52 protein-coding genes and 1 pseudogene are annotated in these 54,587 nt (G+C 35.0%); 37 read left to right on the top strand and 16 right to left on the bottom strand.

Translation table 11 applies throughout. The annotated features are described in order from the left end of the window. From BM212_RS05410 to BM212_RS05395, 4 genes are all read right to left on the bottom strand, one after another. Positions 1-284, bottom strand: a 284-nt coding sequence (locus tag BM212_RS05410) for a helix-turn-helix domain-containing protein (protein WP_177206345.1), incomplete at its 3' end; no start/stop codon positions are given. A gap of 138 nt (positions 285-422) precedes the next feature. After that, positions 423-1,271, bottom strand: a complete 849-nt coding sequence (locus BM212_RS05405; RefSeq protein WP_091897033.1) for a Nif3-like dinuclear metal center hexameric protein — start codon at positions 1,269-1,271, stop codon at positions 423-425. 502 nt (positions 1,272-1,773) lie between these two features. Then, positions 1,774-2,442: a potassium channel family protein gene (locus BM212_RS05400; protein ID WP_245750936.1), complete on the bottom strand. Its 669-nt coding sequence runs from the start codon at positions 2,440-2,442 to the stop codon at positions 1,774-1,776. A gap of 11 nt (positions 2,443-2,453) precedes the next feature. After that, complete coding sequence (locus BM212_RS05395) at positions 2,454-3,842, bottom strand: TrkH family potassium uptake protein (protein WP_091897027.1); 1,389 nt, start codon at positions 3,840-3,842, stop codon at positions 2,454-2,456. A gap of 257 nt (positions 3,843-4,099) precedes the next feature. On the opposite strand from BM212_RS05395, the gene BM212_RS05390 reads away from it, so the two are divergent. Next, positions 4,100-5,560 (top strand): alpha-amylase, encoded by a 1,461-nt coding sequence (locus tag BM212_RS05390; RefSeq protein ID WP_091897024.1) that lies wholly within the window; start codon positions 4,100-4,102, stop codon positions 5,558-5,560. A gap of 82 nt (positions 5,561-5,642) precedes the next feature. Here the strand turns inward: BM212_RS05390 and BM212_RS05385 are convergent, their stop codons facing one another. After that, positions 5,643-6,176, bottom strand: a complete 534-nt coding sequence (locus BM212_RS05385) for a YtxH domain-containing protein (RefSeq protein ID WP_091897021.1) — start codon at positions 6,174-6,176, stop codon at positions 5,643-5,645. 30 nt (positions 6,177-6,206) lie between these two features. Beyond that, entirely contained in the window at positions 6,207-6,650 is a 444-nt protein-coding gene (locus BM212_RS05380) for a DUF948 domain-containing protein (RefSeq protein WP_091897018.1), read from the bottom strand. A gap of 196 nt (positions 6,651-6,846) precedes the next feature. Here BM212_RS05380 and BM212_RS05375 point away from each other — a divergent pair, with 196 nt between their 5' ends. The 8 genes from BM212_RS05375 (at position 6,847) to BM212_RS05340 (ending at position 16,173) form a co-directional block, all read left to right on the top strand. After that, positions 6,847-7,368, top strand: coding sequence for a PTS sugar transporter subunit IIA (locus tag BM212_RS05375; RefSeq protein ID WP_091897015.1), 522 nt, complete (start codon positions 6,847-6,849; stop codon positions 7,366-7,368). A gap of 157 nt (positions 7,369-7,525) precedes the next feature. After that, a complete protein-coding gene (gene yycF / locus BM212_RS05370; protein WP_091897012.1) occupies positions 7,526-8,239 on the top strand; it encodes a response regulator YycF in 714 nt (237 codons plus the stop codon). 6 nt (positions 8,240-8,245) lie between these two features. Continuing rightward, positions 8,246-10,102 (top strand): cell wall metabolism sensor histidine kinase WalK, encoded by a 1,857-nt coding sequence (walK, locus tag BM212_RS05365; protein WP_091897037.1) that lies wholly within the window; start codon positions 8,246-8,248, stop codon positions 10,100-10,102. Next, positions 10,099-11,415, top strand: a complete 1,317-nt coding sequence (gene yycH / locus BM212_RS05360; RefSeq protein WP_177206343.1) for a two-component system activity regulator YycH — start codon at positions 10,099-10,101, stop codon at positions 11,413-11,415. Before walK ends, yycH begins: the two co-directional genes overlap by 4 nt. Then, entirely contained in the window at positions 11,405-12,310 is a 906-nt protein-coding gene (locus tag BM212_RS05355; protein WP_072693616.1) for a two-component system regulatory protein YycI, read from the top strand. The genes yycH and BM212_RS05355 overlap by 11 nt, the downstream gene beginning before the upstream one ends. A gap of 135 nt (positions 12,311-12,445) precedes the next feature. Next, positions 12,446-13,258 (top strand): MBL fold metallo-hydrolase, encoded by an 813-nt coding sequence (locus BM212_RS05350; protein WP_072693615.1) that lies wholly within the window; start codon positions 12,446-12,448, stop codon positions 13,256-13,258. Positions 13,259-13,418: 160 nt separating this feature from the next. After that, complete coding sequence (gene gdhA, locus BM212_RS05345; RefSeq protein ID WP_091897004.1) at positions 13,419-14,765, top strand: NADP-specific glutamate dehydrogenase; 1,347 nt, start codon at positions 13,419-13,421, stop codon at positions 14,763-14,765. A gap of 217 nt (positions 14,766-14,982) precedes the next feature. Beyond that, entirely contained in the window at positions 14,983-16,173 is a 1,191-nt protein-coding gene (locus tag BM212_RS05340; protein WP_091897001.1) for a S1C family serine protease, read from the top strand. 446 nt (positions 16,174-16,619) lie between these two features. On the opposite strand, the gene BM212_RS05335 is transcribed toward BM212_RS05340, so the two are convergent. Continuing rightward, positions 16,620-17,042, bottom strand: a complete 423-nt coding sequence (locus BM212_RS05335) for an organic hydroperoxide resistance protein (RefSeq protein ID WP_072693612.1) — start codon at positions 17,040-17,042, stop codon at positions 16,620-16,622. 122 nt (positions 17,043-17,164) lie between these two features. Here BM212_RS05335 and BM212_RS05330 point away from each other — a divergent pair, with 122 nt between their 5' ends. The 6 genes from BM212_RS05330 (at position 17,165) to BM212_RS05305 (ending at position 22,518) form a co-directional block, all read left to right on the top strand. Further along, positions 17,165-17,596, top strand: coding sequence for a MarR family winged helix-turn-helix transcriptional regulator (locus tag BM212_RS05330; protein WP_072693611.1), 432 nt, complete (start codon positions 17,165-17,167; stop codon positions 17,594-17,596). An 11-nt stretch (positions 17,597-17,607) separates the two neighbouring features. Continuing rightward, positions 17,608-18,087, top strand: coding sequence for a 23S rRNA (pseudouridine(1915)-N(3))-methyltransferase RlmH (gene rlmH / locus BM212_RS05325; RefSeq protein ID WP_091896998.1), 480 nt, complete (start codon positions 17,608-17,610; stop codon positions 18,085-18,087). Positions 18,088-18,442: 355 nt separating this feature from the next. Further along, positions 18,443-19,900 (top strand): DEAD/DEAH box helicase, encoded by a 1,458-nt coding sequence (locus BM212_RS05320; RefSeq protein ID WP_091896994.1) that lies wholly within the window; start codon positions 18,443-18,445, stop codon positions 19,898-19,900. Positions 19,901-20,383: 483 nt separating this feature from the next. After that, on the top strand, positions 20,384-20,833 hold the full coding sequence (arr, locus tag BM212_RS12710; RefSeq protein ID WP_198034015.1) for an NAD(+)--rifampin ADP-ribosyltransferase: 450 nt from the start codon (positions 20,384-20,386) through the stop codon (positions 20,831-20,833). Positions 20,834-21,207: 374 nt separating this feature from the next. Next, complete coding sequence (locus tag BM212_RS05310; RefSeq protein ID WP_091896988.1) at positions 21,208-21,735, top strand: hypothetical protein; 528 nt, start codon at positions 21,208-21,210, stop codon at positions 21,733-21,735. A gap of 186 nt (positions 21,736-21,921) precedes the next feature. Further along, entirely contained in the window at positions 21,922-22,518 is a 597-nt protein-coding gene (locus BM212_RS05305) for a hypothetical protein (RefSeq protein WP_245750935.1), read from the top strand. Positions 22,519-22,695: 177 nt separating this feature from the next. Here the strand turns inward: BM212_RS05305 and BM212_RS05300 are convergent, their stop codons facing one another. Then, positions 22,696-24,027, bottom strand: a complete 1,332-nt coding sequence (locus BM212_RS05300; protein ID WP_091896985.1) for a dihydrolipoyl dehydrogenase family protein — start codon at positions 24,025-24,027, stop codon at positions 22,696-22,698. Positions 24,028-24,295: 268 nt separating this feature from the next. Between BM212_RS05300 and BM212_RS05295 the strand changes: the two genes are divergently transcribed. Continuing rightward, positions 24,296-24,604, top strand: coding sequence for an MGMT family protein (locus BM212_RS05295; RefSeq protein ID WP_072693604.1), 309 nt, complete (start codon positions 24,296-24,298; stop codon positions 24,602-24,604). 74 nt (positions 24,605-24,678) lie between these two features. On the opposite strand, the gene fabV is transcribed toward BM212_RS05295, so the two are convergent. Next, positions 24,679-25,875, bottom strand: coding sequence for an enoyl-ACP reductase FabV (gene fabV, locus BM212_RS05290; RefSeq protein WP_091896982.1), 1,197 nt, complete (start codon positions 25,873-25,875; stop codon positions 24,679-24,681). 312 nt (positions 25,876-26,187) lie between these two features. Here fabV and BM212_RS05285 point away from each other — a divergent pair, with 312 nt between their 5' ends. The 3 genes from BM212_RS05285 (at position 26,188) to BM212_RS05275 (ending at position 29,269) form a co-directional block, all read left to right on the top strand. Beyond that, positions 26,188-26,898, top strand: a complete 711-nt coding sequence (locus BM212_RS05285) for a hypothetical protein (protein ID WP_091896979.1) — start codon at positions 26,188-26,190, stop codon at positions 26,896-26,898. Positions 26,899-27,001: 103 nt separating this feature from the next. Then, positions 27,002-27,706: a hydroxyacylglutathione hydrolase gene (gene gloB / locus BM212_RS05280; protein WP_091896976.1), complete on the top strand. Its 705-nt coding sequence runs from the start codon at positions 27,002-27,004 to the stop codon at positions 27,704-27,706. Between the two features lie 717 nt (positions 27,707-28,423). Continuing rightward, positions 28,424-29,269 (top strand): ComEC/Rec2 family competence protein, encoded by an 846-nt coding sequence (locus tag BM212_RS05275; RefSeq protein WP_091896973.1) that lies wholly within the window; start codon positions 28,424-28,426, stop codon positions 29,267-29,269. Between the two features lie 135 nt (positions 29,270-29,404). On the opposite strand, the gene BM212_RS05270 is transcribed toward BM212_RS05275, so the two are convergent. Continuing rightward, on the bottom strand, positions 29,405-30,145 hold the full coding sequence (locus tag BM212_RS05270) for an ABC transporter permease (RefSeq protein ID WP_091896970.1): 741 nt from the start codon (positions 30,143-30,145) through the stop codon (positions 29,405-29,407). Further along, on the bottom strand, positions 30,142-30,855 hold the full coding sequence (locus tag BM212_RS05265) for an ATP-binding cassette domain-containing protein (protein ID WP_091896968.1): 714 nt from the start codon (positions 30,853-30,855) through the stop codon (positions 30,142-30,144). The genes BM212_RS05270 and BM212_RS05265 overlap by 4 nt, the downstream gene beginning before the upstream one ends. A gap of 85 nt (positions 30,856-30,940) precedes the next feature. Between BM212_RS05265 and BM212_RS05260 the strand changes: the two genes are divergently transcribed. Then, positions 30,941-31,687 (top strand): polysaccharide deacetylase family protein, encoded by a 747-nt coding sequence (locus BM212_RS05260; RefSeq protein ID WP_232226922.1) that lies wholly within the window; start codon positions 30,941-30,943, stop codon positions 31,685-31,687. Beyond that, positions 31,684-32,649, top strand: a complete 966-nt coding sequence (locus BM212_RS05255) for an ABC transporter substrate-binding protein (RefSeq protein WP_072693596.1) — start codon at positions 31,684-31,686, stop codon at positions 32,647-32,649. Before BM212_RS05260 ends, BM212_RS05255 begins: the two co-directional genes overlap by 4 nt. A 180-nt stretch (positions 32,650-32,829) precedes the next feature. Here the strand turns inward: BM212_RS05255 and BM212_RS05250 are convergent, their stop codons facing one another. Next, complete coding sequence (locus tag BM212_RS05250) at positions 32,830-35,208, bottom strand: YhgE/Pip domain-containing protein (protein WP_091896965.1); 2,379 nt, start codon at positions 35,206-35,208, stop codon at positions 32,830-32,832. A gap of 16 nt (positions 35,209-35,224) precedes the next feature. Then, positions 35,225-37,291 (bottom strand): efflux RND transporter permease subunit, encoded by a 2,067-nt coding sequence (locus BM212_RS05245; RefSeq protein WP_091896963.1) that lies wholly within the window; start codon positions 37,289-37,291, stop codon positions 35,225-35,227. 151 nt (positions 37,292-37,442) lie between these two features. Between BM212_RS05245 and BM212_RS05240 the strand changes: the two genes are divergently transcribed. The 7 genes from BM212_RS05240 to BM212_RS05210 all read left to right on the top strand — a co-directional run bounded on the left by BM212_RS05240 (position 37,443) and on the right by BM212_RS05210 (position 42,102). Next, entirely contained in the window at positions 37,443-38,012 is a 570-nt protein-coding gene (locus BM212_RS05240; RefSeq protein ID WP_091896961.1) for a TetR/AcrR family transcriptional regulator, read from the top strand. A gap of 85 nt (positions 38,013-38,097) precedes the next feature. Next, entirely contained in the window at positions 38,098-38,961 is an 864-nt protein-coding gene (locus BM212_RS05235; protein ID WP_245750934.1) for an alpha/beta fold hydrolase, read from the top strand. A gap of 33 nt (positions 38,962-38,994) precedes the next feature. Next, complete coding sequence (locus BM212_RS05230; RefSeq protein WP_091896955.1) at positions 38,995-39,594, top strand: class I SAM-dependent methyltransferase; 600 nt, start codon at positions 38,995-38,997, stop codon at positions 39,592-39,594. Between the two features lie 28 nt (positions 39,595-39,622). Beyond that, positions 39,623-39,886, top strand: coding sequence for a hypothetical protein (locus BM212_RS05225; RefSeq protein ID WP_091761190.1), 264 nt, complete (start codon positions 39,623-39,625; stop codon positions 39,884-39,886). Positions 39,887-39,912: 26 nt separating this feature from the next. Next, positions 39,913-40,569 carry a DUF998 domain-containing protein gene (locus BM212_RS05220; RefSeq protein ID WP_091896952.1) on the top strand — a complete coding sequence of 219 codons (657 nt, stop codon included), beginning with the start codon at positions 39,913-39,915 and terminating at the stop codon, positions 40,567-40,569. Between the two features lie 151 nt (positions 40,570-40,720). Then, positions 40,721-41,164: an HTH domain-containing protein gene (locus BM212_RS05215; RefSeq protein WP_087057660.1), complete on the top strand. Its 444-nt coding sequence runs from the start codon at positions 40,721-40,723 to the stop codon at positions 41,162-41,164. A gap of 17 nt (positions 41,165-41,181) precedes the next feature. Further along, positions 41,182-42,102, top strand: coding sequence for an IS3 family transposase (locus BM212_RS05210; RefSeq protein WP_087057658.1), 921 nt, complete (start codon positions 41,182-41,184; stop codon positions 42,100-42,102). A 340-nt stretch (positions 42,103-42,442) separates the two neighbouring features. On the opposite strand, the gene BM212_RS05205 is transcribed toward BM212_RS05210, so the two are convergent. Continuing rightward, positions 42,443-43,063, bottom strand: a complete 621-nt coding sequence (locus BM212_RS05205; protein ID WP_072693588.1) for a DapH/DapD/GlmU-related protein — start codon at positions 43,061-43,063, stop codon at positions 42,443-42,445. Between the two features lie 115 nt (positions 43,064-43,178). Between BM212_RS05205 and BM212_RS05200 the strand changes: the two genes are divergently transcribed. From BM212_RS05200 to BM212_RS05185, 4 genes are all read left to right on the top strand, one after another. Continuing rightward, positions 43,179-44,366 (top strand): NAD(P)-dependent oxidoreductase, encoded by a 1,188-nt coding sequence (locus BM212_RS05200; RefSeq protein ID WP_091896950.1) that lies wholly within the window; start codon positions 43,179-43,181, stop codon positions 44,364-44,366. 241 nt (positions 44,367-44,607) lie between these two features. Next, positions 44,608-45,531 carry an alpha/beta hydrolase gene (locus BM212_RS05195; RefSeq protein ID WP_091896946.1) on the top strand — a complete coding sequence of 308 codons (924 nt, stop codon included), beginning with the start codon at positions 44,608-44,610 and terminating at the stop codon, positions 45,529-45,531. Positions 45,532-45,563: 32 nt separating this feature from the next. Then, positions 45,564-46,976 (top strand): condensation domain-containing protein, encoded by a 1,413-nt coding sequence (locus BM212_RS05190; RefSeq protein ID WP_091896943.1) that lies wholly within the window; start codon positions 45,564-45,566, stop codon positions 46,974-46,976. After that, on the top strand, positions 46,973-47,644 hold the full coding sequence (locus BM212_RS05185; RefSeq protein ID WP_072693584.1) for a DUF6320 domain-containing protein: 672 nt from the start codon (positions 46,973-46,975) through the stop codon (positions 47,642-47,644). Before BM212_RS05190 ends, BM212_RS05185 begins: the two co-directional genes overlap by 4 nt. Positions 47,645-47,702: 58 nt before the next feature. Here BM212_RS05185 and BM212_RS05180 read toward each other — a convergent pair whose 3' ends face one another. After that, positions 47,703-48,203, bottom strand: a complete 501-nt coding sequence (locus BM212_RS05180; RefSeq protein ID WP_072693583.1) for a kinase — start codon at positions 48,201-48,203, stop codon at positions 47,703-47,705. Positions 48,204-48,384: 181 nt separating this feature from the next. Here BM212_RS05180 and BM212_RS05175 point away from each other — a divergent pair. From BM212_RS05175 to BM212_RS05165, 3 genes and pseudogenes are all read left to right on the top strand, one after another. After that, positions 48,385-49,076, top strand: a pseudogene (locus BM212_RS05175) (aspartate/glutamate racemase family protein). A 13-nt stretch (positions 49,077-49,089) separates the two neighbouring features. Beyond that, complete coding sequence (locus BM212_RS05170) at positions 49,090-49,983, top strand: LysR family transcriptional regulator (RefSeq protein ID WP_091896940.1); 894 nt, start codon at positions 49,090-49,092, stop codon at positions 49,981-49,983. Between the two features lie 120 nt (positions 49,984-50,103). Then, positions 50,104-51,045, top strand: coding sequence for an NmrA family NAD(P)-binding protein (locus BM212_RS05165; protein WP_091896937.1), 942 nt, complete (start codon positions 50,104-50,106; stop codon positions 51,043-51,045). Positions 51,046-51,122: 77 nt separating this feature from the next. Here BM212_RS05165 and BM212_RS05160 read toward each other — a convergent pair whose 3' ends face one another. Further along, positions 51,123-51,557, bottom strand: a complete 435-nt coding sequence (locus BM212_RS05160) for a GNAT family N-acetyltransferase (RefSeq protein ID WP_091896935.1) — start codon at positions 51,555-51,557, stop codon at positions 51,123-51,125. Positions 51,558-51,816: 259 nt separating this feature from the next. Between BM212_RS05160 and BM212_RS05155 the strand changes: the two genes are divergently transcribed. Both BM212_RS05155 and BM212_RS05150 read left to right on the top strand, forming a co-directional pair. After that, on the top strand, positions 51,817-52,800 hold the full coding sequence (locus BM212_RS05155) for an NAD(P)H-quinone oxidoreductase (RefSeq protein ID WP_072693579.1): 984 nt from the start codon (positions 51,817-51,819) through the stop codon (positions 52,798-52,800). Positions 52,801-53,263: 463 nt separating this feature from the next. Then, a complete protein-coding gene (locus BM212_RS05150; protein WP_072693578.1) occupies positions 53,264-54,163 on the top strand; it encodes a glycine betaine ABC transporter substrate-binding protein in 900 nt (299 codons plus the stop codon). The last annotated feature ends 424 nt before the right edge of the window (positions 54,164-54,587 follow it).

Here is a 54,587-nt window from a genome sequence, read left to right as displayed (position 1 = left end):
ATACTTTGTCGATTGATGCCTAATTGATTGGCAACTTCGCGGTAGGACAACTCTGTTCTTAAGTATAACTCTACCGCATTGACTTTAAATTGAACAGAGTAAATCTTATGGTTTCTCTTACGCTCTAATCCTTCCCATCCAGAATTCTGATAAGTATTTATCCAATCTTTAACTTGAGTTGCACTCTTGATGTCATATTTATTTGCAAGGTAACTGTAACCACCAAATCCTTTTAGATATTCAGTGACGACCATCGACTTGAACTTTAGATTATATTTAGTCATAAAAAACCGACCCCTATACATTAGATTTTTGGTCTAATATATGGGGGTCGGATCATTTTTCAGGTCTGCTGTTTATTTTTCTTTGTTTACTTAATGAATAAAGTTCAGTTCTATTCTGTATCTGTATATAGTGAAAAGTTAATAAACATAATGAAAAGTATCACCTGATTGTACAAAGTAACAAGGGATATCTTCATTTAATGCAGTAGGGATATAGGTTGCCATATATTTCATTCCCGGTTCTTCCATATTGAAATGTCCTAATGTAATAATGACTTTATTTTTTCCTAGCATACTGCTATCTCTTACGTACTCATTAATGGAAAAGTCAACTAGTTCCATAGCTAGCAAAGCATCAACTTTATCTGTGTCCATTTTAATAATCTCATCATTGGCGTTACCGAAAATATGAAATGGAATCTCAATTCTTCGAATTTTTGCTTCTGGGTTTCCAATAATACGACCACCTTTGAGGTTGAGACATTGAATCATCTTTTTAACAAGATTTTTTGCTCTTATTTCAGGGATTTCAAATTTTGTAAGTGCATTTGCTTTTTTAGAAGCATAATTTTCCCAACCCATTTCTTTGGCAAACCCGTAAAAAATACCATCTGTATATGATCCATCCTCTAAGGGTATTCCAGAATGAACATAATCATGGTTTCTCCATACGACGATTCCATAATCATTTAGGAGATTTTTTTTCATCCTATAAGTATGATTTTTTGTTTCTTCCAGCCACCCTTGATGATCTCCATGGTTCCAAAATAAGGCTTCATGCACAATAATTAAATTGGCTCCAAGTTCATGTGCTTGTCTTATAACATCTATACTGGCAAATATCGTCGTAATGATACCAGTACATTTCTGCTCAGCATTTCCATACAAGATTTGATCACGAGCTTGTTCATCATTGATTTTTTTACCTGTCGAATCATAACCATGATGATAATTTTTTATATTTGAAATAGCATCACTTATTTTCAAAAGTTATTCCTCCCTGATAGATTCTTGTAATCTTATAATAACTTTCCAAAGAGAATTCGATCTTAACATCTTTACTATTAGTATAACATTGGTGTAAACCTCTACAACTTGAGGATCGCTTATAACTGGATATGGGCCTTCGGATCTTGCTCCTCCAATAATGTTCTTAAATTTTTTCAACTATCATTAAATACTTAAAGAGATAACACTATCCAAGAATAAAAAAATCCAAAAGGCTTGTAGGTTAATAATTCATAAATAGCTATTATTTGATTTGTTTATTATATATTCACTCATTATTTTTTAAGAATATTCTTAAAATTAGTAATTTAATTTTTTATAATAAAAAAGCAGGCTATGCTGAAATTCACCATAGCCTACTTTAAAATTTGTTTATTTACTTTGAATATATGGATAGACAGTATCTGTTCAAGAAATACTAATTTTTCAGAAAACTACTTTTTAGAAAAAGGAGTTACATAATAACCAATTTTCGTGACGACTATTTCAATTGATTTGTATAGTCTAAATGCTCAAAAGTATGGGGTTCGCCTATTGCCACCAACATACTTTTAGGAGAAATTTTTTCATCTGGAGAAAGATTTACTTGCAGTTTTTCTCCTTCAGAATTTTTCATACCAATAACATTAATTTTATATTTATTTCGAAGATCTAATTGAACTAAAGATTTTCCGACCCATTCTTTAGGTGTGAGAAACTCGATAATCGCATTATCTTCATCAAGTTCAATAACATCTAAGATCTTATTTCTCATGATGTTACGAGCGACTCGGTCACCCATTTCTTTTTCTGGGCGAATGATTTCGTGCGCGCCAACTTCTAATAGAATTTCTTTATGAACTTTGTTTTTTGCTTTAGCAATAATATGTTTAATGCCTAGCTTTTTGCAATTTAAGACAGCTAAAACACTAGATTCCAGGTTTGAACCTGTACCAACTACGACGGTATCACATTTTTCAAAACCGATACTTTTCAATAAATCTAGATCTGTAATGTCCCCTTGGACACCTTGTACTACATATTCTTCCACACGATTTACATCAACTAAGTCTTTATCTATGGCGATGACATCAAAATAATGTTCACCTAATTCTTTTGCAATGGTTGATCCGAATACTCCAAGACCTAATACCCCAACAACTTTATTCAATATTTTCTCTCCTATCCAATTAAGATATTTCCTGATGCATAAACTTTCGGTTTTTGTTTTCTATCAAAAAGTCCCAATGCTGTAAAGATCGTGATAGGACCCAGTCTGCCTATGAACATTAAGAACATAATGACTGTCTGACTGCCGCGAGATAACTCAGAAGTAAGATCAGCTGATAAGCCCACGGTACCAAGTGCAGAAACAGCTTCAAAAAAGAGATACTGCATAGGGACGGTTTCATCAAATATAGACATTAGAGATAGACCAAGAAAATTTAAAATGACAAACATCACAACAATTACCAATGCTCTCTGAACAATTTCATCATCTAATGTTCTTTTTTGGTAATGTACATGTTGCTGACCGGTAATCTCGGCCCATAATAATTTTACAACTAAAGCAACGGTTGAAGTTTTCGCGCCACCGGCAGTACCACCAGGAGAACCTCCAATAAACATGAACACAGTCATAAAGATAATTGTAAATAAGCGAAGATGTGTGTAACCAACAGTACCGAACCCAGCCGTCCGCAGTGTTACAGCTTGGAAGAAGGTCGCTTGCATTTTACCAATGAAATTCAATCCACCAATAGTCTCGCTGTTATTCCATTCAGACAGCATGAATAAAACCATAGCTGCAAAAATGAGAAATATCGTCCAGTTCAAAACTAAGCGAGTGTGTAATTTCAACCTTCTGTATCGTCCTTTAAAATCGATCCAGCTTCTAACTGAAATAAAAGCTTTGAAATTTTGAGCAAGATCGAACCAGACAGAAAACCCGATCCCTCCTATAATGATCAGAAGGGGAATAACAATATTGACTATATGAGAATTCACAAAACCTTGTAGGCTAGTTGTGCCCAAATTATCAAATCCGGCATTATTAAAGGCAGATATAGATAAGAAAATTGAGGTAAATGTTCCTTTGGCCCACCCAAATAAAGGAACCATGTGGAAGCTCAAAAAAACAGCCCCGATTCCTTCAATTAGAAAAGTATACTTAACAACAGAAATCAGAAAATCACGAAAGCCAATCATATCTCCTCTGTTCAAAGCTTGCTGCAAAGTAACCTCATCTTTCATGCTTACGCGGCGTCCTAATTGCATTACAATCGTCGCCACGAGTGTAATTAATCCTAGACCACCTAATTTAATCAAAATTAGTCCTATGATTTGACCAAAGATATTATAAGTATAAGCTAGCGGTTCAGTAAAAAGACCCGTTACAGAAACCATAGATACAGCAATAAAAAGATGATCAAAGTAGGTAGCTTGTGAACTGGCTTGTTGACTTATCGGAAGAGCAAGTAAGAAAGAACCAATCAAAATAACGAAAGCAAAACTTAAAACGATTTTAAATGGAATGGGTAAAAATGAAAAGTGGTCTAACAAGCGTCTCATACAAAATTTTTCCTTTCTGATACTATAAAAAATCAATAACTAGATTGTATCTCTTGAATACCTAAAATACAAGCATATACGATGAAAAAGGCGTGACAATTCTTGCTTGTAAAGTGACAGTTTCTGAGTTAGCTCTAAATTTGAGTTTTAAAGGCATAGAGTCGTAAGCCGTTATAGTTGTTTCTTTCTGTTCTGACCGATAAAATAGTACTGATACAGTGTCTAATATTGAACGCTGATTGTAGGAGGAGACGAACATGGCTTATAATGGAACAATGATGCAGTATTTTGAATGGGACTTAGCAAATGATGGGACTCACTGGAAAAAACTGAAAGAAGAAGCGGCTCATTTAAGAGAAATAGGAGTAACAGCTGTATGGATTCCCCCCTGTTTTAAATCATTGGATCAAAAAGATGTAGGCTACGGTATATATGATTTGTATGATCTTGGAGAATTTGATCAAAAAGGAACAATTCGAACTAAATATGGAACAAAAGAAGAATTACTAGATGCCATTCATACATTACATGAACACGGGATACAAGTTTATGCTGATGTAGTCTTGAATCATAAAGCTGGAGCAGATGGAACAGAAAAATTCTGGGCAGTTGCAGTCAATGAGGATAATAGACATGAAGAAATTGAAGAAGCAAAAGAAATTGAATCTTGGACTTATTTTAATTTTCCAGGAAGACAAGGGAAATATTCTGACTTTGAATGGCATTGGTATCATTTCTCGGGTGTATCTGATGATGAAATTACTGGAGAACAGGGAATTTATCGTATCGAAGGAGAAGGTAAGGGTTGGGCACCGGACGAAAATGTATCGACTGAATTTGGTAATTTTGATTACTTAATGTTTGCGGATATTGATTATAGTCATCCAGAAGTTATTAAAGAAACAAAAAAATGGGTTAAATGGTTTATAGAAGAAACTGGAATTGATGGAATTCGGTTAGATGCAGTTAAGCACATTGATCGTATGTTTATGAAAGAGCTGATTGAAGAAGTTCGTGCAGAATATGGTGAAGACTTTTTCTTTGTAGCGGAATACTGGCACCAGAAATATAAATATTTAGAAGAGTATTTAGAAGATCAAGAGTTCAATATCTCTATGATGGATGTAAGGTTTCATTATGCCTTGCATGAAGCTTCTCAGCAGAAAACAAATTTTGATTTGAGAAGACTATTTGATGGGACACTTTATAAAAAGAATGCAGAGCAAGCTGTGACGTTTGTAGAAAATCATGATTCGCAGCCAGGACAGTCTTTAGAGTCCTATGTAGAGCCATGGTTCAAACCATTAGCATATGGTATTGTTTTGTTGAGTACGTATGGATATCCTTGTCTTTTTTATAGTGATTACTACGGGTATAGTGGTGAAGTTGATTATGAGGGCTGTCCGGATATTATTGAAAGATTGATGCATATCAGAACAGAATATGCTTATGGTGAACAGTATAATTATCTTGATCATGCTACTTGTCTAGGATTTACACGTACAGGTGATGATGAACATCCTGAAGGGTGTGCGGTCGTATTATCTAGTGGAGAAGAAGGATACAAGGAAATGAATGTTGGTGACCTGCATGCAGGAGAACACTATATAGATAAACTAGGTAACAGAGAAGAAGAAATTGAAATTGGTGAAGACGGAACAGCAATATTCCCAGTTAATGCAGAATCAATTTCAGTATGGATTCCTAAAAAATATTAAAAAAAAGCGATCAAGATGTCTAGGAGAAAAAGTACTCCGCATCTTGATCGCTTTTTTTAGAGTTGAAATTTATTTGTTTTAATTAGTCATGAGGATTAACTTTTAATGATGCTTCTTTTTCATCAGCTAAATCTTTTTTATTTAATTTAAATTCATTATCTTTTGATAAATAGTTATCATGTAAAGCTTCATCAACTTTGTCTTTTGGAATAGCCTGATCTTGATTTGGATCAAGGGGTGTTCCGTTGACATCTCCCAATGTTTCGTCATCATACATTGAGTGAGAGGCAGTAGCAGGATCAATTACTGAATCCCTTTGCGATGCTTGTTTTTGTGCTAGATCTCTTTCAATCTCTTCGATTGTTTTATTTAACTGTGCTTGTTTGGCATCCATTTCCGCTTGCTCAGCTTGTAGTTCTTGGTCTACTTCGCTATAAGATTCTCTGAAATCTTCAAGTAGTTTTTGTGCTTTATCGCCACTGGAATCTTTTAATTTGGAAGCTCCGGATTTTAATTCTTTTCGAAACTGGTTTCCAGTTTTTGGAGCGAATAGTAAGGCTGTGAATGCAGATGCAGCGCTCATCAATATGGCTTTAGTTAAGCTTATTCTTGGCATAATGTAAATCTCCTCTCAATACTTGTTTAATTAGTTTTTATAACGTGCTTTTTGCTTTTCGATCGTTCGCTTGAAAGCTAAGCTAAATGTTTTAGCAATTACTGGACCCTCTGTTTTTAGTTCATCTACAGCATTTTGTGCTATTCCTTTTGAATAGTCTCCACCGTGTTCTTTTAAATAAGTCAATGAATCATTTAAACTAGAAGCGTGGGTAGATAATTCGTTGAATCTTTGCATTTTGATATTTGATACTTTCTGTAAATCTTCGACTCTTCCCATAATCTTGTTTACTTTAGTTTGGACAGCATCAGCTTCCGTAGTAAAATGTTCAATATGGTCTTGAACCGTGGATTGAGTTTCTTTAAAATTTTTGATTGTTGGTTTAACTTTTTTAAAGGTAACGATTCCGATTGCTATAAGAGCAATAAAAGCTATACCTAAAATAATCAAAGCGATGATATATCCTAATGACATAGTAGTCCCTCCTTTACTTCTAAACTAGTATTTAATTTTCTATCTATATAGATAGAATACCACGAACAGTATCTTAGCAACAAACAGAAGCTACGGTTTAAAAGATATTGCTTGAAACGGCTTTAATTGTTAGAATAGTAGCAACATAAAGTACTTAGATAACTATCATATAAGTAGTGATAAAAAGGAGAAAATAATGAGCGATGAGAAAATGAAGGATTCTGAAATTGAAATAGGGGAAATGAAGAATTCTCAGCACAAGATAGAACTGTGTGCAGTCTCAGATGGAGAAGTTTTATCCATTGAAAATGTTCCAGATAAAGTCTTTGCTCAAAAAATGATTGGAGAAGGTTTTGCAATAAAACCTGTATCCGAGACTGTAGTGGCTCCCATCAGTGGAAAGCTGATTGAAGTCGCAGATGCCAAGCATGCTTACTACATCGAAACCGAAGAAGGAATAAAAATCCTGATTCATGTGGGAATCAATACTTTACTATTGAATGGAGAAGGTTTTTCTACGAAGCTGGAAAAAGGGGATAGAGTCGAAAGTGGTGAAACTCTAGTTGAGTTTGATGAGGAATTAATTGTCAAAAAAGGATACAACCCTATCATTTCAGTAATCGTTTTAGATGACCAGGATATACAAATGAACCAGACAGTTTTTCCTTCAAAAGAGGTTATTGCAGGAGAAACGATTGCAATGGAGTTAAATTTTTAGTGATTTAGAAGAAATGGATACTTATTGGATGAATCAAGTTCTGATGGCGGTTTAATATGAAAAATTGAACCGAGTTCATAGGTGCTGTATAATTGATTGTAAGTTAGTTGATAGATGAATTGATGATTAAAAACATGTTTCTGAGGAGGAGCATCACTTGAAAAAAATATTAGTGGTAGATGATGAAAAGCCAATTTCAGATATAGTAAAATTTAATCTTGAAAAAGAAGGATTCGAAGTAGTTACTGCTTATGATGGGGAAGAGGCGGTAGAAAAAGTTGAAGAGAGCACCCCAGATTTAATCGTGTTAGATTTAATGCTGCCTAAAATGGATGGATTGGAAGTTTGTCGAGAAGTCCGTAGAAAGCATGATATTCCCATTATTATGGTAACAGCTAAAGATCAGGAAATTGATAAAGTGCTGGGACTAGAACTAGGAGCAGACGACTATGTAACAAAACCCTTTTCTAATCGTGAGTTAGTTGCTCGGGTCAAAGCAAATTTGAGACGTCAATCTTCTGTACAGACAGCAGAACCAGAAAAACCTGAAACTAATGATATAGAAGTAGGAGATTTAACGGTTCATCCAGATGCTTATATCGTATCTAAAAGAGGCAGCACGATTGAATTAACGCATAGAGAATTTGAGTTGTTACATTATCTAGCAAGGCATATTGGACAAGTTATGACGCGAGAGCATTTATTAGAGACCGTTTGGGGTTACGATTACTTTGGAGACGTACGTACTGTTGATGTAACGGTTCGTCGATTGAGAGAGAAAATCGAAGATAATCCGAGCCATCCTAATTTTTTAGTAACTAGACGTGGTGTAGGTTATTATTTAAGGAATCCTGAACAACAGGAGAAATAATTGTATATGAAAAAAAAGATTCGTTTTTACCAATCTATCAATACAAAAATCGTATTTATTATTGTAATGTTACTTGTATTCGCCCTACAGATTATTGGGGCGAATTTTATTACCCAGATTGAACGACAACTGGTAACCAATTTCGAAGAAGACCGACAGACTCAGATGACTTTTTTAGAAAGTGCAATTTTACCGTTACTAGAAGCTTATGAAAGTGATGAAGATTCTGAAATAGACCCTAAAGAACAGATCAATGATCTTCTTATGGAATTTTCTGGAAGTGGAATTACTGAACTGCAAGTTATAGATACGAATATGGTCGTTTTAGGAATCAGCGACAGTACACAACAAGGAATGCTTGGACAGATTTCCACGGATGCAGATGTGAGAAGTGCACATCTAAACGGAGATACGGTAACTAGACAAGTCGAAGATGCCGCTTCTGGAAGAAGATGGAAAGTTGTGGAACCTATTTTCTCGAACGCCGAGGATCCTGAATTTCTAGGTGTCGTCTTGATGGAAAGTAACATTGAAGATGTTTATAATCAAATCTCACAAATTACCCGAATTTTCTTGCAATCTTCAGCCGTAGCAATTGTACTTTCTTTGATTTTAGCAAATATGGTTTCGCGCGCGTTGACTAAACCAATCAAAGAAATGCAGACACAGACACGTGCAATTGCTGAAGGAGATTATTCAGGTACCTTAAAAGTATATGGTGAAGATGAATTGGGTCAATTAGCTTTTCTAATCAACGAACTTTCGGACGAAGTCGCTGAAGCACAAGAATCGATCGATTCAGAGAGACGTAGGTTAGACAGTGTCTTAACGCATATGACAGATGGGGTTATTGCAACAGACCGACGAGGAAAGATTGTAATCGTCAATAGTATGGCTGAAACGATGCTGGACGTGACAGGTAAAGAAGCCAACGGAAAAAGTTTACTAAAAGTATTGGATGTAGAAGAAGAACTTACACTTAGACAAATATTAGAAGAACAAGAAGATATTCTGATCAGTGGATCAACCATGGGTGTACCGACAGTTTTGAGAGCTTCTTTCTCATTGATTCAAAGAGAAACAGGATTTATCAGTGGAATCGTTTGTGTATTACATGATGTAACAGAGCAAGAGAAAATAGAAGAAGAACGAAAACAATTTGTGTCTAATGTTTCTCATGAATTAAGAACTCCATTAACAAGTATGAGAAGTTACATTGAAGCATTAGCAGATGGAGCATGGGAAGATCCCGAACTAGCGCCACGCTTCTTAGAAGTTACCCAGAACGAGACGGATCGAATGATTCGAATGATTCAGGATCTATTGCATCTTTCAAGAATTGATGCAGGTAAAAGTGAATTAGATGTAGAATTAGTCGATATTACTGAATTATTAGATCACGTGTTAAATCGATTTGATATGCTGATTCACTCTACAGAATATGAAGATAAAAAGTATAATATAGAAAGACATTTACTAGATCGACCTGCTTTTGTAGAGATAGATACTGATCGAATGATTCAGGTTTTAGACAATATTATGAATAATGCATTGAAGTATTCTCCAGATGGTGGAACGATAACGGGAAGAATGCGTCAGACAGAAAGAGCTGTCATTATCAGTATTAAAGATGAAGGAATGGGAATTCCTAAAAAAGATTTAGTAAAAATCTTTTCCAGATTCTACCGTGTAGATAGAGCACGTTCACGAGCTATGGGTGGAAGTGGATTAGGATTAGCGATCTCCAAAGAAGTCGTTGAACAACACGGTGGACGTATATGGGCAGAGAGTGTGGAAGGAAAAGGTACAACATTCAACCTGTCTCTTCCATATGTGCCGTTTGAGGAGGATGAATGGTCGTGACTTGGACACATATAAAACATATATTACTCGGCGCGCTCATTGTTCTTAGTTTGTTCTTAAGTGTCAGTTTGCTGACTACGGGTAGCCAGTCTAATGAACAAACGACTTCAAGTGGAGGATCAACGACGCCTGCTCTAGTCGACCGTTCGAGTTCCGAAGTTTTTTCTCCAAATCAAATAATTTTACATGAAGCTTATGATAGTCATCAGCTCGCTTCATTGGCAGACACTCAGGATTTAGTTGAACAAAGCTATCAAACGATGAGATTCAGTGATGTTCAAACGCCTAAAACACTCACGCGTTCAGAATATCAGCAAATAGTTTATGAAGACTCATGGGTAGAATTTGTTTTTGATGAAGAAATTCCTTTTGGTTTATTTAGTGAAGGGTTTGAAGATATTCCTTCAGATTACGAAAATCGTACTTTTGACCGGGTCTTATTTAATTTAAACGATCAAGATAGAGTGCTGTTTTATAATGATCAGGAAGAATTAACCTATGAGTTTGAAGAAGTTATGATTCCTGAAGATTTATTAGCAGGTTTTCGAGATGCTGAAGCGATTCATTATACAGAAGCAACAGGACTTGAGTTAAACCAAATTATTTACGTACCAGATACGGAAATGAGTTTGTCTTATGAAAATTATATAGTTGAGCGTTTGCCGGATAGACTGTTTATCAGTCAATTTTTTGAAGACACATCGGAAGTAGATGTCAGATCTACCTTGAACGGGCAACAATACACTAGCTTGACAACAGAAGTAGTTATTAACGATGAAAATTATACTCTTTCTTATTTACGTCAGAGAACAAATCAGGAAGAACTATCTCTGACTGAACGTTTGTCTAATAGTTTTCAGGAATTAGCAAAAGTGGAAAACTGGAAAGACAGATCAAGGTATGAATCATATGATCCATCTACTGGGGAAGTAATTTTTCAACGTTATCTTGATGGGATGCCTGTATTTAGCGATCAACAGCTTGATTCACAAGTTGCTTTGACAGTAGACGGAAGTGGAATGAAAAATTTACGTATACCATTGAGAGTTGCTCAGACGCCAATCTCATTAGACGGATATGATGAAAAAGAGTTGGCAAGTGGAAGTGAAATTGCTGGAAACTTAGAGGCGGCAGGAATCGACCTTTCTACCATTACGGGATTAAAAGTAGGACTGACATGGGAAGAAAGTGAAGAAGACGAACGGGTGATCCACTTTGAACCTGACTGGTATATTAATGTAGAAAATGATAGTAACTGGTATACAGTCGATCAATTTATGGAGTTACAGGAGGGATCACTCAGTGGACTTTAAAAAAATTGAAAATATCTTTCTGTTAGCTTTTGTACTATTGAATATTTATCTTTTAGTGAGTTTTATCAGTAGAACGGATCTTCAGTATGCTACAACGAATCCTACACAAGATTTTACTTCTGACATGCGTGATAGAGGAATTGAGTATCCACAAACGTTGCCTGAAGTTGAATCAGAGGTTTATTATATGCAGGCAGATGCTAATATGCTTCTAGAAGACAATGCAGAATCTTTAGAGAACCAAGCTGGATCTATTGATTCAGAAGGAACACTTTATACTAGTATTTTATCCGATCCTATCGAATTAGAAGGTAATCCTGAAGATGGGTTCACAGAAGCAGATCTGACTTTGTTAGATGAATTTGTCAATAGTTCGTCTGTCCTGTTTGGAGAGCAGTATGATTACCTTAGATATGATAGAGAGGGGAATCGATTCATCTACGGTCAGATGGTAAATGGTATTCCTATCGGAGATGGGACTTCTGAAATTTCTTTATATTACGGTGGTGACGGGAATATTATTTCTTACCAGCAGACTTATGCTGGTCCAATGAAAGAACAAGGCTCTTCTGATGAACTGATTACTGCTGAAAGGGCTATAGAGATTTTATTTCAGAATAATGAATTAGCATCGGGATCAAAAGTAGAAACCCCTATTCTAGCTTACCAGAGAACATTAAATTTAGAAAATTTGAGTATGTATGGACCGATATGGTTGGTACCTGTTACAAATAGCAATGAAAGTGAAGTTTTTAGAGTAGATGCAGTAGATACTAATGGAAGAATATTATCTGATCCTACAGATACTCCTGCGTTAGAAGAAAGTGATGAATCAGAAGACGCATCCTCAGAAGATACATCAGAGGTGGAAGAGCCAATTGAAGCAGAAGAATAATTTCTTTTCTCTAGAAAATTTGAATATATGAGTAAATCAAGAAGCCGTTTAGCATTCGATTAAACGGCTTCTTGATTTAGTAGATCGGTTTATTGTAAGATAAACAATGACAATTGACCAGAGAGGAAATTCTAAATGTTAGAAGCTGAACAATCTGGATTAAAAATAAGCGTATTGGCCAGCGGAAGTACTGGAAATATCACTTATATTGAATCAGATAAAATAAAAATATTAGTAGATTGTGGATTCAGTGGCAAGAAAGCCATTGAGTTACTGAAGCAGATTGATCGTCGTCCAGAAGATTTGAATGCCATTTTGGTTACACATGAACATAGTGATCACATTAAGGGTGTTGGAATCTTGGCACGTAAATATAATTTAGATATCTATGCAAACCAAAATACGTGGAAGGCAATGGAACCTAAATTAGGTAAAATAAAAATAGAGCAAAAGCATCACTTCGATATGAATAAGACTATGACGATTGGTGATATTGACGTATCAAGTTTTGGGGTATCTCATGATGCAGTAGATCCCCAGTTTTATACTTTTCAAAAAAACAATAAGAGATTTGTTATGTTGACAGATACTGGATACGTTAGTGATAACATGCGTGATTATGTGAAAAATGCAGATGCGTATTTATTTGAAAGCAATCATGATTTAAGCATGTTGCGAATGGGTCGTTATCCATGGTCTCTCAAGCAGCGCATTCTTGGTGATAAAGGACATCTTTCCAATGAAGATGGCGCATTGGCACTCGCTGAAATCGTCGGTGATAGAACGAAGAGAGTTTATTTAGGACATTTGAGTAAGGAAAATAATCTGAAAGAAATAGCCCATTCCACAGTAGAAGAGATTCTTAAGCAAAAAGGTACTGGTGTGGGTCATGACTATACTTTGTTCGATACAGATCCTGTAGAAGCTTCGCCATTATTCATGTTATAAAAAAAATAGGAAATCGAAAGTGGGCTTTTTATATAAAAGCCTGCTTCTTTTTTATCATTTTTGTCAGATAATTGCAATGTTATAATGAAAAACTTCTTAAAAATAAATAATTATGATAAAATGATAAGAAGCATTTATTTAAGAAGGAGCTGTGAATAGATTGACATCTAAATCGTACATTGAGCAAGTATTAAGAGAATTAAAAGAAAAACATGCAGAGAAAAAAGAATTTATTCAGGCGGTAGAAGAATTTCTGCCAACATTAGAAATTTATCTTGATGAACACACAGAAATAATTGAAAAAAATCTGTTATCTCTGATTGTTGAACCAGAAAGACTAATCCAGTTTCGTGTACCTTGGCAAGATGATAAGGGGAAATGGCAAGTCAACCGAGCTTATCGAGTTCAATATAATTCAGCAATTGGACCTTATAAAGGTGGTCTTAGGTTCCATCCTACTACAAATGAAAGTATTGTAAGATTTTTAGGATTTGAACAGATATTCAAAAATAGTTTAACTGGGCTACCGATCGGTGGTGGAAAAGGTGGAAGTGATTTCGATCCTAAAGGAAAATCGGATTCTGAAGTTATGCGCTTCTGCCAGAGTTTTATGACAGAATTCCAGAAACATATTGGTCCTGATATCGACGTACCCGCTGGAGATATCGGTGTTGGAGGAAGAGAAATCGGATTCTTATTTGGACAATACAAACGATTGAATGGTTATACAGCAGGAGTTTTAACAGGGAAACCACTTAATTCATGGGGGAGTTTAGCGCGAACAGAAGCGACTGGTTATGGACTAGTTTACTTTGTTCAGAACGCTTTAAAAGATAGACAAGATTCACTAAAAGATAAGAAAGTTGTTGTGTCGGGTAGTGGAAATGTTTCAATCTATGCAATTGAAAAAGCTCAAGAATTAGGTGCTACAGTACTGACATGTTCAGATTCTTCTGGATATATTTATGATGCTGAGGGGATTGATTTAGATCTTGTAAAAGAAATTAAAGAAGTTCGTCGTAGTCGAATCAAAGACTATATAGATGTTCATACGGATGCGGTATATGTAGAAGGAGAATCTGTTTGGACATTAAAAGAAGCATATGATATTGCCTTGCCGTGTGCTACCCAGAATGAAATTGATCTGAATGCAGCTCATGAAATTGCTAAAGCTGGAGCTAAAATAGTTGCTGAAGGAGCTAACATGCCATCTAGCAAGAAAGCTATTGATTCTTACAGTAAAAATGGCATATTATACTGTCCAGGAAAAGCAGCTAATGCTGGTGGTGTAGCAGTATCTGCACTGGAAATGGCGCAGAACTCTGCACGTTTACCGTGGACATTTGAAAAAGTAGATAGTGAATTAAAGATTATTATGAAAAATATTTATATAGTCTGTAGCGAGACAGCTTCTAAATACGCTGAAAAAAATAATCTTATGGCAGGAGCGAATATTGCTGGATTTGATCGTGTGATTCAAGCAATGATTTCACAAGGACTTGTATAAGAGAAATAATACTTTAAAAGACTGTGATTCTGCTTAATCAAGTAGAATCACAGTCTTTTAAAAGAATAAAATCAAAAAAATATAGATTCTTCACATATTATGTTAAAATACGTTTGACGTAGAGCGATTTATTCAATGTTCATTCAATAAAAATTCAAAATAAAATTGTACAATCATATCGAAGGTAAGATAATATGTTGAGAGGGGAATTATAACAATGCATAATATAAATTTTAAAAAACTTATGGTACTAGGAATGACTGCTAGTTTATTGGCAGGATGTGAGGTTGCTGATCAGAGTCAAGAAGACGGTGGAAACGAAACAGGGAATGTAAATGAAGAAGGAGATGTAGCTGTCTCAGAAGTGAATGTAGATGCCTCTTCGGGTGTTACGGATGCAGTTAGTACCATTGATGATGCAGTTGTATCAGTAATCAACATGCAACAAGCAGCTGAAAATCCATATGGATGGTATGGGAGTACTCAGGATGGTGAAGAGACAGAGGATGAAGAAAGTTTACAACAAGTAGGAACAGGTAGTGGTGCTGTTTACAAAGTAGATGGAGACACTGCATATGTTTTTACGAATAACCACGTTATAGAAGGTTCAGATGCAGTTGATGTTTTGTTGAAAGATGGTACAAGAGTCCAAGCTGAAGTAATAGGAGCTGATGTATGGACAGATTTAGCTGTGTTGACTATTGATTCAGAAGACGTTAGTTCAGTTGCAGAATTTGGAAATTCTGAGGAGCTTGCAGTAGGGGAACCAGCCATAGCTATTGGATCTCCACTTGGAACTGACTTTGCCTCATCTGTAACCTCTGGTATTATTTCAGCAGTTGAACGTTCAGTACCAGTTGATACAGATGGAGATGGAGAATACGATTGGGAAATGACAGCTATCCAAACAGATGCAGCAATCAATCCTGGGAACTCTGGTGGACCATTAGTGAATATAGCTGGACAAGTTATTGGGATAAACTCAATGAAAATTTCTACTTCGACAGTTGAAGGAATGGGATTTGCAATACCAAGTAATGATGCAGTAGATATTATTAACCAGTTAGAGGAATCTGGAGAAATTACGAGACCTGTTTTAGGAATCGGTATGGTTGATTTGGCAATGATCTCACAACAACAGCAAGAATCTGTGCTCAACGTACCTGAAGATATAGCAGGAGGAGTTGTAATTGCTGAAGTAACGAGTGGAAGTGCAGCAGCAGAAGCTGAATTAGCACAAAATGATATCATAGTAAAATTCAATGGAGTAGATGTAACAAACGGAATAGAATTGAGACAACAAATCTACGATACAGAAATAGGAGACAATGTTGAAGTTGAATATTATCGTGACGGATCTCTAGAGAAAACAACAATTAATATGAGAGCATCTGATCAGGCACTATAGGAAAAATATTTTAAGAGCACATCTACTAAAAAGATGTGTTCTTTTTTTGTTCTGTGTATAAGTATGTGGACTTTAAATTTAAATTGTGGATAAATTTTGAAAAGAGACTAAAAAAACAATATATTTCTGAAATAAAGTTATCCACAAATTTAAACAGCGTTGTGTATAAGATTAATGACCAACCAGTTTTTACCTAATAAAAGGTTGATGTATAAAGGTTTTAGGTCGTTTAAAAATTGTGAGAAAACAAATTAGACATGGGGATAACTTAAAGTTATTTTAGAAAATATTAGGCGAACAAATAGAAATATGAGAAGTAAAAAACGAAAATTAGGGGAACAATCCTGTGGGTATGTGTATAAGTGTTGGGGATAACTGTGCACAATAGTGGAAAAGAAGACCCCACTTTCTAAAAAAAGTGGGGTCTTAAGTATATAGAGGAATTTTTATTTTGCAATTGCTGTTTTTTTGACTTCTACGTTACCATTGATTGCTCGTGAATAAGGACAAATTTGGTTGGCTTTTTCAACTAGTTCTTCAGCCTCTTCTTGAGTGACACCTTCAATTTCTGCTGTTAATTCGACTGCTAATCCAAATCCTTCGCCAGCTTTTGCTATGCTAACTGCAGCAGTTACAGTAGAATTGATTTTTTTCTTAGCTTTTCCGGCAACTAATTGAAGTGCGCTATCGAAACATGCTGAATATCCAGCTGAAAATAACTGTTCAGGATTTGTTTTTCCTTCTTCGCCTTGGCCACCTAATCCTTTAGGTACTGTTAATTCTAAGTCAAGAACGTTATCTGAAGATTTAACATGTCCTTGACGACCTCCAGTTGCTGTTGATGAAGCAGTATATAGTGCGTTTGTCATATAAATCACCTGTCCCTTTACTAATATTGTGTGCAATTTAATTGTATACAACTTAATAGTGGAAGTCAAACTATATAAAACTTCTTTTTAAATTGTTATACTGTTATAGAGGAGAGATGAATATGGCAAATGAACTATTAAAACTAGAAAATCAAGTGTGTTTTTCATTATATGCAACGACAAGACAGATGACTAAAATATATCGTCCTTTATTAAAGGAATTAAATGTAACGTATCCTCAGTATCTAGCTTTGCTTGTACTTTGGGAAGTCCAGATAATTTCAGTAAAATCTTTAGGGAATCGGTTATTTCTTGATTCAGGAACTTTGACACCAATGCTAAAACGAATGGAAGAAAATGGACTAATCACTAGGGTAAGATCAACAAACGACGAACGAGTGGTGGAAGTCAGCTTAACAGAAAAAGGAATAAAGGCGGAGAAAAAAGCAGAAAGTATTCCAGTTAATTTTATTAAGCACCTAAACCTCGAAGAAGAGGAATTCTCACAATTGAAAAAAATATTAGCTAAAATGATGAATAATTTTGATAAATAAGGGGGGAAATAATGGATATAACAATTATTTCAGTAGGAAAATTAAAAGAGAAATATCTGATCAATGGAATTGAAGAGTACGCCAAAAGATTAAGCGCGTATACAAAATTCAAAAACATAGAAGTCGCTGATGAAAAAGCCCCGGAAAGTTTGAGTGCAGCTGAGATGAAACAGATTAAAGAGAAAGAAGGGCAACGAATATTAGCTAAAATTCCTGACCAGGCATATGTTTATTCATTAGCTATTAAGTCTAAAGAGCGTACATCGGAAAACTTTGCTAATGAAATACAGCAGTTGATGATCCACGGAAATAGCAGTATTGTATTCGTTATTGGGGGATCCCTTGGATTGAGTGAAGAAGTGCTGAATCGAAGTGACGAAACCATCTCCTTTGGCAAAATGACTTATCCGCATCAGCTGATGAGACTGATCCTAACAGAACAGATTTATCGTGCCTTTAGAATCATGCGTGGAGAACCGTACCATAAGTAGATAAGGATATATTTAGAGAAGTAACAGATTAAAGATATTCTTGACAAGATAAGCGGTATGATAAACAGCATAAAGAATTAAGCATAAGCAGAAACTTTGCATTGGCGGGTTTCTGCTTTTTATTTTTCTTAAAAAATGTTTAAGGATAATACGTTTTTAAAAGAAAAGTACTGGCTAAGTTTCTTTTAAATTAGAGCGTTAGCAACAACAAACTTTAGAAGCGATAAAAGTGTTTCATGATTCAAATTAGAATGGTAGACTTTAGACTGCAGAAGAGTCTGCTTATTTTAAAAAATTGTAAATCGTTTAAAATCTATTATTAACCATTCAGCAAAGAAAAAGAAAGCAGGAAAATATGAATCATACATCATTTGAAACATTTGGGATCAGTTCTGAAATCCTAAAAGCACTAACGAGTTTACGGTACTTCAATCCGACAGCGGTACAGGAATCGGTCATTCCGTTGGCATTAAAGAGACAAGATATCCTCGTCGAGTCCCAAACTGGCAGTGGTAAAACCGTTGCTTTTGGTATTCCACTGTGTGAACAAGCAGAGTGGGAAGAGAATAAACCTCAAGCCTTGATTTTGGTCCCAACTCGGGAGTTAGCGCTCCAGGTCAAGAACGATATCATGAATATCGGTCGATTGAAGCGAATAAAGGTAACTGCGGTATTTGGTAAGTCTTCCTTTAAAACACAGAAATCCGAATTAAAACAAAAAAGTCACATTGTTGTCGGTACTCCGGGTCGGATACTGGAACATTTAAAAGAAGGTACGTTGGTAGTAGATAAGATTAGTAGCTTAGTTTTAGATGAAGCAGATGAAATGCTCAATATGGGGTTCATCGAACAGGTGGAAGATATTATTGATTACTTACCGAAAGAACGCCAAACAATGCTTTTTTCTGCGACTATGTCATCAGAAATCAATCGTCTGGCCAGTTTTTATATGAGTCCTGACCGTGCTTCTGTCAAAATGGAATCCTCAATAGAGAATACTCCCAAAATTTTACATTCTTATATCAATGTTGAAGAAGCAGCTAAAGAAAAGATACTGTTAGACCTATTAACAATTGAGAATCCGGATGCCTGTATCATCTTTTGTAATACGAAAGATGTGGTAGATGGTGTTGTAAGGCATTTGGACAAAGCCGATTTACCCATCGATAAATTGCACGGCGGAATGGATCAAGACGATCGCTTAGACGTAATGAATGAATTTCGCTCTGGGAAACTTCGTTACTTGGTAGCCACAGACGTTGCTGCTCGTGGAATAGATATTGACAATGTGACGCATGTCGTCAATTATGATGTTCCTTTTGAAAAAGAAAGCTACACGCATCGGACAGGCCGGACAGGTCGAGCAGGCAAAACAGGACTCGCGTTAACGATGGTCAGTGAGAATGACCGAACACGCTGGCAGGAAATTCGTGAGTATGCCTTCGATGATAACCATGAGATTACGGAAGTATTTGCGCCTAATGATCGCGTGGTCACTCGGGCAAAGGCAGCTTTTGAAAAGAAAATAAAAACACGCATTGCACCGAAAATCGCCCGTAATAAAGAGCTGAACAAGTATATCACTAAGGTTTACTTTAATGGTGGCAAAAAGAAGAAGCTACGTGCTGTTGATTTCGTCGGAACATTGACGAGTATTAGAGATATATCAGCTGAAGATATCGGTATTATCACGATTCAGGAAAATGTCACCTATGTTGAAATCATGAATGGTAAAGGACCTTACGTCATTTCTGAAATGCAACATCGCAAGGTGAAAGGGAAAGCTTTAAAAGTAAGTAAAGCACGCAAGTAAATAGAAGAGTCATTTGATAAAGCATTTAAATTAACTATTTAAACTTAAGAGTACCTCTATAAGTTATAATGATAATCGTAAAGATTTAATAGGGATTTAAAAAGGCAGCTACCGTTGATACCGGGAGTCGTATCAATAGTAATGATAAAAATTCAGATATTTAAAATTAGGAGGGAAAAGAAGATGAGAATGAAATTTGACCCAAGTAACCCTATTATCCAGCTCTGTATGAAAGGGATGGCTCTAGAAGAAAGTGGTAATTTGGATGGTGCTATCGAGGTTTTTCTTAAAGCATGGGATCAATCAAGGGATGACTATGAAAGGTTTATTGTAGCTTATCATTTAGGATTAAGACAAAAAAATGCCGACAATAAATTAAAATGGATGGAAAAATCCTTGGCCTTTGCTCTAAAAATTAATGATGAGAATGTTAAAAGTGCTTATCCAACTTTGTATTTAAATATCGCTAAATACTATGAAGCAATGAGTGATACTGAAAATGCTAGAAAAAACGTTGAATTATCGTATTCACATCAAGGTAAACCGACTGACGCTGGTCCTTTTTATCATGGGGCAAAGGCAGATTTACAAGTTGGCGATTTGCTGACAGCTGGGAATAAATCAAATTATGAAAAAGATCTTAAAATGAATCACATCTATTTCACAGCAAACATCAATGGTGCGGGACTTGCTGCAGCACTAGCAAAAGGGGAAGGAAACGAACGTGTTTATATTGTAGAACCTATCGGTGAGTTTGAAAACGACCCTAATGTAACGGACAAGAAATTCCCTGGTAATTTAACTCGTTCTTATCGCTCACAAAAACCTCTAAGAGTTTTGGGAGAAGTAACGGACTGGGAAAAACTGACTGATTCACAACGACAGGAATGGGATGAAAGACTGGCTAAGAATAAAGGGGAAATCATTAACTAAAACTACTATCACGTAGTGCAACGCATGGATTATATTAGCATTCACAGTTTTCTATCAATTTCATTCGTTTCGAATGGTACGGATATTCTTACCATAAATATTAATAAACAAATTCTTTAACAATTCTATAGCGATTAAAAACCTCAGTTACCTGAGATATGGAGAGCTGTATCATAAGTGAATGAGATTTTTGAAGAGCACACTATTTTTCGAATTTTGAAAAATAGTGTGTTTAGTTTTATTCCATTTAAGAAAATTGGTAAAAGTAGAATTACTTAGGTAAAATGTATATGAGGTATGTTTTTTATAAGAAGTGATTACATATAAAGTTATTATTCAAAAAGTAATAAATTTTCTGTATAAGGAGAATTGAAGTGAAAAAACATATAGATCGCATATTGATACTGTCAAGTATGGTAATTCTTTCAGCTTGTTCAGATTCAGAAAAAGCGTCACCAAATAAGATAAGTACAGAAGAGTCTACTATGCAGAGTAGTGAAGAAATCTCCGCTATCCGACCTGAAGAAGCGCCTTCTATAAAACTTGTAAATGCAAAAGACGGTTTATCAACAGGATTTGACAGTGTTTATGAAGAGGTATTTTGGGACACTACTGAAAATGACATCACTTATAATTTTCCTGAAATCCATTCAGGAGATGTAGAAGTTGGGGACAACATTCTTATTGACTGGAGTATGCTGAATCCAAAACCAACTGAGGTTAGTTTAATTGAAGTAAAAAATGATTCTGAGAAAGTTAATGAAAGAAGTATTACGGAGAGTACATCAATAAACATTGGTATCGATGAAGCAGAAATTGGCAAACAATACGCAGTTCAATTCTCATGGAAAAAAAGAGAAGAACTTATTGGGAAAAGTATGCTGAATTTTAAATTTGAATAAGGTATTTTTACATAGAGATATACTGGATCTCAATCGCTAAAAATTAATAAAGAAACATAATTCGAATATAGATTTTATGGAAATTTTATGTATCAAAAGTATATGGATATAAGAGTAAAAAATGCTAAATAATATACTTTGGAGGCGATTATGGTTAATAAATTATTATTAATTGGATGGTAAGGTTTGATATTAGGTGCTTGTTCTGCCGCAACCGGTAAGGAAGAAAGTTCAGAGAATACAACAGAAGTGGCCGTAGCAGAAACTGTAGAAGAAGTTGAAGAAAGAAGTATTGTAGCTAAGGAGATTACAACAACCTTTTATCCAGAAGTAACTAAATTAAGACATCTTACCGAAGAAGACCTTGAATGGTACGATATAATTATAACAAGATTAAATGCTATAGATGATTTCTCAGGTGATCAGGAGACTGTCTATGAGATAGCCGAAGAATATGGAGAAGACCCTGAAGAGCTGTGGTTTAATTGGTTAGAGATTGTTGATGCAAAATGGTACGGTGATAATGGTGATTATGCTATTTTGACAGAGGCCTATAATAAATTAATGACTGAAATTCTTGAAAAAAACATTGTGGGGGAAAAGATCGAACATTCTAGCGGTAGATCTGATTTAGATGGGGATAATTTAATGACTTTTGTACAACACAAGCTAGACGTAGATGGAAAACCTTACGAAATTACTTATGTAATTGAACACAGAAATAATTTTAAAATTGCTGAAATAATTGAGTTTAGTGTTAATGGGAAAAAGATAGATTTATAGATATATTATATTTAGTTACAATCCTTTTAAATATTTCGATGCTGTCAAAAACATCATTTAGGTGTATCAAGGAGAACCGTAGCAAAAGTAATTGAGATTTTTACTATTAAAAAGGTTGATTCTCTGTTTTCAATCAGAGAATCAACCTTTTGATTGCTTATATGTTGTGTTCTAAGATTAAGAATATAGTGAAGATAAGTCACTGGCAATTGTTGGATAAGCAAAGATATGCTTAGCGACTTCTGAACCAGAAACTTTTTTCTCAATCAGCTGGCTGAAGTAATTGATCAGTTCATCTGCTTCATTATTTAAACAAGCTGCGCCGACTAGTAGACCTGTTCTCTTGTCAGTGATGACCTTGACTTTTGAAATAGGTTCATTGGTTCTGTGATAGCTGAACCACTTAGTGGCATCAATGGTGGATAGTTCGTAGTCATCATTACTTTCGTCAATCACTACACCGATTTGAGCTAGTTTAGGACCAGAAAATACCATCGTAGGGATGCTTGGATACGATATGGATGCAGTCTCTTTTCTAGTCAGATAAGAGACTACATAACTTGCTTCGTAACTACATACAGGTGTTAGTTTCGGTTGGCTTTTAGATAAAATATCTCCGATTGCAAAAATAGCTGGATTGCTGGTTTGGAGAAATTCGTTAACAGTAATGCCTTTTTTATCATATTCTACTCCAGCGTTCTCAAGTTTCAGTACGTCTGTGTTCGGAATTCTTCCTGTAGTGCAGAACACTAAGTCAGTGTTTAATTGAAAATTTGAATCATCCATTAATGAATAACCAATTGACGTTTTTTCAATCTTGGAAACTTCTATATTTAGATGGAAAGTGACCCCTTTAGATTTTAATTGTTCCATTAGCAGGTCAACTAATTCACGGTCAAACGCTTTAAGTGGTCGATCGTTGTGTTGAATAACGTGAACTTTAGCTCCAGCGGCATTTGCTATAGCCGCAAATTCAAAAGCGATATAACCGCCACCCACTAAAGTAATCGTCTCAGGCATCTCTGGAAGAGATAAGAAGTCATTGCTCGTTAAAAAATGCTCTTTTCCTTCAATATCTAGTATAGAAGGACGTGCACCAGCAGCGATGACAAATTGTTCTGCTTTTAGTTCATTTTCGTTTACTTTTAATCGATGCTCATCGATAAATTCTGCTTTTCCAGTAAAGGTTTTTACGCCGGCTGATTCCAGACTTTCTTTGCTTCGTTTCGGTACAGGTGAAGTAAAAGTTTCTTTGAATGCCATTAACTCTGGCCAATTAACTTTAGGGACAGTATTTATCCCTTTCCCTTGTAATTGTTGAATATGATCCTTAGCTTCAACCGCTGAAACCAGTACTTTCTTTGGATCACAACCTCGGTTCGGGCAAGTTCCACCCCATAAATCTTCTTCTATTATAGCGACTTGCTTACCGGCTGATGCTAAACTAGAAGCTGTTCCCATTCCAGATACACCACTACCAATGACTATTATATCAAATTCTTTTTCCATAATGCCAATCTCCTTTACTGAACCTTTTTCTGCTAATTCTCTGTACACTCTTTGTAACACACAAAGTGAGATAGTAAAAATAAAATAACTTGTAAGAAATCCTTTTATTCAAAATAACTGAAAATATAAAATCAAAAAGGAAATACATTAAATACTTTTTATTTTAGTCAGTAATCTTATACAATAAGGATATGTGAGGTAAAGTAACCTCAAATTAATAATATACAAACTGTATTAATGGATTTTTTAAAAGTTTCGAGGTGAAAGAATGGGTCGTATTTTGGATGAGAACTTGATTTATGAAGTGTTATCTGTAGTTGATGAGATTCCAGAAGGTAAAGTTGCGACTTACGGTCAGATTGCGAGACTGATCGGGAGAGAAAAGAATGCTAGGCTTGTCGGTAGAGTATTGAGTATGGCTGAATTTTATGGAAGATATCCTTGTCACAGAGTAGTCAATCATGCAGGCAGACTGGCACCGGGATGGAAAGAACAGAGAGAATTACTCGAAGCAGAAGACATACCGATGAAAAATACTATGTATGTTAACTTAAAAATGTGTCTATGGGATGAATGACGATATTCCACAATATTTAAAAAAAGGTTATGGCGACTATAGCCATAACCTTTTTGATTTAGTTTGTTAAGGAATTAATATTTCAACGCTTTTAATTCATCTATAGTAATGTCTTGCTCAACATAGCCGTCGACCATGAAACCACTTAAATTTGAGAATTCTTTATAAAAGAGATTATAAGCAGTCAGATCCGTATTAAAGTTACCTTCATTGAGTTTTAGAATCAGTTCTTTTGTTTTAGCCTGTGTATCGCTATCTAATTCCCAGCTATCGGGTCTTAAACGACCGGTTTCATCGTATTCAGGATTGTTTCCATAAATCATGTCGCGATAGATGCGGTCCTGGTGCATGATTGGTGTTTCATGAGTGCCCTTTTCTTCCATGACTTTGTAAAGACCGATGCAGTATACAGGGAAAAATGGAATAACTGAACTTGCTTTAGTCGTAACAGCAGTAGCCACTACTATCAGAGCTTTACCATTTATGTCAGCCAGTAATTCATTAATATTTTCAGCTTTGTCATCACAATCTGCTTTAGCACGCCCCAGTGTACCTCCACCATAGTAAGGGCGATTAAGCTCTGTTCCTAGATATGAATAATTAGTCGTTAGAACACCATCAGCTAACACATCTGCTTCTTTTAATGCTTTCATCCATAATTCCCAGTCTTCTCCACCCATTACTTTAACAGTATCATGGATTTCCTGATCTGTTGCAGGATCTAGTGTTTCAGTATAAAATGCTTCATTTTGCATGTTGATGTTCGGGCCTACCACTGGCTCTCCAATTGCTTTGATGGAAGAAGTATAGGTCTCTTTTGTATCGGGATCTGTTCTTCGTCCGCTGGCTAAACTATAGACAACTAAATCAACTTTACCACCAAATTCATTTTTAATGTAGTCGATAACTTCTTGTTTGCTTTCATGACTGAAGGCGTCTTGTACAAAGTTTTTAGCAATCAAACCTTCTTTTTCAGCTGCTTCTTTAAAAGCAATGTTATTGTACCAGCCAGCTGTACCTAGATTTTTTTCGTTTTTTGGTCCTTTTTCAAACGAAACACCGATGGTATCTGCTCCTGCTCCAAAAGCGAGATTGATACGGGTAGCTAATCCATAACTTGATGAAGCGCCAATAATTAATACCTTTTTAGGACCTTCGTAAGTTCCTTTGTTTTTTACATAATTAATTTGGTTTAGTACTTCTTGTTTAAGACCAACAGGATTGATACCCAAGGCAACATTTCCACGAATATTTTGTTTAAAATTCAGCATGATTCATTTCCCCCATTAAATTGTTATAGTAATATCATATCAGAAAAAAGAATTCTAAGAGAAATTACTTATCAAAAATTATATTTCAAATGAAAATTTAAAAAATATGATCAGATATTTAATTAAATAGAGTATAGTAATATCAAGTGTGCACCTAAAAGAATGGCCAAAGGATAATATCCTATAGATAGTTGAAAAATTAATGATCTTAAGAAGTTGAAAATTAAAACAAAAATGCTAAAACTATTTGTAGAAACCAAAGTTCATTAATAAGATCACTTAATGACTCAAAAATTAGGAGTTGCTTTTTATTTGAAAAAAATCAAATTAATTTTATCCTCTATTTTTTTACTGGTTGTTGCAGTTATATTCACTTTAGGAATCTTTATATTGATTAATGAGATTCAAGAAATGCTCTTTGTACCAGATGATTCCTTAATGTGGACCTTCAATTATCCAGCGTCACTAGGTATATTTATTTATGAAGTATACTTAATTTTAGGTATGGTTTATGTTTTTTGTAAGAAATTCAGGAGTATATATAAGGAGTTTCGGCCAAGAAATGTTTTTATGAACAAGAACAGAAGATCCAAATTTAGGATATTTATTGCTATAAACGTAATGTTATTTTATATGATCATTTCATCTGTTACGGTTATAACTGAGAACAGAATCATTGATTATTCCTTTTTACATCCTCAAGGTCAAGTATTTAATTATGATAATATAATAAAAATTAATACAGGAGTGTATGGAAGGAATTCACTTATCCCAATGAAATATTCTAAAGGAGAATTTTTTTACATTCTCGAATTAAAGAATGGTCAAAAAGTTCACTTAAATAGGGTGTGTGGAACGAAAGATGATGAACATGATTTTTTGGTTATTAGAAGAATTGATGATAAACTTGTGAATAGAAGAACACTTAAAGTTTCCAGTATGGGAAATTTCGAGCGTACTACTGACTATTTAGACAAAATTTATACCGACAAGATACAAGATATATTAAAGAACACGAACTAAAGTAGGACAAAATTAAAAGGATGTACCAAAGTTTCTATTTTTTGAGGGATTCTTTCTGAATAATAAAATACAAAAAAGCAAATTGAACAAGGGAGAGATAAATGTGAATATTCATCCTATAGAAGCATTTTCGGATAATTATATCTGGGTTATTGAAGAAGGAAACGAAGCAATAATCGTTGATCCAGGAGAATCTGAAGGCATTTTACGTTATTTAAAAGAAAAGCAATTAACACTTAAAGCGATCCTGCTAACACATGAACATAACGATCATATCGGTGGGGTCAAAGAAGTATTGGCTAATTATATCGACACACCAGTTTATGGACCAGAGGAAACAGCTCAGCTAAATGACTACACTGTTCAAGATGGTGATTCCTTCGAATTACTGGATCACAGTTTTAAAGTCTTTAAAACAGCAGGTCATTCCAGCGAACATATTAGTTTTTTGATGGATAAAAACTTATTCTGTGGCGATGCATTGTTTTCTGGAGGCTGCGGTCGAGTATTCACAGGAGATTATGAGGCGCAATATGACACTTTACAGAAATTCAGAAATTTGGACGATGATGTACGTGTCTATGCGGGTCACGAATATACACAAACGAACTTGCGATTTGCACAATCTATTGAGCCGGGAGACAAGTCAATTCTGCAAAGTTTGGATGAGGTCAATGAACTGAGAAATGAAAACCGCCCAACGTTACCTTCTACAATTGGAAAAGAAAAGCATATAAACTTATTTCTAAAAGCCGAAACGTTAGAAGAATTTACTGATCTACGTAAAGCACGAGATAACTTCCAATAAAGAAGTTAGATAATGCATAGCTTACCTACAATAATGAATAAATAATTTTGCCAAGAAGAGAAGCAGCACTATTATAAAAAGTTCGTTTATTGATATGTTAGAAAAACACTTTCAATTAAAAACATTACCTGAGTAAATCTATTCAGGTAATGTTTTTTTGATGTAATCATATATATACATGGATGAGGTCTTATATAAGTTTTTGTGAGGACTGATTTTACAGTTAGGTTTATTGATGAAGGCAAAAGCAGGAAAAGCCATAGAAAAGATTACGTTGAACATAATTTGCCACATAATTTCCACAAAGTTCTATCAATTTTTCGGGGATTCTTTTTTATATTCCTTATAAAATAGGAATATAAAAAACGAGAACTATCCAAATTCCATATTATTTTAATAATGGCTTTTAGGTTAGGTCTTATAGAAGCTGCAGAGATAATTCATTCTGTTTTCAAGTCTCAGGAGGTGTATGACATGAAGAAGCCGTTTGTTATTATTCCAGCAATCAATTCAGACCAGCAGTTTTTTTTAACAGGAACAATGTTTATTATTTTCAGTTGCATTCTGCTTTTTTTGACAATCCTAAAGACATAGATAGAGAGCAAAATTGTTTCTAAACAAACAAGAGAATTGATTGATAATATTTTAAAATCTAGCTGGTAGCCATATTTTAGATTTATCAAATATTGAATACTGTATAAGAAAGGAAATGACTAAATGAAGCATCTAAAAGTTAAAAAAATTATGAAAAGAATCATCCTTTTGATTCTCTTAATCATGTCCTTATCTGTAGCGGGTTGTTCAGCTCAGAACGGAAACAGTACTGCAGATAATCTAGAAATAACCTTTTTTAAGATTGGAAGCGCAGATAGTATATTATTATCAGATGGTAGTCAGACTGTACTAATTGATACTGGAGAAGAGGAAGATGGAGAAGAAATCATTGATTACTTAGAGAGTGAAAGTATTGAGACGATTGATTATCTAGTAATTACGCATTTTGATAAAGATCATGTAGGTGGTGCTGATACTGTGCTTAATGAAGTAGACGTACAAAATGTACTCGTGCCAGATTATGAAACAGACAGCACAGATTATCAAGAATTTCTTACGGCAATGGAAGACAACAATCTTGCACCGACTGTATTGACAAAAAAACTTTCTTTTTCTAATAGTTCAGCGAGTTTTACTATTTATCCTCCTGAACTAAGTTCCTATGAAAGTGACAATGATTATTCCTTGGTTGTGAGTGTGGAACATGGAGAAAATCGTTTCTTATTCGCTGGAGATGCCGAAGCTGTTCGTTTGGAAGAACTGATGAATCAACTAGATGGAGAATATACACTTCTCAAGGTGCCGCATCATGGACGCTATTCAGAAAATAGTACTGATTTTTTCACTAAAGTTAGTCCAGAATATGCAATTATTACTAGTTCAGATAAAAATAAAGAAGAAGTAGTAGTAGTTTCTGCACTTGAGAAACTTGGAACAACTGTTTACTTAACAAGGGAAGGGAATGTTCAAGTGATAAGTGACGGAGAAACGATTCAAGTAACGCAATAGCTTATAGATAAAACAATCATGATGAAGTGTAAAAGCCAAATAAAAAATCAACAGCACAATTACGCCTTGTCTGTCTACATCGACAAGAGCAGTAGCTGTGCTGTTCTTTGTTTTTATTACTACAATTTGTTTTTACTATTCTTTATAAGAAAATCGTTCTAAAGCGTCGATTGCTCTAAAAAAGAAAAATCCCAGTAAAGCAATGCAGAAGATACCTGCAAACATTTCAGGATAATCCATTTTAGTCCAGGCACTCAGGATAAGGTACCCTAAACCGTAATCTGTAGCATAATTTTCTGCAAAGAAAAGAGAAGCTAAAGCAATACCAATGCTGACGCGTAAGCTAGCAAGGATATTTGGAAAAATAGCGGGTAAAATCAGATAGCGAATTTGCTGCCAGATGCTAGCTTGAAAGTTAACCATAATTCTTTGATAATTTTCAGGAATCATCTTAGCTCCATCTCTTACTAAGATAATCACTTGTAAAACAATAATAGAAAATAGTAATAATATTTTAGAAAAGTTTCCTAGACCCCAAAACAGCATGAAAACGGGTAGAAAAGCAACTTTCGGTAATGGGTACAAAAAATATAGCAAAGGAGAGAGTAAATGGTCAGATCTAGGAAACATACTCAGCAGAATTCCGAGCGGAACGCCAGTAATAATAGCTAGTAAAAGAGCAATGATAATTCTTAAACTACTAGCGAGCATATGTAATCCCAGTAATTCTCTGATTTCCCACATTTTGATTATTGTTACTGTAGGGCTGGGAATAGCATGATTATTTGAAAGAATAAAAAGTAGGATCCATACACTCAGATAAGACAGCACACCCAAAAATAATGAATAGAAAAAATATGAATATGATTTCTTCATAGTTGTCTCACCTGCTTTCTTAATAGGATGCAAAACTCATAAAAACCGAGCGAGTGGCGACGATTTTCTCTCCCGAATGTTGGATTCTCTAATTTGTTTAATTGCTGATTTGCGACTAGTATAATTTCTTGACCTAGATAGGCAGCTTCTTCAATATCGTGGGTAACAATGATCATGGTATTATTCCTTTTATGCTGTTCATCTAGCAGGCGGTCTTGAATTTCTTCTTTTGCTTCTTGATCCAGCGAAGAGGTTGGTTCATCTAAAAGTAGAAATTTTGGGTCTAGTGTTAGTCCTTGAGCAATAGCCACTCTCTGAAGCTGGCCACCACTTAAAGCGTTTGGTCTTTTATAAGCTAATGCTTCTAATTCAAATATTTTTAAAAGTTCTTTTACTCTGGAATCTGTCTGCTCTTTGGAAATATTTTTGATTTTAAAGGGTAGAGCTAGTGCTTCAGAAACAGTTAACCAAGGAAAAATTTGATTATTCTGAAAAATAGTCAACATTTCTGACTTTTGTACATTTTGATAAGAGATGGTACCAGACTGAGGTTTTTTGAAACCTGTCAATACATCAAGTAATGTACTTTTTCCGATGCCAGATGGTCCTACTAAAGTGTAGATTTTGTTATCTTCAAAGTGAAAATCAGTATTTTTAAATATCTGATTCTGTTCATAAATAAAATTTAAATTCTTGATGATAATTCCCATAGAATATTCGCCTTCAATCTAATTTACTTAGTTTAATAGTACACAATTATGTTATACTATGGAAGGAAAAAAGGAGGATAATTCATTGTTTACAACATTAGTATTTCATGAAATTCGTTCCAAAAACGAAATTTCTTTAGGTCAGAGACCTATTTCAGTAGCAGATGGGTATAAGGATAGTTTACCGATGCCATTATACAATAGCCTTGATTATTTTTGTGAATTATTGAACTACTTGAAAGGAGCGGGGTACCATTTCTTATCGCTTGATGAAATAAAAGGATTTTATTATGAAGATCAGAAATTACCAGAAAAATCAGTCTTGATTACATTTGATGATTGTTATCAATCTCAGAAAAAATATGCTTATCCGGTACTTAAAGAAATGGGCATTAAGGCAGTATCTTTTGAACCAACGGGGTGGATTTTTGAAGAAGAGCAGCCTTATAAAGAAAACTTTTCTCAAGTATTAAGTTTTAAGGAATTGGAAGAAATGGCAGATATTTTTACATATGCTAACCATACTCATCATTTCCATCAACGAGAGGGAATAGAAAAAAGTCGAATAATGTGGGAATCAGAAGCATCATTTATTCGAGATTTAGAAAGTTGTAATCAATATGTGGAAGAAAAGGACGTATTTGCTTATCCATTTGGTCTATATAATCAAAATAACGTTCAGACATTGTTGAATTCACATTTCAAGCTAGCTTTTACGACTGAACCAGGAATCAATACTAGTAGTACACCGCCTTTAGAGTTGCATAGAAATATCGTGATTGAAGGTTTACCGATAGATAAATTTAGAGAAATGTTAGGAGAACAAAAATGAAAAAATTAATAATGAGCTTACTTGCTTTTCTTACAGCAGGTAGTTTAGCAGCTTGCGATACACAAGAAAGTAATGAAACAAACGCTGCATCAAAAGATGAAGAAAAGGTAACAGGAGAAACTATCCGCTTTGGTGTTCTGCCAGCTGAGTCAGCTATTCCGATTATATTAGCAAATGAAAAAGGATTCTTTGAAGAAGAAGGAACCAATGTTGAAATAGAATCATTTTCTTCACCAAATGACCGTAACGTAGCTATACAATCAAAAGAGTTAGACGGTACAATCAGTGATGTTATGACGGAAGCAACCTTTAAGCAAAATGAAACAGATATGACAATCACTTCTGGCATTCTAGAAGATTTCAAAATTCTGGCATCACCTCAGTCAGGAATTACAGAAATGAAAGAACTAGCTAATAAGAAAATCACTTTGGTACCGAACTTTATTCTAGAATATATCATGGATGTTTTTGCTGAAGAACAAGATTTTACTTATGAGGTGGTTGATATCCCTTCATTTTCAACTCGTTCTGAGGCTTTGTTAAAAGGAGAAGTAGATGCAGCGGTTTATACTGAACCACAAGCCAGCATGTTGGCTGAACAAGGTGCTGTGATCCTGGGTAGTTCAAAAGAGTCAGGAATTAATGGAGGAACGATTCAGTTCATGGATAGTGTTTTAGAAGAACGACCTCAAGATATTCAAGCATTTTATATTGGTTACAATAAAGCGATTGATTACATGAATGAACATGATGCAAGTGAATATGCTGATATCTTATCAAAATATCAGTTTCCAGATGCTATGAGTACGTATTTGGATACCCAGAAAGAAAACTATCCGTATGCTAAAGCGGTTGATCAAGACCAGTTTGATCAAATCATTGAATGGACACAAAACAAAGAACAGATCGAACAAACCTATACGTATGATGAGTTGACAGATTTCAGTTATTTAGAAGAATAGTATAGAGATAAGTCGATGAGATCTACGTATTTGATGATTGAAATTATGAAAAGTCAATTAAATTTAAATACCGCCCAATCCAGATTTAGATTATCAGGATTGGGCGGTATTTTTATTTATTACTAATGTTGTCTCAATTTTTAATTTGCAAATTTAAGTGAGCGTTAGTTGAATCTGATTTTAAGTAAATAGATTCAAGAGTTTTTGCCATAAACTTACATGTTCTTCAGAGCTGTTGTCAGTAGTTTGATCTTCTGTGCCTTCTTCTTGGGCACGATATTGGATGACAAATTGAACATTATCGACATGATCGTTTCGATCGTCCATATAAGATTGAACCTCATAATCTGAATTAGAAAATTCTTCAATAGCGTCATCTATTTTATCTTTAGTTTTATCTGGTAAACCTGCTGTTTCATTTTGAAGTTCTGAAGTCCCTTCAGCTAATTCATTTGCTCCATTGGAGAGATCAGTTGAACCGGCCTCTGCTTCACTAATCCCTTCAGATAAATCATCTACTCCAATAAATAAATCTTGAGCTCCAGATTGTAAAGCAACTGTTCCATTGTAAAGTTGGCTTATTCCTTCTATAAATGCAAGGGAACCAGTATGAGCATCGTCAATTCCTTGAGTTAAATTATCTGCTCCCTGATTTAATTGCGTAGCACCATCAGATAACTGATTAATTCCATTTTCAAGAGCTTCGCCGCCATTTATAAGACTGGTAGAACCGCTATCTAATTGTTTGCTTGCAGCTGTGACTTTATTTATTCCGTTAGCAAGCTGGTGAACGCCTTCCGTATAATCCTGTACACCTTGATCAAGAGATGAATAATTTTCAGTTAACTGATCGACACCTTCTTGAAGAGGAGCAAGTTCGTCAGATAAGCCAGCAATTCCAGTCACAAGCTCATTGATAGCAGTATGAAATGCTTGATAGTTATTAATTAACTGGGTACTTCCACTTTTTAGAGCACCATCTTCTTCCACTTGATTATGGATACCGTTAATAAGTGAATCACTACCAGAGATATACTGTACATTAACGTTTAAAAGCTGTTTTGTCTGGTTTAGGGTAGTTGTTAACTCATCTACTAAAGCTTGTTCAATTAATCCTTCTTCAACTAATGGTTGAAGGGTCTTGATTTGATTTTGTAAAGTTTGAATTGATTCTTGATAATTTTTGTTCTGTGCAGCTAAATCTGTAGGTGCTAATCCAGTTTCTTTTAGCGTAGAATCATATTGATCAATAGTCTGATCCATTCCAGCTATACCATTATCGAGCGCTGATAATCCAGAACCAATACCATCTGCAGCTTCACTTAATTCTGATACATCATTGAATGCTACTTCAATATTATCCACTTTTGCTTGCATTGTTTGTAGGGCTTTTAGTATCAACGCTGAATTTTCGGTTAATGATGCAGATTTACCATCTAATGTATTTAAACCTTGTTCTATTTCTCCAAGGCCACTTGATAGATCTGAGATTCCATTATCCAATTTATCAAGACCGTTGAATAATTGAGTAGATTTTTCATTTAATTCCTGACTACCTGTTTTGAGTTGATTGGTAGATTGAGCGAGTTGATTGCTGCCTTTATTTAAAGTGTTTAGACCAGATGCTAGGTTTTCTGATTGTTTATAGGCTTTACTTGTACCTTCTACAAGCAGTTGACTTTTACTTGATAATTGATTAGTCCCAGATGTTAAACGATTACTTCCGCCTAGGAGCTGTTGGATTCCGCTAGTCAAGTCAGTGCTACCGTTATTTAAAGCTTGTGCGCCACCATCAAGTGTTGTAATTCCATCTTCCAGTTCTTGTAAAGGATCTGTAAAAGAAGATATATCAAATAAATCATCTCCTAGGGCTAGACTAAGGGGAGCACCGTTGATTGACCAATCCAGTTCTTCTAGTTCAGTTGTTTCAACTGTGAAAGAAAGTGGATCATCTTGCCCAGGTAGTACTGTCCATTGAACTTGCTGTTTATTTCCGGCAGTACTGATGATTCCATTCTCACTTTTTAGGTTATAGTGAGTATCAAGGTCTAGCGAAGTACTGATCTGCAAAGCATAATGATCATAAAAATCCATTAATTTTTCATTGGACTCATCAGTAGGTGAAATGGATACTTGAACAGTAACTTGGCCGCTTTTACCAGCGACTTGATGAGGATCAACTGTTTTTCCATCTAAAGTATAAGAGAAATCAAATGTCCATGGTAATTGTTTATCTGCTACTTCACCTTGAGTGAATACTCGGTTTTCGTTGGTAAGAATATGGGCTTCTTTATTAGCGTAATTTAAATCAGAATCTTTAGTATTGAGTAGTCGCAGTTCATTATAGTTCCCAAAGTCTTCAATTTCATTTGCATCATCCATCTCGAAAAGATTTGTTACATACATTTCTTTTAAGTCTCCAGAAAGATCAATCGTAGAGTAGACTAATTCTTCTTTTGAATAATTGGACTCATCGCTATTTTCCTCAGCCATTACAGGAAAAGTAATAGAGCTAGCAGCGATATAAAGTGAGCTTAAACCAATAATTGTTTTTTTCATTTTTAATTTTCTCCTTCTATTTTTCAAAATTTGTATTTAAGGTTGTTTTTTCGATCCACTTATCTGATATATATAGTAGGATCGGCAAACCAAAAAATACAACTAGCATAGATAGTAACGTTCCTTGAGCTAATAAATATCCTATTTGAGCGGGCACTTGATTAGTGGAGAATATTCCAAAAAGCAGTCCTGCAAAAGTCATAATAACTCCAGAGACTAGGATGCTTTCTCCAGATTTTTCTATTGAAGCTAGAAGTGCTTCTTTTTTCGAGTGTAAATGCCGTTCTTCTATATAACGATCTGTCAATAAAACGGCGTAATCTACGGTAGCACCTAATTGCACAGAACTTAAGATTAAAAAGGCAATGTAAAATAATGCACTTCCTCTAAAATAAGGGAGACCCAAATTGATCCAAATAGCAGCTTGAATACTCATAACGAGAATAGCTGGAAGAATCAGAGATTTAAAGGCAAACATAATGACGATCAGTATGCCAATAATGGAAGTGATATTTACAATACGCTGATCCGAACTGATGACATCTTTTAAATCATAAGTCGAAACACTATCTCCTGCTAGAAGATAGTCTTCACCGAATAAGCTATCGGCTTTCTCTCTAATGGTATCAATCATCTCAAAGGTTTCAGTGCTTTCTGCTGGTAAAGAAGTTTCTATAGCCATTCGTGTGTAATCTTCTGAGTGCAGCATTTCTCTAGTAGATTCAGGAACATACTGAATTGGGATAGACCAACCGACTTCATTTGAATATGCTTCCACTGCTGTGACGTCAGAAAACTCATCTAAGGCTTCAATCATTTCTTTTTCGCTTTCTTCATTACCGTTAGGAAACATTAAAGCCATTAGATTTTCATGGCCAAAATCTTGTTCAATGGCATCTTGTTCTTGTACAACTTTATTGTCTGATGGGAGCCATTTAGAATTTCCATAGTAAAAATCATTTTGCTGTTGGGCGAAAAAAAATACACCAGCAAATATAATTAATAAAGGAACAGCTACAAAGCGAACCTTGTATACAAAATTAGCCAAGGGTTTTAAAGACGGAATAAAAGAACGATGCATAGTTTTTTCTAGTAAATTTGCACAGACTAAAGTCATCGCAGGTAGGAAAATAAACACGGAAAGAAGGCTAAAGATTACCCCTTTTGCTAATACAATTCCCATGTCTGCTCCTATTCCAAATTTCATTAATATTAAAGCAGCAAAGCCGATAACGGTCGTTAATCCACTAGATAAAACAGAGCCTAAAGAATTTTTTAAAGCTTTGACCATAGCTTCTTCTTGAAGGAGACCCTCTCTACGATACTCCTCATAGCGATGTAGTAAGAAGATAGAGTAATCAATCGAAACACCTAATTGTAGGATAGGGAAAGCATTCTTAGTAACAAAAGAAATTTCACCTAAAAAGATATTGGTCCCACTATTAATTAAAATGGCTAATCCAATCGTACCTAAAATTAAAATGGGTTCTATCCAAGAGGATGTAGAAAAAATTAATACAATAAAAGCAATAATAACAGCAAAACTGATCGTAGAGTATAAGTCGACACTAGTATGCTGATCCAGTTCGTAATCTTGTACGAGCTGCCCATCCATTTTTCCTTCTTTACCGATCACATTTCTAATTTTTTCAATCAGTTCATCTCGTTGTTCGTTACCATCAACTTCAGCGGAAATCGCCATTAAGGCTTTGCCATCTTGATAGTAGTCTTTTACAGTCTCTTGATCCATTAATTCAATCGGTTTCTCGAGATCTTCATGATCATCTAGCCAATCAACAGAATCAATATGGTTGATCTCTAAGAGCGCTTCTTTCACTTTGATAGCTTCTGTTATATCCGCTTCCTCAATCATTACACGAATACTGGATGGTTGGGGTGGGAATTCTTCTTTCATCACATCTATAGCTTGGGTGGACGGAGAAGAATTGGGTAAATAATCTGTCATATCATTATTAATTCCTACGAATTGGGCTGAGAATATGGATATAATTCCTAATAAAGCGAAGGTATAAATAATTGTCTTTCTATAATGCACAATCGCTCTAAATAATCTTTCCTTCATACAATCTACTTCTTTCTTGTTATTTTGACAAATGTTGAAATTTGAACTAGTGTTAATTATAGTAGCTAATGATGAAAGTACAACATACAGTCACTGTCCATTTGTTGAAATTTAAACAAATAAAGTGAAAGTGTTGAAAAGAGGGAAAAAAATGACTGAAAATCGAAGTGTACAAAAAACAAAAAGAAATTTGAAAGATGCATTGATTTATTTCTTGAAAGAGAAATCAATTCATCAAGTTAAAGTAAAAGAATTAACAGAAAAAGCGGAAATTAATAGAGGAACTTTCTATTTTCATTATTCTGATATTTATGAACTATTGGATGAATTGGAAGATGATGTTTTTACAGAATTAGAAAAGATGTTTGACCAATATGATGAGAATCTCTCAAAAGAAATTAACCCTGCATCTTTGCTAGATGTCTTATTTTTTAGCTTGTCTGAAAAGAGAGAGATTATCTATATTCTTTTAGGGCCAAACGGTAGTCGCTCTTTTTCTTCAAGAATAGATGGATGGGTAGACTATCATTCTCGTAATATTCTACAGAGCGCTTTTCCTGAAGTTGAACCAGAGTATCATCGACTAGTTTCTGCTTTTCTAATTCGTGGAGTAATCGGAACTTTCAAAACATGGTATGAAACAGGGCAAAATCAGACTCATCAGGAACTTGCTGAAATTATTAAAAAAATTATAGGAAATACTGTCTCAAAGGGAGAGTAAAGTGTTATTGAAAGATTTTTAATTTTTTTTATATAATTATTTTATAGAAAAGTAATCCAACCAGACTCGAAAGGAAGAAATGAGTATGGAAAAGATAGAGTACGAGTATGTGGAAACGAATGGTATTAAACTACATGTAGCACAGCAAGGCCCAAAAGACGGTGACTTGGTCTTATTACTTCATGGATTTCCAGAATTCTGGTATGGCTGGAAACATCAAATGGCAGCCTTAGCAGAAAAAGGATTTCGAGTATGGGCTCCTGATCAAAGAGGCTATAATCTTAGTGATAAACCAGAGAAAGTAAGAGAATACCAGATGAATTACTTGATTGAAGATATAGTGGGATTGATCAAGCAGACCGGAAAAGAAAAAGTATGTCTTGTTGGCCATGACTGGGGAGGTATGGTTGCCTGGCAAGTTGCGAAAGAATATCCGGAACTGATCAACAAGTTGGTTATTTTGAATGCTCCACATTTGTCCGCAATGAGTAAACATGTTCTGAAACATCCATCACAACTTTTGAAAAGTTCTTACATTCTTTTCTTTCAGTTGCAAGGGATACCAGAAAAAATGGCTAGTCGATCAGATTGGCAGCTAGCAACAGAAGCAATACAGAATACAAGTAATGAAAGAACATTTAGCAAAAATGACTTAAAAGAATATCGACTGGCTTGGTCTAAGCCAAACGCAATGCAGTCGATGATCAACTGGTATCGTGCCAATTTAAAATTTTTTGCCTCTGCTAAAGTAACAGACCAGATTACAGTACCGACTTACGTTATCTGGGTAATGAAAGATCAATTTTTAAGTTGGAAACTGGCTGAAAAAAGTCTAGAGTTCTGTGATCAAGGCCAAGGAACCATACTAGGAGAATCTACACATTGGTTACATCATGAAAAACCGGAACAGATTAGCCATTTAATTACTAATTTTATCAGTGCAATATAAAAAATAAAAGAACATAGAGAGGAATGATAAATAGTGAATGAGAACATATTTGAAGATATGGCAAAGAGATATGATACGCCGGAAAGAATTAAGTTGGCAAATATTATCAGTAAAGAAGTCAGTACACAATTAGCAGATAGCCAAGAAAAAACGATGATTGATTACGGAAGCGGAACGGGACTGATTAGTGTGCAGTTAGCACATGAAGTATCTGAACTGATCATGGTGGATTCATCCAATGAAATGTTAAAAGTCGTAGATGAAAAAATAAAACAAAGTAAATTAGAGAATACTCGAACCTTACTAGCTGATTTCATCCAGGAAGTACCAGAGATTAAAGCAGATATTGTTATGATGTCATTGGTATTACTGTATATTCCAAATACTAGAGCAATATTGGAGAATGTCTATTCTGTTTTAAATAAAGGCGGCAAACTAATCATTGTTGATTTTGATTATAACGAAAAGGTTAAACACCCTAAAGTCCATAGTGGATTCAAACGGGATGAATTGAAGAGACTTCTTTCTGAAATAGGATTTCAGTCTAGTGAAATTAGAAACTTTCATCATGCGAAAGACGTGTTCATGAATCAGGATGCGGATGTGTTTATCGCGATTAGTCAGAAGAATTAACAGAAAAATAGGCTGAAGAAGGAATATCATGAAGGCATTTACTCAGGAAGTTATAGATCATTTACAATATTATGTTTATGCACTGGTAAATCCAGACGATAAAACAATTTTTTATATTGGTAAAGGGAGAAGACAGATCCGATATAATTTTGCTGATTCAGGGATCGCTATCAATGAAATAAATGGGATTGAACTATTTCCTAAGCACATAAAATTTACAGGATATCATTTCGTAGATGACTCAGGTAATCCTAAAAGAGTTCAATCACCGTTTACTTATATTGGCTTTTAACAAGAAAATCAAGGAGTAATTAAATAATGAGGAAATTTCTTTCAAAAAGAATTCTGAGAGGTGCGATATTATTTGTGATGGCTTCTACTGTTTATCTAATTACAGAAGCCATTTCTGCTCAAGCTTGGACAGATCCGGAATATAGTTACAGCTTTCATTATATTAGTGATTTAGGTGTATCTAAAAGACTGATGATTGATGGGCGAGAAGTGTATTCTCCTTTAGCAGGAGTTATGAATACAGGATTTATACTATACGGAATGCTCTCTGCTGGTAGTTATATTGCTGCCCTTCCTTTGATAAAAGATAAAGCAAAGTGGTCTGTATTATGTTTCGCACTCATCCAAGGATTCGGAAATGTTCTTGTGGGTCTTTTTCCGGGAGAAACTTACGACTATGCGAGTATGCATCTTATTGGAGCAGCAATGGCGATTATAGGAGGGAATTGTGCTTTATTATTAATGGGCATATACCTTAAACTGGAAAAACAGGGGTATATAGTTAAAGCAACCGCATTACTGTTAGGTAATTTTGGTCTAATCATGTTCGTTACATTTTTATTAACTAATACCGATAATTCTGCGGTGTTTGAACGGTTATCGGTTTATACGATGACAGCATGGAATCTGATATTTGGCTTTTGGCTGATTAAAAAATATAAAATCCAGCAGTATGCCCTTTAATAAATAGCGGATAAGTAAAAAAGCACTTATTACCATTAAACTGGACCCTATAGAATAGACACGGATAAAAAACCCTTATTCGTTCACTATTTTATAGGGTTCTTTACTGTATAATGAACCCAACTATATGAGTTCATAGGAGAGTATTCAAATGGGGAAAAACTATTTCACTGAGGAAGAACGAAAAAAGCTTGAAGAAAATCCTTATGTAGAGAAAGTATCACTTAAAGCTATTACTTACACAGAGACCTTCAAAGAACATTTTGCTAAAGAAAAAGCTCTCGAAAAAGGACCTACGCAAATATTTAGAGACGCAGATTTTGATGTGACGGTGTTAGGGAAAGACCGTATAAAAACTTTTTCTAGACGAATAAAAACTATGAGTCATCGATTAGAAGGATATACGGATTTACGTAGTGAGTCCAGTGGAAGACCTCCTATTAAAGAACGAACACAGGAAGAGGAAATTGCCTATTTGAAACATAAAGTCGCCCTTCAAGAACAACAGATAGAAGCTCTAAAAAAAACAAATTTTATCCACCGGAAGGCCAAGAGGGCTTCACACAAGAAAAATTCCAACTCATCAAAGACCTAACAAAGCGAGATCAAAATGTGTTAAATATATCATGGTTATGTGAGATTGCTTTAGTTTCACGTTCTGGGTATTACAACTGGTTGAAATCTGAAGAGAAACGAAAGAAAAGAGATGAACAAGATCAACACGATTTTGATTTGATACGCGAAGCCTATACATATCGCGGCTATGATAAAGGATCCAGAGGGGTACATATGCGATTGTTACACATGGAAATACTCATGAATCGGAAGAAGATCCAGCGCCTAATGAGGAAGTTTGGACTATTCTGCCCTATAAGAAAACCGAATCCGTATAAACGGATGGCGAAGGCACGCCAGGAACATGCGTTAAAACCCAATCTCGTTAATAGAAAGTTTAGAGCCTATGGACCACGAAAGATCCTCTTGACAGATATCACCTATCTCTTCTATGGGCGAGGAAGGAAAGCTTATTTATCTGTTGTGATTGATGCATTCACGAACCAAGTCTTAGCGTATCAATTAAGTGAATCCTTAAGTGTTGATTTTGTTTTAGAGATGATCGAAGACCTTTTGATCAACCATGAGATTTCAAGACAACAGAAAACCCTGATCCATTCCGACCAGGGCATGCACTATACTAGTATGAAATTTCAAACATTACTCGTGGATAAAGAACTTCGTCAATCTATGTCGCGAAGAGGAAACTGTTGGGACAACGCTCCTCAAGAATCCTTCTTTGGACATATGAAAGATGAAATAGCCTATCTTGGTGATGTGGAGGCATTCTCAGACCTTCATCGCATCATCGATGACTATATGGATTATCATAATACAGAACGCTATCAGTGGAAACTGGCGAAACTATCTCCTAATCAATACTACGATTATTTTAAAACAGGAGTATATCCTCTGAGTCATTTGGTGAGAATGCCTGATTTTCCTGAGATTCAAGCACCGATAGAACATCCTCATTAAAGCGATCAATATACTTTTCCTCTAATTGTTTCCATTTTTCAGGTTTGAAGATAGCGGGATAATGAAAAGCTAAATCCAGTTTGGATAAACGCGTTCTGTATGCGTCTTTAAAGATTGAGAAATCAAGGGTTTCTGGACTGCGAAAATCTTTCTTATTCATTTTTCATTGGATAATCGCCATCCGAAACCTAAGTAGTGATCCAGGCTTAAACGTCTTATCGCTCCTCCTATGACGTCATCATAGGAGGAGCGATAAGAATTTATAAGGGGTTTTTATCAAATTGTCCTTGATATGGGGTCCACTTTACATTTTGTAAGTGGAAACAAGTGCTTTTTTTGATTAGATGAATTTTTCAACAAAGTCTTCAATAGGTAGTTTTAAGTCTTCATAATGTTCTTCAAGCTCTTTTCTGGACCAGTTCCACCAATTTATTTTGAGAAGTTTTTCCTGGATTTCTTTCGGAAATCTTTCTTTTAGTGGTTTGGCAGGTATGCCTCCAACAATTGTATAAGGAGGAACATCTTTAGTAACTACGGCACCTGCACCGATGACGGCTCCGTCTCCCACAGTAATGCCAGATTGGATCGTTACGCCGTGACCGATCCACACATCATTGCCAATCGTGGTAACTTTTTGTCTTCTGCCTTCCAAAAATTGGGAATCTTTATTTGGGAAGCCATAACCATCGCCGTTATAAGCAAATAAATGCTGAGAAGGGCGTTCGTAAGGATGATTGGTTGGTCCAATTCGAACCATATCAGAAATACTGGCAAATCTTCCAATTACAGAATTTTGAATGTAGCAGTAACTTCCTGTATAGCTATAACCGCCAATACTAGAATTGTCTACACTGTTAAATGTTCCTAGTTCCACATACTCTTCAAAAGTGGTATCTTTTACTTGACTATGGACTCCAATGACAGGACGATCAGGATATAATTGTATCGTTTCAATGTGCATTCCAAACACCCTCCTAAACTTTTATTTTAGTGTAACCAATGATAGAATAAAAAGCAAAGTGGAATAGAGGCTATAAAGTTTTTTGTTGAAGAAATCCTACATAGGAGACGATAAAATGTATGACATAAAGGTAATCGATTCTTTCACTAATAAGCAGCTTTCCAGATTAAAACTGGCTAAAGCTTATGTTAAAGATACAGATGAACCGTATGGAATTATGGTTAGAAGTTCAACTGTTCCAGATTCGCTCATAACGGATAAGTTGCTGGTCATCTCCAGATCAGGAGTTGGTGTCAATACAATCAATGTCGAAGCCTCTACAGAGCAGGGTGTAGCTGTTTTGAATACACCTGGAGTGAATGCTAATGCAGTAAAAGAAGCAGTAATTAGTACACTTTTTTCAGTGGTTAGACCGCTCACTAAAGCTGCAGAAATGGTTCAGACTCTTAGTGGAGAAGATATCTTATTGCAGGCAGAAGCGAGACGGGAAGAATTTATCGGAAGAGAACTCCAAGGAAAAGTCATTGGCGTAGTCGGATTAGGTGCTATTGGTGTCCAAATTGCAAGAAGTGCTTATGATTTGGGGATGGAAGTTTTAGGATATGCCAGACGAGATCAAGGGCTAGATTTTTTAGAGCAAGTAGATTTGGATGAATTATTACGTCAGTCACATTTTGTAGTGATTGCTCTTCCTTTGACAGAAGAAACAAGAGGGCTATTATCTGAAGAACGGTTGCGACAAATGAAACAGGGAGCTTATCTTTTCAACTTTGGCAGAGGACCAATCGTTGATACAACAGGTATGCTTGCAGTTTTAAAAGAAGATAGCTTAGCAGGGTATTATACGGATTTTCCGGAAGAAGCTTATTTGGGGAACGATAAAGTCATTATGTTACCGCATATTGGCGGGAATACACAAGAAGCTTTAGAAGGAGGAGAAAGACTAGCAAGAAAAGCACTCAGTGATTTCCTTATTTATGGAACAGTCAGAGATTCTGTCAACTTCCCTTCAGCTAGACAGCTTTTCCATTTACCTTATCGAGTGACTCTATTTTATAAAGAAACGATGGATATCCTACCAGATATTATGCAGATTTTTAATCAGTTTGATTTGAGAATAGGCGAGATGATGACGAATCGTAAAGGTGAATGCGTATATGTTTTAATTGATCTCGACAATGATCAGAGCCAGATAGAAAGAGCTATTGAAAAAATAGAAACCATCAATGACATTAAGAAAGTAAGACTGTTAAAACGTCCGCAATATAAAAAGCGTCGAAAAGTTAAAAAAATAATTAAATAATAAGTTAAAAAACATTTTATAAGGCAAAGAGGATGATAGTATAGTCTCTTTGCTTTTTTAACTAAGAAAAATAATGTCAGCGAGTATGCGCGATGACATCTGAATTGATCATTTAATCTTAGGTTCCTGCGCTAATGAGCATTAGGCTTTTTCTATCAACTATAGTATTTTTTGTTTTCAGTGTCACTATAATCTTTTCATGCTAAACTAAAGAAAAGTTAAAAGGCAAAGAGGTCAAAATATGAATCCATTTTTCAAAATAATTTTAAAGTTGTTATCATCACCGAGGATAGACATTCAAGAAGATTATCAATCAATAAGAAAACTACAACAAATTTTTTATGCTAAGCCCAAGAAAACATATCGGATATTGGATGATCAGATTTATTCTGAAGATCAGTCACATGAAATTGGAGTTCGAGTATTCCAACCAAAGGAACAAAAATATAGTGAGCCGGTTTTGTATATTCATGGGGGCGGCTGGGTCATCGGCGATATCGATTCCTATACAAGAGCTTGTATTAATCTGGCAGATACGTTGGGACGCACTATTTATTCGGTAGACTATCGCTTAGCTCCTGAATACCCATATCCTGCTGGATTAAAAGATTGTTTTCGGGTTGCTGAAATTTTACTGGAACAATTAGAATTTACTGGGCCAGGAGATGTATCTAAATGGATTATTATGGGAGATTCTGCTGGGGGAAATCTGGCAGCTGTTGTATCATTATTACTAAGAAATAGAGGGCTGACAATACCGTATAAACAAGTGTTACTTTATCCCGTAACATATTGGGATCATTCTGAACAGTCGCCATTTGAATCTATAAGAGCTAATGGACATGAATATGGCCTGACAATTGATAAAATTCAGAGTTACATGAAACTCTATGTCCCAGATGAGACAGACAGAAAAGATTACCGAGTTGCGCCTTTGATGGCAGAAGATCTGTCGAATCAGCCCGAAACGCTTGTTATTACGGCTGAATATGATCCACTATGTGATGAAGGGGAGGCGTATGCAAAAGCTCTATTTGAAGCTGGAAATAAAGTGAGACTGCATCGTGTCAATAATGCCGTTCATGGATTTATTACTTATCCAAAATTCGCGGCACCCTTAGATGAAGCCTATCGAATCATGAATGATTTTTTGACACGTACATAACAAAACAGCTCAAATAGAGAGGTGAGAGGCTGATGGAGAAACAAAAATGGGTAAGGCTTGATAATGCTTCTAATATTTTTCTGGCAGCTAAAAATAATGTGGATACTAAAGTTTTTCGTTTGAGTGCTGAATTAAAGGGGGATGTTAATCCTAGACATTTACAGCGAGCTTTGGATAGAGTTTATGAACAATACGCTTTGTATCATAGCGTACTTAGAAGGGGAATATTCTGGTATTATTTAGAAGAGAGCGAATTAAGGCCTGTCATAAGGCCTGAGACAACGTCCCCTTGCGCGACTATTTATCATTTTGACCGAAAAGAATTGTTATTCAGAGTTTTATATCATAAAAATCGTGTGCACTTAGAAGTGTTTCATGCACTATCTGATGGAACAGGAGCGCTGTGGTTTTTTGAGGACCTAATTTCTGAATATGTATCGTTCAAATATCTTGAACCAAGTGATATAGAAAAAAATCCAGACCAAAAGAGAATAACAAATCAGTCAGAAGATAGCTTTGCACAGTATTTTAGAAAAAGTAGACAAAAGAATTTTACTAAAGCAACTCTTTCTGCGCTTGAAAAAATTTATCTAGATAGAGAAGCAGACAGGGAAATAAAATCAAATAAATTAGAGCTGTCCACAGATGATACGACTAATGAGTTAGAAACAAATAGAGGAAAAAATAAGAAAGAACAGCATATCTACCGTATCAAAGGAACTAGAACACCGGATAATCGAATGCGAGTGATTGAGCTAGAATTATCATTGAAAAAAATAATCGAGCTTGCAAAGCAATATAATGTTTCCCTTACAGTTTATCTGATTGCTTTATATATCATATCTGTTTATCAAACTAAAGAAGAAAAATCAGGAAAAGCGACAGTGACAATTTCTGTACCCGTCAATCTCCGCCAATTTTTTCCTTCAAGTTCTGCTCGGAATTTTTTCACGACAACTCATTTAGCCATAACTTTTGAAAATGAGAGAGAACTAGACCTTGCAGAAATATGTCAGGAACTTTCTAGACAATTAAAAGCACAGACAAGCCCGACATATCTGGAAAAACGAGTGAATCGATTTATTTCATTCGAGTTAAATCCGTTTATTAGAGTAACCGTCCGACCATTAAAAGACTTAATTTTAAAATTAATTAATCTTTCTAATAATAGAAATGTTACAGTTGCAATGTCAAACTTAGGGAAAGCAAATTTCCCTACTGAAGTCCTACCATATATACAAGGTATCTATTTTCATACTTCAGCAATTCGTCCACAGTTTTGTATGATCAGCCATGAAGATTGCCTCACCCTAAGTTTTACAACGCCTTTTATAGAAACAGATATTCAGAAAAAATTTGTGGAATTACTGACCGAACAATCTATAGAGGTTATAGTGGGAACAAACAGGGTGACTAAAGAAGAATTGGAGAGCCAAATAAAATGAAACAATGCATACAGTGCCATGCGAAAGTAAAAGGTGATTGGGATGTATGTCCTCTTTGTCAGAGCCCTTTTGCTGAACAGAAGGAAAATGAAGAAGAAAACCAAGGACCATTTCCAGTTGTTCCTTTACGATTTAACAGAGAGAAAGTTACTAAACTGCTTTCACTAGTGTCTGTTTTGGTTATTGTGGCTTACTTTATCATACAATGGTTCTGGTCTTTTCAGGTTTTTGGATTAGACTATGTTTTATTTGGAATTATGAGTATGTGGATGGTCGTCTTGATTATCATTCGTAAGCGTCGAAACATAACCAAAGGAATCGTTTATTTAATTATTTTTTTGTCTGTAATTAGCCTGTACTTTGACTATTCAAATGGATGGTCAGCCTGGTCAATAACCTATTCAATTCCTATTATTTGTACTTTTGCATTGATTGCTATGTTTTTAGCCATCCAAGTCGTACGTCTTGATACTGGAGATTATGTGCTCTATCTTCAGGCAGCTGCATTGTTAGGGCTTATACCTTTAGTTTTTTTATTCCTTGGCTGGACAACCCATCCTTTACCAAGTTGGATTTCATTTTTGATCAGTACTGTAATGTTCTGGTCAGTTATCGCTTTACATGGGAAGCAAATCTTGAAAACGTTAAGAAAAATTGTAGACGTTTGATTTTAAATAGATAGTCATGAAAAGGTGCTGAATTTTTTCAGCACTTTTTTCAGATAATTCAGTTTAAAAGGTTTAAATCCTTCTTGATTTTATTTAAAATCATTGATAAATCATCTGTAGCTGTTAACGTTTGTTCATTGAGAAAGTCTATGTAATCTTTCTCGTTCCACCAACGACGCATTGCTTCTTCACCGAATTCCTGAGTTTTATCTCTAGTTTGATGCCTTCTTAAAGTTTCTTCAAAAGTAAGTTCAAAATAATAGGCAGCAGCTTTTTCTTCGCAGATTTCAACTAACTCCTCGAACATTTTAAAATACCAATCGCTTTTAAAAATCCCTTCTACAATAATATAAGGGCAAACGGTTTTTCCGTAACGAACCATATCAGAAATTAACGGAATAATAAGCGAGTTTGGTCCATCGGGCGTCCGCATCGTGTCTCTTCTAATTACATCTTGAGAGAGAAGCATAGTATTTCTTCCAAGAAGTACTTGCAATTCTTTAGCTAAAGTCGTTTTCCCGCTTCCAGAATTACCTCTGATAATAATCAGTTTCGTCATAACGTCCTCCTTAAATATATTTTCTATTTGATAGTACCATTTTGCAATAAAAGTTAAAATTATAAAAAGTATGATTATTTTTAGAATTTTTAAAGTGAAATAGAAACATAGGTTTTAATTTATATATTTTTAAAGTAAAATTGGTAAAAGAAAGCGTTTGGAATTTATAGGAGGATTATAAATGAAAAAAATAGGTTTAATCGGTGGAATGAGTTGGGAATCTTCAGCTGAATACTATTTTTAATCAATGAAAAAGTAAAAGAAGAATTAGGGGGGCTTCATTCAGCAGAGTGTATAATGTATAGTGTGGATTTTGAAGAAATTGAACATTATCAAATAAATGGAGAATGGTATAGGGCAGGAGAAAAATTAGCTGACGCAGCCCAGTCTTTAGAAAAAGCCGGGGCAGATTTTATTGTTCTTTGTACAAATACAATGCACAAAGTGATTGTTTCAATAGAAGAAAAAATCAATATACCTATTTTACATATTGCAGATGCTGCAGCCAAGGAATTGAAAAAATTTAATATAAGAAAAGTTGGTTTACTTGGAACAAGTTATACAATGGAGGAAGACTTCTATATTTCTAGAATAGAAGAAAGTGGATTTCAAGTCGTTATTCCATCTAAGGATAAACGAAATAAGATCAATGAAGTGATTTTTAGTGAATTATGTCTTGGTAAAATCAAAGTGGAATCACGTGAATATTTTGAAAAAGTAATAGAAGAATTAGCAGAAAATGGTGCAGAAGGTATTATATTAAGCTGTACAGAAATTGGATTATTGATTAAAGAAAAAGAGTCTAGTATTCCAATTTTTGATACGACAACTATTCATGCAATGGAAGCAGTAAACTGGGCATTGAAAAAGTAAAGAAGGTAAAGAGATGTTAGATAAAAGAATTTTATATTTTTTAGCGGTAGTAGAAGAGGGTTCTTTTTCAGCAGCGGGGAAAGCTCACTATATCACTCAATCAGCTATTAGTCAGCAAGTAGCTTCTTTAGAAAATGATTTGAATATTCCTTTATTTGATCGTACATTTTATAAACCAAGACTAACAAAAGCAGGAGAAAAATATTATGCTTTCTGCAAAGATATCCTATATAAAGAAGTTGATGTGTTAAATGAGATGTACAAACTCGCAAACGCAGAAGAAGAGATACTACATATCGGAATTACTGGGCCGTTAGAATCAAAACATTTACCTAATATTATTGTTCGTTATGAAAAGTTATATCCGGAGAAAGTAATCAAAGTAACAAAATGTAGTTTTTCATCAGGTGTTGATCAACTTCTGAGTGGTGAACTAGATGTAGCTTTTGGAATATCAAATGATCTTTCTTATCATACCACTATAGCCGTAACAGAATTAATCAAACATAAAATTTGTGTGATATGTTCACCCGAACATCCATTAGCTGAATGCAAAAGTATTGATTCAAAAGAGTTGAAAAATGTTCCAGTGGTTTCATTATCGAAAAAATCAGGACCTAATTTCTATGCGGATTTTATGCGGTCATTTAGAGAAGATGGATTCACTCCTAATATTGTGAAGTATGTAGACAACTTAGACGAGCTTATTTTGGATGTTAGATTGAACCGAGGCATTGCGTGGACTAGCAAAGAAGTAATTAATGAGACAGACAAAGTTCATATTTTAGATATTAATGATTCTCACCATGGAGCAACATTTGCGGTAGGTAGAAGAAAAAGAAATCTTCGAGAAGATGTAAAAGTATTTATAGAGTTATGTTCAGACTATTTCAGTACAGTATCTTAATAAGTTTTACTAATCATTACTATTAGAATATAGTATCTTTGATTCTTTTTATAGAGTGTTATACTAAAATCGTATTATTGATAAAAGAATCACAAACTATAGATAAAGGAGTCGATTCACATGACAAAGTACATTGTAACAGGGGTAGACGGAAACTTTGGTGGTTATGTGGCGCGGAATATAACTAAATTAACAGATAAAGAAAATCTGATTTTTACTTGTCCTTTTGAAGAAGGTTTGAAGGAATTTAAGGATAAAGGATTTGATGTTCGTGTTGCGAATTTCAACCACCCGGAAACGTTAGAAGAAGCTTTTAAAGGTGGAGATGCATTACTGATCATCTCAGCTCCTTTTGTTGGAGAAAAGAGACAACGTGCTCATAAAAATGCTGTAGATGCTGCGAAAAAAGCAGGTGTAAGCAGGATTCTTTATACTTCTCTAGTGAACGCTCAAGATCCGGAAAATCCAAGCGTAGAAAAAATTGATCATGCATTTACTGAACAGTATATTGAACAATCTGGATTAGATTATGTATTCTTGAGAAACTCTCAATATGCAGAAGCAATGATTACAATTTATTTGAACTCTGCCGAAGCAGATGGTGTACTTGCTAATAATGCGGGAGATGGACAAATGCCGTTTATCTCACGAAAAGACTGTGCTAAAGCAGCGATGTATGCATTAGTAAATGATGGTTTAAAAAATGAAATCATAAATGTAAATGGTGCTGAATCATTGACGATGAGTGAATTTGTGGCAATTGGTAATGAACAAACGGGAAATCATGTTACTTACAAAGCGACTACTGATGAAGAAAACTATGCTGTTTTTGATGCATTGGGTGTTCCGCGTACCACAGATGGTGAATTCCAAAAAGATTCTCCAGCTCCTTACTCAAGTGACGGTATGGTAACCTTCGGACAAGCGATTCGTGAAGGAAAACTATCTACTTTCACAAATGACTTTGAAAAATTAGTTGGGGAAAAACCAAGAACAGTAGCATACATGTTTGCACGTGCAGATGAATATCAAGTAGGACAAAGAAATTCAACAGATAACTAACAATTGGGGCGATTATTAAATAAGTAAAGAAGACTTAAGAGAGGCTAAGTCTTCTTTTTTTTGCAAAGAAAAATTTGCTAAAGAAATTTAACGAACCTTTTCTGATATTTGTTCGATTCATAGCCAATATGTTCATAAAACTTATGAGCTTCAGTTCTGACTTCACCGGAGTTTAGTCTAACTCCGGTGAGTCCTCTAAGCAGAGCTTCTTTTTCCAAAGCTTGCATTAGAACTTTACCAATGCCTTTTTTATGATGATCCTTGTCTACTGCTAGCGCCATGACATTAAACATTGGTTCTGCATAAAGTGATTCATAAATTTCTGCATGGACGTATCCAATAGTATTAGCAGTTTCTTCATCCTCGTATACTGAAAAATAATGATGGGTACTGTCATTTGATAACTTCTTAATCTGCTGATTAACTAGATCAATAGATACTTCATAACCTAATTCTTCTATATTGATTTTCCTAATTCTTTCTGCATCAGAAAGCCTGATTTTTCTTAACATATGTCTATCTCCCAGTTGTATATGTAGTTTAAAATAGTTTATCAGATATCGAAATTAAATTATATGTCTAATTGATTCAACTTTAATTATAAAATTAAACAGTATAATCTATATTGAGGAATGAATATAAAAAATTGACTAGTTCTAATAATAGAAGTACCCTTTAAATATAGGAACTATTTAAGTGAATTTAGAATGAATATCCTTTCTGAGATAGTAGGAAGTAAATAGTATAAAAAAGTAAAGGAGCTCGACTGTATTGCGTGCATGGACGATAAAAGAACCTGGTTCAAGAGAACAATTAATAATAGAAAATAGGGAGAAACCAGAACCGAAAGATGGAGAAATTCTGATAAAAGTAAAAGCAGCGAGCATCAATAGAACGGATACTGTGACAAGACAAAATCCCTCTCTTGCTACTCCATATCCTATACTTGGAGTAGAAGTAAGTGGAGTAGTTGTTGAAAATCACTCCTCTGAATCCAAATTAAATCCGGGAGCAAAAGTTGCTGGACTAGTTAATCATGGAGGTTATGCCGAATACGTTACGATGCCTGCAGATCGTGCAATTTTATTCCATGATTCACTGACGATGGAAGAAGCTGCTGCAATTCCAGAAGTATTTTTAACGGCTTATCAGACACTGTATTGGTTAGGAGAATTGAAACCCAAGCAGAGAGTACTCATTCATGCTGCTGGCAGCGGAGTAGGGACAGCCGCTATACAACTAGCGCGGCACTTAAGTGACGCTTTTATATTTGCAACGGCAGGTCATAATAATAAATTGTCTGTAGCTAAGGAACTAGGAGCAGATCATACCATTAACTATAAAAAAGATTCCTTTGATGAGATTGTAAACAGCGTAACCGATAATAAAGGAGTTGATGTCATTTTAGATTTCGTAGGGGCTTCTTATTGGGATAAGAATCTATCCAGTTGTGCGTTGGATGCCAGGTGGGTATTGATTGGGGCATTAGGTGGAACGGTTGTAGAAAAAGTCTCACTTATGAAATTGATACAGAAACGAGTTTCTTTGAAAGGAACACTGTTGACACCTAGAAGTGACGAATATAAAGCTGAATTGACTAAAGAATTTATAGACAATGTTATGCCTTTGATTGAAGAGGGTAAGATAAAACCAATTATTCATTCTGTACTACCTTTTGAAGAAGCAAAAGAAGCACACCGTCAAATGGAGGACAATGAAAACACAGGCAAAATTATTCTTAAAGTATCAGACTAATTATTGGTAAGCACTATATATTTGAAAAATTAAATACTAATCAAAGACTGCTTAAACTTTTGTCAAAGGTTTGAGAAGTCTTTTTTTTAATCATCAGTTATAGTTTCGATGAATAAGTCTTGCATGAAAAAAACTGTAGAAATAACGGTTGATTCAGTTAAGAAATACGAAGTGCAGTATAATATGATCCCAGGTAAGAAACCAGCTCTAAGTAACCATTAAAGTAAATGTATATTATTTCTTAAAGATTAAGAAAAAAGTATGATTTTTGAATATTTTTCTATATTATGTTAACCTGATAAGTGGAGTCTGTTATCTGACTAGCGTGGATCGTTTTAAAAAGGGATAAGATGGTTTATTTTTTTTGAGAATTATACTCGAAATAAAATAAATACATACAATTATACTTTAGGGATTTTTGAATTAGCTAATAGATAGCAGCCAAATCATGAGGAGGAAAAGAATGACTTACCGTAAAACAATAGGAGCCATATCAATCGTATCAGGGGCTTTGTTACTTGCCGGATGTAGTAGTGAAGGCGGAGCAGAGGATACAGAAGAAGCCAATTTAGGAGAGCAAATGGATTACACCATCACTGGGATAGAACCTGGTGCAGGGCTCACAGGATTAGCTAGAGAATCTCTGGAAGTTTACGATAATTTAGAAGGATGGGAGCTGCAAGAAAGCTCTACAGCAGGAATGCTTACACAATTAGAACAAGCTATTCAAAATGAAGAACCGATAGTAGTAACAGGTTGGGCGCCGCATTGGATGTTTGAGAGATATGATTTGAAGATGCTAGAAGACCCAGAATTAGCACTTGGAGAAGAAGAACAGATTCATACTATTGCTAGAACTGGGTTAGAGAATGATCTACCAGATGCCTATGCTATTTTAGATGCGTTTAACTGGGAAGTAGAAGATATGCAAGAAGTTATGCTGGAGGCTCAAGATACACCATTTGAAGAAGTAGCAGCAGACTGGATTGAAGATAATCGTGATAAAGTAGATGAATGGGTAGCTGGTACGGAGCCGGTTAATGGAGAAGCAATACAATTAGTGTCGACTCCATGGGATTCAGAACGTGCTTCTGCTAATGTAATGAAATTAGTCTTGGAAGAACAAGGATACTCAGTAACGATTACAAGTGTGGATCCAGCTATCATATTTCAGTCGATTGCTACTGGAGAAGCAGACGCCAGTCTAGCTCCTTGGTTACCATCGACACATGGTGCTTTCATGGAAGAGTATGGAGAAGATATTGATGATCTTGGAGAAAATCTTGGTGGTGCGGTTAATGCGTTTACAGTCCCTGAATATATGGAAATAGATTCAATAGAAGATTTGCCTTCCAAAGATTAAAGGGAATAAGAGCATTTTTGAACCCAAATATTAGTTATGTTATTCTATTTATAAATGGGTTTATTAATTCAATAATATTATCTATATAGCCTGAATAATTCATAACTCTGTATTTTAAGTAAATCTCTTAAAAAAATCATTCTCGCTTTATTTATTTTGATAACTTTTGCCCAAAACAATCTTTTTAAAGACTCTTTTCATTTTTGTAAGTGCCCAAAAATTACTTTTGTATAATTTTGGGCACACTTATCCCTTGGAACTTTTCTCTTAAATAAATAGTATCCGCTTAGTTTATACCCATGAATGGGACCGCCTCAGGCGGTCGAAGACAGCATAGAATTCTTTATGATAAACGTGATAACTAGACAGTTTAAGATAGACTTGCCTACCTGTTTGGACAAGTTTCCCGGCTACTTTAAGTAAT

Source organism: Marinilactibacillus piezotolerans, from assembly GCF_900114235.1.
Classification (GTDB): domain Bacteria; phylum Bacillota; class Bacilli; order Lactobacillales; family Carnobacteriaceae_A; genus Marinilactibacillus; species Marinilactibacillus piezotolerans.
Note: the sequence above shows the minus strand (reverse complement) of the source record. Positions and strands in the feature narration are given on the sequence as shown.

What these genes read in the sequence shown, in the direction of transcription:
- BM212_RS05385 (WP_091897021.1), bottom strand. Translation starts at nt 6,176, where the DNA reads ATGCCAAGAATAAGCTTAACTAAAGCCATATTGATGAGCGCTGCATCT.
- BM212_RS05160 (WP_091896935.1), bottom strand. Translation starts at nt 51,557, where the DNA reads ATGTTAAGAAAAATCAGGCTTTCTGATGCAGAAAGAATTAGGAAAATC.
- BM212_RS05340 (WP_091897001.1), top strand. Translation starts at nt 14,983, where the DNA reads ATGCATAATATAAATTTTAAAAAACTTATGGTACTAGGAATGACTGCT.
- BM212_RS05215 (WP_087057660.1), top strand. Translation starts at nt 40,721, where the DNA reads ATGGGGAAAAACTATTTCACTGAGGAAGAACGAAAAAAGCTTGAAGAA.
- BM212_RS05395 (WP_091897027.1), bottom strand. Translation starts at nt 3,842, where the DNA reads ATGAGACGCTTGTTAGACCACTTTTCATTTTTACCCATTCCATTTAAA.
- BM212_RS05255 (WP_072693596.1), top strand. Translation starts at nt 31,684, where the DNA reads ATGAAAAAATTAATAATGAGCTTACTTGCTTTTCTTACAGCAGGTAGT.
- arr (WP_198034015.1), top strand. Translation starts at nt 20,384, where the DNA reads ATGAGTGATACTGAAAATGCTAGAAAAAACGTTGAATTATCGTATTCA.
- BM212_RS05375 (WP_091897015.1), top strand. Translation starts at nt 6,847, where the DNA reads ATGAGCGATGAGAAAATGAAGGATTCTGAAATTGAAATAGGGGAAATG.
- BM212_RS05180 (WP_072693583.1), bottom strand. Translation starts at nt 48,203, where the DNA reads ATGACGAAACTGATTATTATCAGAGGTAATTCTGGAAGCGGGAAAACG.
- BM212_RS05250 (WP_091896965.1), bottom strand. Translation starts at nt 35,208, where the DNA reads ATGAAAAAAACAATTATTGGTTTAAGCTCACTTTATATCGCTGCTAGC.
- walK (WP_091897037.1), top strand. Translation starts at nt 8,246, where the DNA reads ATGAAAAAAAAGATTCGTTTTTACCAATCTATCAATACAAAAATCGTA.
- BM212_RS05295 (WP_072693604.1), top strand. Translation starts at nt 24,296, where the DNA reads ATGGGTCGTATTTTGGATGAGAACTTGATTTATGAAGTGTTATCTGTA.
- BM212_RS05150 (WP_072693578.1), top strand. Translation starts at nt 53,264, where the DNA reads ATGACTTACCGTAAAACAATAGGAGCCATATCAATCGTATCAGGGGCT.
- BM212_RS05185 (WP_072693584.1), top strand. Translation starts at nt 46,973, where the DNA reads ATGAAACAATGCATACAGTGCCATGCGAAAGTAAAAGGTGATTGGGAT.
- BM212_RS05240 (WP_091896961.1), top strand. Translation starts at nt 37,443, where the DNA reads ATGACTGAAAATCGAAGTGTACAAAAAACAAAAAGAAATTTGAAAGAT.
- rlmH (WP_091896998.1), top strand. Translation starts at nt 17,608, where the DNA reads ATGGATATAACAATTATTTCAGTAGGAAAATTAAAAGAGAAATATCTG.
- BM212_RS05190 (WP_091896943.1), top strand. Translation starts at nt 45,564, where the DNA reads ATGGAGAAACAAAAATGGGTAAGGCTTGATAATGCTTCTAATATTTTT.
- BM212_RS05235 (WP_245750934.1), top strand. Translation starts at nt 38,098, where the DNA reads ATGGAAAAGATAGAGTACGAGTATGTGGAAACGAATGGTATTAAACTA.
- BM212_RS05320 (WP_091896994.1), top strand. Translation starts at nt 18,443, where the DNA reads ATGAATCATACATCATTTGAAACATTTGGGATCAGTTCTGAAATCCTA.
- fabV (WP_091896982.1), bottom strand. Translation starts at nt 25,875, where the DNA reads ATGCTGAATTTTAAACAAAATATTCGTGGAAATGTTGCCTTGGGTATC.
- BM212_RS05205 (WP_072693588.1), bottom strand. Translation starts at nt 43,063, where the DNA reads ATGCACATTGAAACGATACAATTATATCCTGATCGTCCTGTCATTGGA.
- BM212_RS05165 (WP_091896937.1), top strand. Translation starts at nt 50,104, where the DNA reads ATGACAAAGTACATTGTAACAGGGGTAGACGGAAACTTTGGTGGTTAT.
- BM212_RS05195 (WP_091896946.1), top strand. Translation starts at nt 44,608, where the DNA reads ATGAATCCATTTTTCAAAATAATTTTAAAGTTGTTATCATCACCGAGG.
- BM212_RS05300 (WP_091896985.1), bottom strand. Translation starts at nt 24,027, where the DNA reads ATGGAAAAAGAATTTGATATAATAGTCATTGGTAGTGGTGTATCTGGA.
- BM212_RS05245 (WP_091896963.1), bottom strand. Translation starts at nt 37,291, where the DNA reads ATGAAGGAAAGATTATTTAGAGCGATTGTGCATTATAGAAAGACAATT.
- BM212_RS05220 (WP_091896952.1), top strand. Translation starts at nt 39,913, where the DNA reads ATGAGGAAATTTCTTTCAAAAAGAATTCTGAGAGGTGCGATATTATTT.
- BM212_RS05265 (WP_091896968.1), bottom strand. Translation starts at nt 30,855, where the DNA reads ATGGGAATTATCATCAAGAATTTAAATTTTATTTATGAACAGAATCAG.
- BM212_RS05335 (WP_072693612.1), bottom strand. Translation starts at nt 17,042, where the DNA reads ATGACAAACGCACTATATACTGCTTCATCAACAGCAACTGGAGGTCGT.
- BM212_RS05275 (WP_091896973.1), top strand. Translation starts at nt 28,424, where the DNA reads ATGAAGCATCTAAAAGTTAAAAAAATTATGAAAAGAATCATCCTTTTG.
- BM212_RS05200 (WP_091896950.1), top strand. Translation starts at nt 43,179, where the DNA reads ATGTATGACATAAAGGTAATCGATTCTTTCACTAATAAGCAGCTTTCC.
- BM212_RS05390 (WP_091897024.1), top strand. Translation starts at nt 4,100, where the DNA reads ATGGCTTATAATGGAACAATGATGCAGTATTTTGAATGGGACTTAGCA.
- BM212_RS05380 (WP_091897018.1), bottom strand. Translation starts at nt 6,650, where the DNA reads ATGTCATTAGGATATATCATCGCTTTGATTATTTTAGGTATAGCTTTT.
- BM212_RS05350 (WP_072693615.1), top strand. Translation starts at nt 12,446, where the DNA reads ATGTTAGAAGCTGAACAATCTGGATTAAAAATAAGCGTATTGGCCAGC.
- BM212_RS05270 (WP_091896970.1), bottom strand. Translation starts at nt 30,145, where the DNA reads ATGAAGAAATCATATTCATATTTTTTCTATTCATTATTTTTGGGTGTG.
- BM212_RS05225 (WP_091761190.1), top strand. Translation starts at nt 39,623, where the DNA reads ATGAAGGCATTTACTCAGGAAGTTATAGATCATTTACAATATTATGTT.
- BM212_RS05330 (WP_072693611.1), top strand. Translation starts at nt 17,165, where the DNA reads ATGGCAAATGAACTATTAAAACTAGAAAATCAAGTGTGTTTTTCATTA.
- BM212_RS05170 (WP_091896940.1), top strand. Translation starts at nt 49,090, where the DNA reads ATGTTAGATAAAAGAATTTTATATTTTTTAGCGGTAGTAGAAGAGGGT.